This window comes from Myroides sp. DW712 (assembly GCF_046557355.1).
GTDB lineage: Bacteria > Bacteroidota > Bacteroidia > Flavobacteriales > Flavobacteriaceae > Flavobacterium.
In genome coordinates this window covers 57,672-115,342 of sequence record NZ_JBKFDO010000007.1, presented here as the reverse complement: position 1 = coordinate 115,342, position 57,671 = coordinate 57,672, and the positions used below count along the sequence as shown (strand labels likewise).

The 57,671-nt window shown below is 35.8% G+C and carries 51 protein-coding genes, 1 other RNA gene and 1 CRISPR repeat array (2 of these 53 cut by a window edge); of the genes, 35 read left to right on the top strand and 17 right to left on the bottom strand.

The genetic code is table 11. The features are described 5' to 3' along the window. Window positions 1-204: the final stretch of a helix-turn-helix domain-containing protein gene (locus tag ACLJX0_RS07590; protein WP_410879583.1), read on the top strand. It extends 336 nt beyond the left edge of the window; only the last 204 of its 540 coding nucleotides appear in the window; its start codon lies off the left edge, out of view; its stop codon occupies window positions 202-204. Window positions 205-244: 40 nt separating this feature from the next. Here ACLJX0_RS07590 and ACLJX0_RS07585 read toward each other — a convergent pair whose 3' ends face one another. The 4 genes from ACLJX0_RS07585 to ACLJX0_RS07570 all read right to left on the bottom strand — a co-directional run bounded on the left by ACLJX0_RS07585 (window position 245) and on the right by ACLJX0_RS07570 (window position 3,859). Then, window positions 245-619, bottom strand: coding sequence for a DUF4258 domain-containing protein (locus ACLJX0_RS07585; protein WP_410879582.1), 375 nt, complete (start codon window positions 617-619; stop codon window positions 245-247). A gap of 62 nt (window positions 620-681) precedes the next feature. Further along, a complete protein-coding gene (locus tag ACLJX0_RS07580; protein WP_410879580.1) occupies window positions 682-1,878 on the bottom strand; it encodes an alanine dehydrogenase in 1,197 nt (398 codons plus the stop codon). 10 nt (window positions 1,879-1,888) lie between these two features. After that, entirely contained in the window at window positions 1,889-2,305 is a 417-nt protein-coding gene (gene tsaE / locus ACLJX0_RS07575) for a tRNA (adenosine(37)-N6)-threonylcarbamoyltransferase complex ATPase subunit type 1 TsaE (protein WP_410879578.1), read from the bottom strand. Continuing rightward, window positions 2,306-3,859 (bottom strand): PglZ domain-containing protein, encoded by a 1,554-nt coding sequence (locus ACLJX0_RS07570; protein ID WP_410879576.1) that lies wholly within the window; start codon window positions 3,857-3,859, stop codon window positions 2,306-2,308. 170 nt (window positions 3,860-4,029) lie between these two features. Between ACLJX0_RS07570 and ACLJX0_RS07565 the strand changes: the two genes are divergently transcribed. From ACLJX0_RS07565 to ACLJX0_RS07550, 4 genes are all read left to right on the top strand, one after another. Further along, a complete protein-coding gene (locus tag ACLJX0_RS07565) occupies window positions 4,030-5,025 on the top strand; it encodes a glycosyltransferase (RefSeq protein WP_410879574.1) in 996 nt (331 codons plus the stop codon). Window positions 5,026-5,036: 11 nt separating this feature from the next. Then, on the top strand, window positions 5,037-5,636 hold the full coding sequence (gene coaE, locus ACLJX0_RS07560; protein WP_410879572.1) for a dephospho-CoA kinase: 600 nt from the start codon (window positions 5,037-5,039) through the stop codon (window positions 5,634-5,636). A 61-nt stretch (window positions 5,637-5,697) separates the two neighbouring features. Then, window positions 5,698-7,284: a sensor histidine kinase gene (locus tag ACLJX0_RS07555; protein WP_410879570.1), complete on the top strand. Its 1,587-nt coding sequence runs from the start codon at window positions 5,698-5,700 to the stop codon at window positions 7,282-7,284. Window positions 7,285-7,293: 9 nt separating this feature from the next. Continuing rightward, window positions 7,294-8,013, top strand: a complete 720-nt coding sequence (locus tag ACLJX0_RS07550; protein WP_002986137.1) for a response regulator transcription factor — start codon at window positions 7,294-7,296, stop codon at window positions 8,011-8,013. 188 nt (window positions 8,014-8,201) lie between these two features. Here the strand turns inward: ACLJX0_RS07550 and ACLJX0_RS07545 are convergent, their stop codons facing one another. The 3 genes from ACLJX0_RS07545 to ACLJX0_RS07535 are packed head-to-tail and all read right to left on the bottom strand — an operon-like array spanning window position 8,202 to window position 10,307. Further along, window positions 8,202-9,140, bottom strand: coding sequence for a LysR family transcriptional regulator (locus ACLJX0_RS07545; protein WP_410879568.1), 939 nt, complete (start codon window positions 9,138-9,140; stop codon window positions 8,202-8,204). Between the two features lie 43 nt (window positions 9,141-9,183). Then, window positions 9,184-9,795: a hypothetical protein gene (locus tag ACLJX0_RS07540; RefSeq protein WP_410879566.1), complete on the bottom strand. Its 612-nt coding sequence runs from the start codon at window positions 9,793-9,795 to the stop codon at window positions 9,184-9,186. A gap of 14 nt (window positions 9,796-9,809) precedes the next feature. After that, window positions 9,810-10,307 carry an RNA polymerase sigma factor gene (locus ACLJX0_RS07535; protein WP_410879564.1) on the bottom strand — a complete coding sequence of 166 codons (498 nt, stop codon included), beginning with the start codon at window positions 10,305-10,307 and terminating at the stop codon, window positions 9,810-9,812. A gap of 391 nt (window positions 10,308-10,698) precedes the next feature. Between ACLJX0_RS07535 and ACLJX0_RS07530 the strand changes: the two genes are divergently transcribed. The 9 genes from ACLJX0_RS07530 to ACLJX0_RS07490 all read left to right on the top strand — a co-directional run bounded on the left by ACLJX0_RS07530 (window position 10,699) and on the right by ACLJX0_RS07490 (window position 20,952). Next, complete coding sequence (locus ACLJX0_RS07530) at window positions 10,699-11,349, top strand: succinate dehydrogenase cytochrome b subunit (RefSeq protein ID WP_410879562.1); 651 nt, start codon at window positions 10,699-10,701, stop codon at window positions 11,347-11,349. Window positions 11,350-11,360: 11 nt separating this feature from the next. Continuing rightward, a complete protein-coding gene (locus ACLJX0_RS07525; RefSeq protein ID WP_410879560.1) occupies window positions 11,361-13,280 on the top strand; it encodes a fumarate reductase/succinate dehydrogenase flavoprotein subunit in 1,920 nt (639 codons plus the stop codon). Window positions 13,281-13,288: 8 nt separating this feature from the next. After that, the gene (locus tag ACLJX0_RS07520) at window positions 13,289-14,044 is read left to right on the top strand and encodes a succinate dehydrogenase/fumarate reductase iron-sulfur subunit (RefSeq protein ID WP_410879558.1); all 756 of its coding nucleotides are present in this window, start codon (window positions 13,289-13,291) and stop codon (window positions 14,042-14,044) included. Continuing rightward, window positions 14,001-15,233: a porin gene (locus ACLJX0_RS07515; RefSeq protein ID WP_410879556.1), complete on the top strand. Its 1,233-nt coding sequence runs from the start codon at window positions 14,001-14,003 to the stop codon at window positions 15,231-15,233. Before ACLJX0_RS07520 ends, ACLJX0_RS07515 begins: the two co-directional genes overlap by 44 nt. 22 nt (window positions 15,234-15,255) lie before the next feature. Continuing rightward, the gene (locus ACLJX0_RS07510; RefSeq protein ID WP_410879554.1) at window positions 15,256-16,686 is read left to right on the top strand and encodes an anion permease; all 1,431 of its coding nucleotides are present in this window, start codon (window positions 15,256-15,258) and stop codon (window positions 16,684-16,686) included. A 68-nt stretch (window positions 16,687-16,754) separates the two neighbouring features. Then, window positions 16,755-18,059 (top strand): cryptochrome/photolyase family protein, encoded by a 1,305-nt coding sequence (locus ACLJX0_RS07505; RefSeq protein ID WP_410879552.1) that lies wholly within the window; start codon window positions 16,755-16,757, stop codon window positions 18,057-18,059. A 29-nt stretch (window positions 18,060-18,088) separates the two neighbouring features. Next, entirely contained in the window at window positions 18,089-19,144 is a 1,056-nt protein-coding gene (locus tag ACLJX0_RS07500) for a linear amide C-N hydrolase (RefSeq protein WP_410879550.1), read from the top strand. A gap of 124 nt (window positions 19,145-19,268) precedes the next feature. Then, the gene (locus ACLJX0_RS07495) at window positions 19,269-20,249 is read left to right on the top strand and encodes a tyrosine-protein phosphatase (protein ID WP_410879548.1); all 981 of its coding nucleotides are present in this window, start codon (window positions 19,269-19,271) and stop codon (window positions 20,247-20,249) included. Between the two features lie 28 nt (window positions 20,250-20,277). After that, window positions 20,278-20,952, top strand: coding sequence for a DUF2461 domain-containing protein (locus ACLJX0_RS07490; protein ID WP_410879546.1), 675 nt, complete (start codon window positions 20,278-20,280; stop codon window positions 20,950-20,952). Window positions 20,953-21,146: 194 nt separating this feature from the next. Here the strand turns inward: ACLJX0_RS07490 and ACLJX0_RS07485 are convergent, their stop codons facing one another. Further along, entirely contained in the window at window positions 21,147-22,223 is a 1,077-nt protein-coding gene (locus ACLJX0_RS07485; protein WP_410879544.1) for a glutaminyl-peptide cyclotransferase, read from the bottom strand. 88 nt (window positions 22,224-22,311) lie between these two features. On the opposite strand from ACLJX0_RS07485, the gene ffs reads away from it, so the two are divergent. Beyond that, window positions 22,312-22,410, top strand: an RNA gene (gene ffs, locus ACLJX0_RS07480) — signal recognition particle sRNA small type. A gap of 103 nt (window positions 22,411-22,513) precedes the next feature. On the opposite strand, the gene ACLJX0_RS07475 is transcribed toward ffs, so the two are convergent. Together ACLJX0_RS07475 and dinB are read right to left on the bottom strand one after the other, a co-directional pair. Continuing rightward, entirely contained in the window at window positions 22,514-25,450 is a 2,937-nt protein-coding gene (locus ACLJX0_RS07475) for a DNA polymerase III subunit alpha (protein WP_410879542.1), read from the bottom strand. Between the two features lie 2 nt (window positions 25,451-25,452). After that, a complete protein-coding gene (dinB, locus tag ACLJX0_RS07470) occupies window positions 25,453-26,610 on the bottom strand; it encodes a DNA polymerase IV (RefSeq protein ID WP_410879541.1) in 1,158 nt (385 codons plus the stop codon). An 83-nt stretch (window positions 26,611-26,693) separates the two neighbouring features. On the opposite strand from dinB, the gene ACLJX0_RS07465 reads away from it, so the two are divergent. After that, the gene (locus ACLJX0_RS07465; protein WP_410879539.1) at window positions 26,694-27,461 is read left to right on the top strand and encodes an XRE family transcriptional regulator; all 768 of its coding nucleotides are present in this window, start codon (window positions 26,694-26,696) and stop codon (window positions 27,459-27,461) included. A 270-nt stretch (window positions 27,462-27,731) separates the two neighbouring features. On the opposite strand, the gene prfB is transcribed toward ACLJX0_RS07465, so the two are convergent. Then, window positions 27,732-28,827, bottom strand: a protein-coding gene (gene prfB, locus ACLJX0_RS07460) for a peptide chain release factor 2 (protein WP_410879537.1) whose coding sequence is annotated in 2 segments (ribosomal slippage) — window positions 27,732-28,763 and window positions 28,765-28,827 — 1,095 coding nt in all. Because the reading frame shifts where the segments join, the coding sequence is not laid out codon by codon here. 46 nt (window positions 28,828-28,873) lie between these two features. On the opposite strand from prfB, the gene ACLJX0_RS07455 reads away from it, so the two are divergent. Beyond that, window positions 28,874-29,899: a threonine aldolase family protein gene (locus ACLJX0_RS07455; RefSeq protein WP_410879536.1), complete on the top strand. Its 1,026-nt coding sequence runs from the start codon at window positions 28,874-28,876 to the stop codon at window positions 29,897-29,899. Window positions 29,900-30,000: 101 nt separating this feature from the next. Next, window positions 30,001-30,318: a DUF6787 family protein gene (locus tag ACLJX0_RS07450; RefSeq protein ID WP_410879534.1), complete on the top strand. Its 318-nt coding sequence runs from the start codon at window positions 30,001-30,003 to the stop codon at window positions 30,316-30,318. Window positions 30,319-30,449: 131 nt separating this feature from the next. On the opposite strand, the gene ACLJX0_RS07445 is transcribed toward ACLJX0_RS07450, so the two are convergent. From ACLJX0_RS07445 to dnaA, 5 genes are all read right to left on the bottom strand, one after another. Further along, window positions 30,450-31,121, bottom strand: coding sequence for a thioredoxin family protein (locus ACLJX0_RS07445; protein WP_410879532.1), 672 nt, complete (start codon window positions 31,119-31,121; stop codon window positions 30,450-30,452). A gap of 12 nt (window positions 31,122-31,133) precedes the next feature. Continuing rightward, a complete protein-coding gene (locus ACLJX0_RS07440) occupies window positions 31,134-31,658 on the bottom strand; it encodes a TlpA family protein disulfide reductase (RefSeq protein ID WP_410879530.1) in 525 nt (174 codons plus the stop codon). Window positions 31,659-31,826: 168 nt separating this feature from the next. Then, window positions 31,827-32,549 carry an SAM-dependent methyltransferase gene (locus tag ACLJX0_RS07435; protein WP_410879528.1) on the bottom strand — a complete coding sequence of 241 codons (723 nt, stop codon included), beginning with the start codon at window positions 32,547-32,549 and terminating at the stop codon, window positions 31,827-31,829. Window positions 32,550-32,651: 102 nt separating this feature from the next. Beyond that, window positions 32,652-33,110 (bottom strand): low molecular weight protein-tyrosine-phosphatase, encoded by a 459-nt coding sequence (locus tag ACLJX0_RS07430; protein WP_410879527.1) that lies wholly within the window; start codon window positions 33,108-33,110, stop codon window positions 32,652-32,654. Continuing rightward, window positions 33,110-34,549, bottom strand: coding sequence for a chromosomal replication initiator protein DnaA (gene dnaA / locus ACLJX0_RS07425; protein WP_410879525.1), 1,440 nt, complete (start codon window positions 34,547-34,549; stop codon window positions 33,110-33,112). The genes ACLJX0_RS07430 and dnaA overlap by 1 nt, the downstream gene beginning before the upstream one ends. A gap of 187 nt (window positions 34,550-34,736) precedes the next feature. Between dnaA and ACLJX0_RS07420 the strand changes: the two genes are divergently transcribed. The 16 genes from ACLJX0_RS07420 (at window position 34,737) to ACLJX0_RS07345 (ending at window position 55,854) form a co-directional block, all read left to right on the top strand. Next, window positions 34,737-35,147 carry an acyl-CoA thioesterase gene (locus ACLJX0_RS07420; protein ID WP_410879523.1) on the top strand — a complete coding sequence of 137 codons (411 nt, stop codon included), beginning with the start codon at window positions 34,737-34,739 and terminating at the stop codon, window positions 35,145-35,147. Between the two features lie 53 nt (window positions 35,148-35,200). Continuing rightward, window positions 35,201-35,932, top strand: coding sequence for a hypothetical protein (locus ACLJX0_RS07415; RefSeq protein WP_410879521.1), 732 nt, complete (start codon window positions 35,201-35,203; stop codon window positions 35,930-35,932). 146 nt (window positions 35,933-36,078) lie between these two features. Continuing rightward, window positions 36,079-36,897, top strand: a complete 819-nt coding sequence (locus ACLJX0_RS07410) for a hypothetical protein (RefSeq protein WP_410879519.1) — start codon at window positions 36,079-36,081, stop codon at window positions 36,895-36,897. A 59-nt stretch (window positions 36,898-36,956) separates the two neighbouring features. Further along, window positions 36,957-37,826 (top strand): DUF3592 domain-containing protein, encoded by an 870-nt coding sequence (locus tag ACLJX0_RS07405; protein WP_410879518.1) that lies wholly within the window; start codon window positions 36,957-36,959, stop codon window positions 37,824-37,826. 16 nt (window positions 37,827-37,842) lie between these two features. Then, entirely contained in the window at window positions 37,843-38,247 is a 405-nt protein-coding gene (locus ACLJX0_RS07400; RefSeq protein WP_410879516.1) for an NTF2 fold immunity protein, read from the top strand. Window positions 38,248-38,400: 153 nt separating this feature from the next. Then, entirely contained in the window at window positions 38,401-39,198 is a 798-nt protein-coding gene (gene cas6, locus ACLJX0_RS07395) for a CRISPR-associated endoribonuclease Cas6 (RefSeq protein ID WP_410879514.1), read from the top strand. Window positions 39,199-39,415: 217 nt separating this feature from the next. Then, complete coding sequence (locus ACLJX0_RS07390) at window positions 39,416-39,607, top strand: hypothetical protein (protein ID WP_410879512.1); 192 nt, start codon at window positions 39,416-39,418, stop codon at window positions 39,605-39,607. Window positions 39,608-39,696: 89 nt separating this feature from the next. Continuing rightward, window positions 39,697-41,646, top strand: coding sequence for a hypothetical protein (locus tag ACLJX0_RS07385; protein ID WP_410879510.1), 1,950 nt, complete (start codon window positions 39,697-39,699; stop codon window positions 41,644-41,646). Window positions 41,647-41,657: 11 nt separating this feature from the next. After that, window positions 41,658-42,554 (top strand): type I CRISPR-associated protein Cas7, encoded by an 897-nt coding sequence (locus ACLJX0_RS07380; protein WP_410879508.1) that lies wholly within the window; start codon window positions 41,658-41,660, stop codon window positions 42,552-42,554. Between the two features lie 37 nt (window positions 42,555-42,591). After that, complete coding sequence (gene cas5b, locus ACLJX0_RS07375; protein WP_410879506.1) at window positions 42,592-43,368, top strand: type I-B CRISPR-associated protein Cas5b; 777 nt, start codon at window positions 42,592-42,594, stop codon at window positions 43,366-43,368. Continuing rightward, window positions 43,352-46,123 (top strand): CRISPR-associated helicase Cas3', encoded by a 2,772-nt coding sequence (cas3, locus tag ACLJX0_RS07370; protein WP_410879504.1) that lies wholly within the window; start codon window positions 43,352-43,354, stop codon window positions 46,121-46,123. Before cas5b ends, cas3 begins: the two co-directional genes overlap by 17 nt. A gap of 1 nt (window position 46,124) precedes the next feature. Next, window positions 46,125-46,637, top strand: coding sequence for a CRISPR-associated protein Cas4 (locus ACLJX0_RS07365; RefSeq protein ID WP_410879502.1), 513 nt, complete (start codon window positions 46,125-46,127; stop codon window positions 46,635-46,637). Between the two features lie 12 nt (window positions 46,638-46,649). After that, on the top strand, window positions 46,650-47,657 hold the full coding sequence (gene cas1b, locus ACLJX0_RS07360) for a type I-B CRISPR-associated endonuclease Cas1b (RefSeq protein ID WP_410879500.1): 1,008 nt from the start codon (window positions 46,650-46,652) through the stop codon (window positions 47,655-47,657). Next, window positions 47,657-47,920, top strand: coding sequence for a CRISPR-associated endonuclease Cas2 (gene cas2 / locus ACLJX0_RS07355; protein WP_410879498.1), 264 nt, complete (start codon window positions 47,657-47,659; stop codon window positions 47,918-47,920). The genes cas1b and cas2 overlap by 1 nt, the downstream gene beginning before the upstream one ends. Before the next feature lie 204 nt (window positions 47,921-48,124). Further along, window positions 48,125-53,679: direct repeats of the CRISPR family, unit length 30 nt; unit sequence CCTTTAATCGTACTATACAGGAATTGAAAT. A 310-nt stretch (window positions 53,680-53,989) separates the two neighbouring features. After that, window positions 53,990-55,261, top strand: a complete 1,272-nt coding sequence (locus tag ACLJX0_RS07350; RefSeq protein ID WP_410879497.1) for a tyrosine-type recombinase/integrase — start codon at window positions 53,990-53,992, stop codon at window positions 55,259-55,261. 59 nt (window positions 55,262-55,320) lie between these two features. Then, window positions 55,321-55,854: a hypothetical protein gene (locus ACLJX0_RS07345; RefSeq protein ID WP_410879495.1), complete on the top strand. Its 534-nt coding sequence runs from the start codon at window positions 55,321-55,323 to the stop codon at window positions 55,852-55,854. A 27-nt stretch (window positions 55,855-55,881) separates the two neighbouring features. Here the strand turns inward: ACLJX0_RS07345 and ACLJX0_RS07340 are convergent, their stop codons facing one another. Further along, window positions 55,882-56,352, bottom strand: coding sequence for a JAB domain-containing protein (locus ACLJX0_RS07340; protein ID WP_410879493.1), 471 nt, complete (start codon window positions 56,350-56,352; stop codon window positions 55,882-55,884). Window positions 56,353-56,775: 423 nt separating this feature from the next. Between ACLJX0_RS07340 and ACLJX0_RS07335 the strand changes: the two genes are divergently transcribed. After that, window positions 56,776-57,671, top strand: partial view of a tyrosine-type recombinase/integrase gene (locus ACLJX0_RS07335; protein ID WP_410879492.1) — the 5' portion only. The gene runs 394 nt beyond the window's last position; only the first 896 of its 1,290 coding nucleotides appear in the window; the start codon lies at window positions 56,776-56,778; its stop codon lies off the right edge, out of view.

Below are 57,671 nucleotides of genomic sequence, written 5' to 3'. Positions count from 1 at the left end.
CAAATCGAAGCAACAACCATTGAACAGTATTTTATTCAACTGAAGATTGAAAAAGTAAAAGCGTTGTTGTCAGAAAATAAAGTGACCGTGAAAGAAATAGCCTTTCGATTAAACTATAGCAGCGTAGCACATTTAAGTACACAGTTTAAGAAGATAACAGGAATGACACCTACGGCTTTTAAACAGCAAATCTTAAATAAATAACGAAATCACTTACCGATAAAAAAGACAAAAGCCCTAATATTTAGGGCTTTGTTATATCTAAAAGTTTTATTTTGTCAGTATAGTTGACAATCTTAATCGTAATAGGATCATTAGTAGCATTGCGACCATGAATGACATATAATTTTCCTTCTTCAAAATCAACATTACTTTGATCAAAGTCTACTTTGCCATATTGCAGTGATTTTCGAACATCTTCTTCCAAAACCCACCCTTCTTTCAACTTAAATTCGGCATCTGTGCTATATTGAACAGGCTTGCTTCGCAAATCTTTTAAAACTCTACAGTTGGGCAGATAACAAAACTCTGTTTTCTTTTCTCCAAAAAAGTAAAATAAAAACATGCAGCCGATTAATAGACCAAACAAATAATACGCAAGTCTTTGTATAAAACTCATTTCTTTAAAATTTGTACAAAAGTAGCAATATAGCGTTGTAAAACTAAATAATTGGCAAAAAATTAGAACGCAAAAAGGCGAATATCTTTGTAGTCCAATTGAAACCAATCGGCCACCACTTTATTTGTAATGAGTCCCTTATAGGTGTAAATGCCAGATTTTAAGACATTATCTGTAAAAACTGTACCTTCTAAGCTACCATTGTCTGCAAATTCTAAAAGAAAAGGAGTAATAACATTGCTAATGGCCATAGAAGCAGTCTTACAATAACGCGAGGTAATATTGGGAACTCCATAATGAATAACTTCGTATTTGCGCTTGATTGGATGCTCGTGTGTGGTTAATTCAGAAGTTTCAAAACATCCTCCATTGTCAATAGCCACATCAATAATCACGGCATCTTTCTTCATATGCTCCACCATGGTTTGGGTGACGACAATTGGGGTTCTATTTTTACCGCGAATTGCACCAATAGCTACATCACAGCGCATTAATGCTTTTAAGAGAATTTTATCTTGAATCGTAGAAGTAGAAACAGGAAATGGCAGGTTGTTCTGTAAACGTCTCAGTTTTTGGATGGAGTTGTCAAAAATACGAACATTCGCTCCCATACTGATGGCTGTTTTTGCCGCATATTCTGCTACTATACCTGCTCCTAAAATAACTACTTCTGTAGGGATAACTCCAGTGATATTTCCCATTAATAACCCCTTGCCGTTATTGGTTGTGGTCATTAATTCAGAGGCTATTTGAATGGAGGCAATTCCCGCAATCTCGCTTAGAATACTCGTCGCAGGAAAGGACCCGTGTTTATCTTGAATAAATTCAAAACCAATTGCTGAAATCTTTTTCTTTGCCAACGCCTTAAAGTAAGCAGGGTCTAAGGTCTTTAATTGAATGGTGGACCACAACACGCTGTGCGGTGTCATGAGCTTAATTTCTTCTAAAGTAGGAGGAACAACTTTAACGACAATAGGGCATCCAAATACTTTTTTAGAATCTGTTGTCAGTTCGGCTCCTGCCTTGCTATAATCTAAATCACTATAGCTTGATGCTTCACCCGCTCCTTTTTCAATCAATACGCGATGTCCATAGGCATGTAGCGTTTGTACAGCTTCAGGTGTGATGCAAATGCGCTTTTCAATCGTGCAATTTTCTTTGGGTACGCCAATGAATAGCTCTCCTTTACGCGGTTCTACAAGCAAACACTCCTCTTGGGGCATCAGCGTTTTTTTAGAAAAAGGATATATGTTGGACATAAGGTAAAGATTAAGTATTAGTGAGCGTTAATTTTCGCTCCAAGGTATCTAAGATATCAATTTCAATCATACTATGATGATCTGGAATTAAATTAGGCGTTTTTTCTGGCCATTCAATAAAACACCAATCACCACTGTAAATATATTCTTCAAATCCAAAATCGTAGGCCTCTTCTTCTTCTTCAATACGATATAAATCAAAGTGATACAAAGCCGCTTTTGTTTGAGGAATCTCATAGGCGTTAACAATAGAAAACGTAGGGCTACTCGTCATAGCAGTAACCCCCAGTTGTTTGGCTAAAGCTTTAATAAACGTGGTCTTTCCGGCTCCCATTGGAGCGTGAAATAGCACGATTTTATGCGTTAATAAGGGTAAAACTTGTGCTGCTAGTTGATCAATCTCTTCCAGTTGATAAGTGAATTCCATTTATTTAGGGTTTAATATGATAAAGGGAACAATCATTTCTTCTAGGGATATCCCACCATGTTGATAGGTATTTCTAAAATAAGAAACATAATAATTGTAATTATTCTGATACGCCAAGAAACAATCGTTCTTTGCAAAAATAAAGGAACTACTGAGATTTATCGCGGGTAACTGTATCTTTTTTGGATCTTTAACTACATAGACATCTTTCTTCTCAAAGGTTAAACTCTTTCCTGTTTTATAGCGAAGATTTAAACTCGTGTTTTTGTCGCCAATCACTTTTGATGGAGTATTGCAATTAATTGTACCATGATCGGTGGTAATAATAAGCTTGAACCCCGCCTGTTGTGCTTGTTGAATCACATCTAACAAGCTGGAGTTTTTAAACCAACTGGTCGTTAGAGAGCGATACGCTTTGTCATTCGAAGCCAATTCTTTAATGACTTCCATTTCTGTTTTAGCATGCGATAGCATATCAACAAAATTGTACACAATGGTAATGAGTTGATTGTGTTTAATCGCATTGAAATTGTCGAGGAGTTTTTTTCCGTCTTTTTGACCGACAACCTTAAAGTATTCATTGGGAATCGTTAGACGCAAACGCTGTAATTGCGCTTGTAAAAAATCATTTTCATGTAAGTTCTTTCCTCCGTCATCCGTGTCGTTTTTCCACCAATCAGGATGCATTTGCTCCATCTGTAAAGGCGTTAAGCCCGAGAAAATAGCATTTCTAGCGTATTGCGTTGTCGTGGGTAAAATAGAAAAAAAGGTATGCTCACTTTCTATTTTGTAATAATTAGAAACAATAGGCTCAAAAGAACGCCATTGATCGTATCTCATATTGTCAATGACAAGAAAGAGTACTTTACTATCTTCTTTTTTCAACTCAGGTACAACCCATTTTTTGAATATTTCATGGGAAAAAGTAGGTCTATCGGTAGGCGAATTAATCCAGGTTTCGTACTTCTTTTCAATAAATTTTCCGAACAAGCTATTGGCTTCGCTCTTTTGACCTTCTAAAATATTGATGAGGTTTTGATCCTCAATATCTTCGAGTTTACTTTCCCAAAACAAAAGTTTGCGATAGAGGGAAATCCAATCTTCATACGTATTAATGGCCATCAAATCCATCGCAATATTGCGAAATTCCTTCTGGTAACTCAAGGATGATTTTTCCGATACAATACGAGAATCATCCAGGTTCTTTTTTAGACATAAGAGAATCTGATTGGGATTGACGGGTTTAATCAAATAGTCCGCTATTTTGGCTCCAATCGCTTCTTCCATAATGTATTCTTCCTCGCTTTTGGTAATCATAACAACGGGAAGACTATTCTTGATACTTTTGATTTCATTTAAGGTCTCTAAGCCCGTCAATCCAGGCATGTTCTCATCGAGAAAGACGATGTCAAAATGCTGCTGCTGGACGAGGTCAATCGCATCGGCTCCATTGGTTGCCGTAGTAACAGCGTAATTTTTCTTTTCTAAAAATAAAATATGTGGTTTTAATAGATCAATTTCATCATCAACCCAGAGTATAGTAATTGCATTCATAAGATAAAAGTTCAACTATTTTTAATTTTTTACAGGACACTGTACTGCTTTTTTTTTGGTGTAGAAATACAGTGTATAACGCAAAAAAGATAAATATATATATAAATATAGGGAGTAAATTTTGTATTCCAATTTAGGAAGCGATATTTTTGTAGTTATTTAAGAAGGGAATGTATTATTCATTTATTATACCTGTTTACAATCGACCCGATGAAACAGATGAGTTATTGGCTAGTTTAGCTCAACAAAATTTTCCAGATAGCTTTGAGGTGGTCCTTGTAGAAGATGGATCCACCATTGATTCGCGATCAATTGTAGAAAAATACCAAGAACAGCTCGACATTTCGTACTATTACAAAAGTAATTCTGGTCCTGGTGATTCTAGAAACTACGGCATGCGAAAAGCAAAAGGAGACTATTTTATTATCTTGGATTCGGATTGTATCATTCCTGCTAATTACTTGTGTATTGTAGACCAATATCTACAAGAAAAATACGTCGATTGTTTTGGAGGGCCTGATCGAGCATTGGCTAGTTTTACTGACGTACAAAAGGCTATTAATTTTGCGATGACTTCTTTTTTGACTACAGGAGGTATTCGAGGAGGATCAGAACGATGGAGTAAATTCCAACCGCGTAGTTTTAATATGGGCATTTCCAAACAAGCTTTTCTAGCATCTGGGGGATTTGGAAAAATTCACCCAGGCGAAGATCCTGATTTAACCATTCGCTTGTGGAATTTAGGCTTTCATTCGGAGCTTTTTCCTAAGGCCTATGTATATCATAAACGGAGAATTGATTGGAAAAAGTTCTTTGTACAGGTCAATAAATTTGGAAAAGCAAGACCTATTCTCAACCAACGCTACCCAGCATATGCCAAAATGACGTATTGGTTTCCCAGCCTTTTTATTGGGGGACTTATACTAAGTCTTTTGTTCCTATTGGTTGGATTTTATCCTCTTATTTGTCTTTATTTACTGTATTTTTTCTTTGTTTTTGTGATATCTTTGAAGAAAGAAAAGAGTTTTAAAGTGTCTGTTTTGTCAATTTGTGCTGTTTTTGTACAATTTTATGGTTATGGTACGGGTTTTGTTAAATCAAATTATATCCTGCATATCACTAAACGAAAACCACAAGACGGAATGCCGGAAATGTTTTTTAAGTAGCAAAAAAGAAGATGAGTATAATTGTAGGATTAACAGGTGGAATAGGTAGTGGAAAAACAACAGTTGCGAAACTGTTTGAAAAACAAGGGATTCCCATTTATATTGCGGATGAACGAGCCAAAATGATTATGGAACGCCCCGATGTTATTCAGGCTGTACAACAAATTTTCCCAACATCCGTTATGAATGAACGTGGATTACTCGATCGATCGAAAATAAAACAATTGGTTTTTGATAATCAAAAGCTACTGGATCAGCTCAATCAGGTGGTGCATCCTCAAGTTAAAAAAGACTTTGATGATTGGTTGATACAGCATAGAGATTATCCAATTGTATTGAAAGAAAGTGCCATTTTATTTGAAAGTGGATTGGAAAAAACCTGTGATGTTGTTATCGTAGTCGTAGCTCCTGAAGAAGTTCGGATTGAACGAGTTATGGCAAGAGATGGGGTTTCAAAAGAACAAGTACTCAAAATTATAGATAATCAAATGAAAGACGCAGAAAAGGTAAAAAGAAGTCAGTATATAATTGAAAATAATAACAAAAAAATAGTAGAAAGTGATATTATTGCGATAATACGTGATATTAATTTGAAAAATCATTTAATTTAATCGGTTAATTTTATGTTAACTACTAGGGAATATATATTATTAATCATAATTTTGAATTGCGATGAATAAATTACGATTTAGAGTACTTGTCGGTATCATGAGTTTTTCATTGATTGGAATCATCATCGTACAATTATATTGGATTGTTAGTTCGTATAACAATAATGAAGAACAATTCAAATACCACGTTCAACAAGTTATTGGGAATGTAGCAAATTCTATTGAGCAAAATGAAGCCATGGAGTTCTATAAAATGTATAATAACTTGAAGGATAGTATTGGCGAGCCGCCTAAACAAAGTGAATTAAAAGAAATCGTTTTTTATGAACGCGACCCAAGAACAAATGAGTCCATATTTTATTCTAACACATTGGTTCTTGAAGATTTTAATTTGCGAAGTTCGTTCTTTGATAAAAGAGCCGATAGTACAAACATTAAGAGTTTTGTAGCAAGGCGAAAAACAGAAATACACAAAGGGAGTTCCTTTGATCGTGGCGGAGATAATTTACACCAAAATTACCCCGATGAGGTCATTGAGAAATCAGGAAATCTCGATGTGTTAGATAAAGCGCAATTTGAAATTTACTTCAAGGATATTGTAGCGTTAAAACGAGTAGATGAGCGAATTTCAAAAGAGAAGCTCAATGAACTCCTCGAAAATGAATTGCGACAATATGGCGTAAATGCCAAGTATGAGTTTGGAGTGTACAACAAAGGATTAGCAACCAAAATCAAATCGGAGGATTTCGAATATAGTGAAGGATCAACGTATGGAGTTCCTGTTTTGAAGAGCAATGATGGAAAGAGCAAGTATCATTTGTATGTTACTTTTCCAGAAAAGAGTAAATATCTATTCTCTTCTTTAATTGGGATTACTTTTTTGTCAATCTTGTTTACCGTTGTGATTATTGCAGCCTATTTGAATGCGATTAACCAGTTGATTAAACAGAAGCAAATTTCAGAAATGAAAACTGATTTCATCAACAATATGACGCACGAATTTAAGACGCCTATTGCAACGATTAATTTAGCATTGGATGCCATTAAAAATCCAAAAGTCATTGGAAATGCCGAAATGGTTGAGCGGTACCTCAATATGATTCGAGAAGAAAATAAACGCATGCATGCCCAAGTGGAAAATGTGCTTCGAATTTCCAAACTCGAAAAGAAAGAGTTTGAATCCGATAAAGAGGCCGTGGATATTCACGAAGTGATTGAATCAGCGGTTGATCACGTGAGTTTAATTATCCAAGATAGAGGAGGAGAAATTAACTTACATTTGGATGCAAGGAGATCGGATATTTTAGGAAACGATTTTCACTTAACTAGTGTAATGGTAAATATGCTAGATAACGCAATAAAATACTCAAAAGAACGACCTATTATTGATGTTTACACAGAGAATATCAAAGATTTCATCTTGATTAAAGTCGTTGATCAAGGTGTAGGAATGAGTAAAAACGCACAAAAGAGAATTTTTGATAAATTCTACCGTGAACATACTGGAGACTTACACGATGTAAAAGGACATGGATTGGGGCTGGCTTATGTACAGCAAATTGTAGAGGATCACAATGCACAGGTATATGTCGAGAGTGAGAAAGGAAAAGGAAGTACGTTCATTATTAAAATGCCATTAATAAATTAATCAATATATATGGAAACAACAAACAACAAAAAGATTTTATTAGTAGAGGACGATCCAAACTTTGGAGCGATCTTGAAAGATTATTTAGCGATTAACGACTTTGAAGTTACGTTAGCTAAAAACGGAATGGAAGGTTTCGAAAAGTTTAAACGCGATACTTTTGATCTTTGTATTCTAGACGTCATGATGCCTTATAAAGACGGATTTACATTAGCCAAAGAGATTCGCGATAAAAATAAGGAAGTGCCTATTATTTTCTTAACTGCAAAATCAATGAAAGAGGATGTATTAAGAGGGTACAAAGTAGGAGCAGATGATTACTTAAACAAACCTTTCGATTCTGAGGTGTTATTGATGAAAATCAAAGCGATTATTCACCGAAAAACATCCGAAGTTAAAACGGATAACACAAAATTTGAGTTCCAAATTGGTAAATTCCATTTAAACTCAAAATTGCGATTCTTGACGTTCCAAGATCAAGAGCCAATTAAGTTATCCCCAAAAGAAAACGAGCTATTGAAATTATTGGCTATTTATGAAAATGACTTAATGCCAAGAGAAGTTGCGCTAACGAAAATCTGGAGAGATGATAACTATTTCACTTCTCGTAGTATGGACGTTTATATCGCTAAATTGAGAAAGTATTTGAAATTAGACGAAGCAGTTGAAATTTTGAATATTCACGGAGAAGGATTCCGTTTAGTAGTAAAAGGAGAAGGAGAAGAGTAATCTTTTTCGAAATAACATAAAAGGGAGTAAGATTTGTCTTATTCCCTTTTTTATTTTCTTTGTTGGTTGTTCTTTTGTTGGTTGTTCTTTGCTCTTCGTTGGTTGTTCTTTGTTCTCTCACCAAACCTCACCAAACCTCACCAAACCCTCACCAAACCCATCACCAAACCCATCACGCATCACGCATCCTACTTCTTCTTCGGACTTATAATCTTCACATCTTGAAAGGCAATTGCACCGCGAATAATTCCCAATATCGTTTCGTGTAAAGCTTGAATAATCTGTAGTTTTAAGTCGTTGTTGGTGTGGATGAGGCTTATTTCTCTTGCAGGCTGGGGCGAGGCAAATTGCATCAAATTACGTTGGTCATCAGCCTGGAGATGCAAGGTATGTAAATAGGGCAGAAGGGTATACCCTAGTCCCTCTTTAGACAGTTGGATGAGTGTTTCAAAACTTCCACTTTCCAATGAAAAAGGACGATTAGCCTCTGCACTTTTGTTCTGACAAATATTGATAATACCATCGCGAAAACAATGCCCATCTTGAAGAAGTAAAAGTTTCTTTAAATCCAGTTGATCTGTGGTGAGTTTGCCCTCAAATTCACTTTGGAAGCTTGGTGGGATATAGCCTACAAAAGGTTCGTAATACAATACTTTTTCTCGAATATCATCCAACTCTAAGGGAGTGGCTACAATTGCTGCATCTAAATACCCTCCTCGTAGTCGGGTGATAATTTCTTCCGTTGTATATTCCTCAATAATTAAGTGTACTTTGGGATACTTACTGACAAATGTTTTGATAAACATAGGCAGTAAGGTAGGGGTAACCGTAGGGATAATTCCCAGCTTAAACTCACCCCCAATGAACCCTTTTTCTTGATCGACAATATCTTTGATTCGATTTGATTCGTTGACGATTTTGTGCGCTTGTTCAATAATAACTGCTCCAATAGCAGTCAGTTGAATTGGTTTAGTGGTACGATCAAAAATTTGAACCCCTAACTCCTCTTCTAGTTTTTGAATTTGCATACTCAAGGTAGGCTGGGTTACAAAGGATTTCTCTGCTGCAAGCGTAAAATTTTTGTGCTCTGCAACAGCTAAGGCGTATAGTAATTGTGTGATGGTCATAACTTGAATAATGAAAAGTAAAATCAGTATCCAAGATACGACATTAATCCTCTATCTTCTCTAATTCTTGGTAATTTTTCATTAATCGTTTAATCAAAATTCCATAGACCAAGCGGTAATACAACCAGATGATTCCAAAAAAGATCAGGAATAAAAACAGGAAGATACCGATGATAAACAGGTAGTATTGCCAACCATGGCTTGGGTCTGTGTCCATGCTTAAAACGCTGATAGCTACATAGAGCGATAGGATGGAAATAATAGAGATGTTAATTCCGATATAGTAGTTGACCATTTTCTTCGTTTGAAGAATTTGTCTCATTAAGTTCTTGGTGTTATCCGCTACGCAAATCTTGCGGTATTTTACGTAAAATACCACGATGAATGTCAAAGAGATTAATCCACTTAGATAATCAATATTATTGACGATAAATTCAAATATAGGACTGTTAATGTCTTTTAATTCACTGTCTTCCTTAAATAGAAAAAAACTAGCCAGGTTTAGGCCCAAGAATTCAATTATGCTAATAATAAAAATCCACAGGACGATAGAGGATGATTTTTTGTGCATCATCCCACTGATTTCGTCTTTGGACACTTTTGGAAAGTTTTGGTTGGCGTTCCAATGTTTCTTTAATAAATCAAGTTCATCCATACTATTGGGAATCCTTACGGATTTAATATTTTTTTTAATTTGCTTTTAATTCGATTCATCTTTACTCGAGCATTGACTTCGCTAATCCCCAGAGTTTCTGCAATTTCCTCGTAGGTTTTGCTTTCGAGGTACATAAAAACGAGAGCTTTGTCAATGTCGTTTAGTTGATGAAGTGCTTGATACATCAATTTGAGCTGTTGTTCCTCCTCTTCATTATATTCCAGGTATTCAAAATGGTGAATAACTGGATTATAACTTGTGGTTGTAATTTGTCTGCTTCTTTTCCGGAATAGGGAAATGGCTGTATTTAAACCAATGCGGTAGGCCCAAGTGGTGAATTTTGACTCTCCCCTAAAACCAGGGTAAGCTTTCCATAGCTGAATCGAAATTTCCTGAAATAAATCTTTATGCGCAGACTCCTCATCTGTGTACAAACGACAGATTTTATGGATGAGGTTTTGATGCTCCTCCAACAAGGCGATAAACTCTTGCTTAAGATTATTTTGTTTCATATGATAATTAGAGGACTAAAAATGATATTTGTTACATTTTAAGGAGAAATATTTTTTTAATTTCATTTTTTCAAGATAGCATTTCTTTAGTAATAAGCTTCTTAAATTTTAAATAAATACGCGTGTAATTTATAATCATTCTGTATTGTTTTTATGAGAGCTAAAAGAAAGCTGTTTTTTGAAAAATATTTGAAATAATTGCTAATTTTAGTAAAAAATAAAATTATTTTGAATATATAAACTGTAAAATACTGACTATTTGATGGTTTGTTTGTATTTGGGGATTTCATGGGTTTACTTTTTTTGGTATTATTTGTGTGGTTGTCCTTGGCAAACAAATACGAATGGTTATTGTAGGAATTAAGAATTAATTAATAAAAACAAAAATAGGATGAATACACTCTCAAGAAAGATTGTAATGGCGGGAACTGGATTGTTTCTGTGTTTCTTTTTACTTATTCACTTTTTAGGTAATACACAGTTGTTTCTGGAACCTGAACATGCACAGCAAAGTTTTAATGCTTATTCCCATTTTTTAACAGGGAATCCATTGGTTAAAGCCGTGTCTTACGTGCTTTATTTGTCCATTTTAGGGCATGCCATTTACGCGCTAATCATTACCTCAAAAAACCAAAAGGCCGGTGGTACCTATAAACGCGACAACAGAGGGAGAGCTAGTAAGTGGTACAGCCGAAATATGGGTGTATTAGGGGTTATTATCTTGATTTTCCTCGTACTTCATTTTCAAAACTTTTGGTACGTCTACAAGTTTGGTACCATTGGACTTGATGCAAACGGCAATAAAGATTTATATACCGTTGTGGTTACTGCCTTTCAAGAGCTGTGGTTAGTTGTGATTTACGTGATAGCCATGATTGCTTTAGCTTATCACTTGATTCACGGTATTACCAGTGGAGTGAGAACGCTCGGGTTATTCCATCCGAAGTACGTTCGATGGATTAATGTATTCGGAATTGCCTATGCAATTATCGTATGTGTTGGTTTCGCCTTAATGCCTATTTATATTTATATCACCCATTAATACAAGTTGTTATGAAATTAGATGCAAAAATTCCTGCAGGACCATTAGAAGAAAAATGGTTTAACTATAAAAAGAATGCTCGTTTGGTCAATCCAGCTAATAGGAAAAAGCTGGATGTTATTGTCATTGGAACTGGATTAGCAGGTAGTTCTGTAGCAGCTTCTTTGGGAGAAATGGGATATAATGTAAAATCATTTTGCTTTCAAGACACCCCTCGTCGTGCGCATTCTGTTGCGGCACAAGGAGGAGTAAATGCAGCAAAGAACTATAAAAATGACGGAGATAGTATTTACCGTATGTTCGTCGATACGTTAAAAGGAGGAGACTTCAGAGCGAGAGAAGCCAATGTATATCGCTTGGCAGAATGTTCAGTCAACTTAATCGATCAGGCTGTTGCTCAAGGGGTTCCATTTGGACGAGAGTATGGTGGATATTTGAATAACCGTTCGTTTGGTGGAGTGCAGGTCAGCAGAACCTTCTATGCACGTGGACAAACAGGACAACAATTGTTGTTGGGAACCTACCAAGCGCTAATGCGCCAGGTAAACAAGAAAACGGTGGAACTTTTTTCTTCGCATGAGATGTTGGATTTAGTCATCATCGACGGAAAAGCTCGTGGAGTAATTGTGCGAAATCTAGAAACTGGTGAAATTGAAAGACATGCTGCCCATGCCGTTGTACTAGCTACAGGTGGATTCGGTAAGATATATTATCTATCTACGTTAGCGATGGGGTGTAATGGATCTGCTATTTGGAGAGCCCATAAAAAAGGTGCGTATTTTGCTTCGCCAAGTTGGACGCAAATTCACCCTACTTCTTTGCCGCAATCTGGGGATTACCAGTCTAAATTGACACTAATGTCTGAATCACTGCGTAATGATGGACGTATTTGGGTGCCTAAAAATTTGAATGAAACTCGAGTGGCTAATGATATTCCAGAGGAAGAACGCGACTACTACTTAGAGAGACGCTATCCTGCTTTTGGAAACTTAGCGCCTCGTGATATCTCTTCTCGTGCGGCTAAAGAGCGTATCGATGCGGGCTATGGTGTAGGGCCATTAAAAAATGCGGTGTATTTGGATTTCTCCAAAGCCATTAAGGAACAAGGTCAAGCAAAAATTGCAGAGAAATACGGCAACTTGTTTACCATGTATGAGAAAATTACAGGAACGAATGCCTATAAAGAACCGATGATGATTTCTCCTGCGGCTCACTTTTCTATGGGTGGACTTTGGGTTGATTATGAGTTAATGACTACGATTCCAGGATTGTTCGCCTTAGGAGAAGCGAATTTCGCGGATCACGGGGCCAATCGATTAGGAGCAAACTCTCTATTACAAGCTTCAGTTGATGGGTATTTCATTGCACCTTATACGATTGCTAATTATTTAGCGGATCAGATTCGAGTAGGTAAAATTGAGACGAATCATCCAGAATTTGAAAAAGCAGAGCAAGAGGTGAAAGATAAATTGGAAAGCCTTTTGAAAATCAAAGGAGATAAAACCGTGGATTACTACCATAAAAAGCTGGGTAAATTGCTGTATGATTACTGTGGTTTAGCGCGTACTAAAGAAGGTTTAGAATTTGCGATTGAAGAAATTAAGAAGTTGAGAGCCGAGTTTTATCAAAATGTCAACGTACCAGGAACCAATGCAACCATTAATTCTGAATTAGAAAAAGCAGGGCGCGTGGCGGATTACTTGGAAATTGGAACACTAATGTGCTATGATGCATTAACACGCGATGAATCTTGTGGGGCTCATTTTCGGGAAGAATACCAAACAGAAGAAGGGGAGGCAGCTCGTAACGATGAGAAATTCCAGTTTATTTCTGCTTGGGAATGGCCAGGATCACTGGATCAAGAACCTATTTTGAATAAAGAAGAATTAACATTTGAATACGTAAAACCAACTATCCGTAGTTATAAATAATAGAGGCTATGAAACTGAATCTTAAAATTTGGAGACAAAAAGATCGCAAATCTGAAGGTAAACTTGTGGAGTATGCGCTAGATAATGTGAATACACATATGTCTTTTTTAGAAATGTTGGACACCCTAAATGAACAATTAATTTCAAAGAAAGAAGATCCGATTGAATTTGATCACGATTGTAGAGAGGGAATTTGCGGACAATGTGGGGTGGTGATTAACGGAAATGCTCATGGACCGCTAGAAAATACAACGACTTGTCAGTTGCACATGAGAGAATTTAAAGATGGAGAAACAATTTTAATTGAACCTTTCAAAGCGGCAGGATTTCCAGTTAAAAAAGATTTGAAAGTAGATCGCAGTGCATTTGACCGTATTATTTCAGCTGGTGGATATGTATCGGTAAATACTGGGCAAGCGCCAGAAGCTAATACTATCCCCGTATCGCATGAAACCGCAGAAGCGGCTTTTGACTCTGCTGCTTGTATTGGATGTGGGGCCTGTGTAGCTACGTGTAAGAACGGTAGTGCCGCCTTATTTACTTCAGCTAAAATCACACAATTGGCACTGTTGCCTCAATCGCAACAAGAGCGTAAAGAACGCGCTTTGCATATGATTATGCAGATGGATGAGGAAGGATTTGGGCACTGTTCAAATACAGAAGCTTGTGAGGTCGAATGTCCACAAGGAATTTCGGTTTTGAATATTGCTCGTATGAACTATGAGTACAATCGCGCTAGTTTCTTCAAGTTTAAAAAGAAATAACATGAATAAGAGGATGATAAAAAGCCTATTTCTTTGTGGAATAGGCTTGTTAACTACAACAAACAGTTTTGCGCAAGAACTGGACGTTGTGCAGGATACCATTCAGGTATTTGGAGATCAAATTATCTTGAATGATGCCACGCAAACCTATCCTCAATTCAAAGTAGGTGGGGTATTTCAAGCCCGTTACTTGGACAATTTTAAACGAGGGGTGGACATTAACGGATTACACTATGGCGATGCCGGAGAAGGAACGAATAACTCTTTCGAGATTAAGCGTATGCGGGTATCAATGAATGCAAAAGTAACGGAAAACTTAGAAGTGGTAGCCTTGGTGAATCTGGCTGATTTTAAATCAGACCCCAAAACCAAAGTATTGGAAAATGCCTATGCAAAATATACTCTCAATCGCTATTTACAATTTACAGTAGGACAGTTTAGACCTTTGTTTGGTATGGAGGAAACTTATCCTGTAGACGTGGTTAAGTCTATCGATTACTCGAATTCTTACTATATGTTTGGTGATAATGGCTGGACGAGCTTCCAAATCGGAGCTGCTGTTACAGGTAGTGTTGATTTAGGATCTATTCCCATGAGTTATGGAGTTTCTGTGACCAATGGAAATGGGAAAAATAAAACAGATAATGACGATGGCAAGCACTATTCCAGCCGCTTGTTGTTTAATGTAGACCCTAAGCATAAAATTAATGTAGGTGTCAGTGGAGGAATCGGAGAAGTACAACGACAAACGGTATATGCCGTTGGGGCAGAGGCAACCGCTTTTTTCTCCATGGGAGATCGGTGGTCTATTGATTTTCAGCTGGAGGCTAAACAAGGGGTCAATCATCACTTGTACTACAGTCAACCAGTCGATCAGCGCCTAGGGAATATCGATGATTATTTGATGAAGAGTTTTTATATTTTACCTAACGTTCGCTATGCTTTGGGTAAAAAACGCCTTCAAACGATTGAATTTGCCTGTCGTTATGAATATTTAGACGGCAGTGCCCACCTCAATTCCAACGGGAGACAAACGTGGGTGCCCATGGTAAGTTTAGAATTCTTAAAGAATTATGGAGCGCGTTTACAGGTAGGGATGCAAATCGATAATTACAAAACAAGTATAGAACAAACCAAGTCTTACAATTCGAATCTAGCGTTTATTCAATTTCAATGTAGACTACAATAATTAATAAAATAAAACTCCTTCTATGAAAGAAGTAAAATTAAAGAATTTCGGTATAACTGTAGCGATAGGAATATTGCTGTGGTTTTGTCCTATTCCAGAGGGCGTCACACCAGAAGCTTGGCATTTGTTCGCTATTTTTGTGAGTACCATTTTAGGAATTATCCTCAAGGCTGCTCCCATGGGAACCATGTGTATGATTGCTGTAGGATTGACTGCTTTTTTCCAATTATTAGCGCCTGGAAATGCGGGACAATCTATTGCCTTGAGTTTGAAAGGGTTTGGAGATAAAGTCATTTGGTTGATTGGAATCTCCTTTTTTATTGCTCGAGGATTTATTAAAACGGGATTAGGTAACCGTATTGCGTATCTGTTTATCCGTGCTTTCGGTAAAAGTACCTTGGGGTTAGCCTACGGATTAGGGTTGGCCGATTTAGTTTTGGCTCCTGCTATCCCTAGTAATACGGCCCGTGGCGGAGGAATTATCTATCCCATTATGAAATCCATGGCGATGAATTTTGGTTCGGATCCAACGAAAGAAGAAACAAAAAAGAAAGTAGGTTCGTTCTTAACGTTAAACTGCTACTATTTAAACTTAATTACCTCTGCGATGTTCTTAACGGGAACAGCAAGTAACCCGATGTGTCAGAAATTTGCAGCGGATATTGGGATAAATATCAGCTGGATGAATTGGGCAATCGGAGGTTTTGTACCGGGAGTGGTTGCTTTTATTATCACGCCTTTAGTGTTGTATAAAATCTATCCACCGGAATTGAAAAAAACAGGGGATGCTCCGAAGATAGCAGCAGAAAAATTAAGAGAAATGGGGAAATTAACATTACCAGAAAAGTTGATGTTATTGACCTTTTTTATCTTGCTTTTCTTGTGGATTACAGGTGATTTATTCACTATTGATGCAACAACAACAGCCTTTATTGGACTTTCAATCCTATTGTTAACTTCGGTTTTAACCTGGGATGATGTTAAGTCGGAAAAAGGTGCTTGGGATACAATTGTGTGGTTTGCGGTACTGGTAATGATGGCTAGTTCCTTGAATACTTTAGGCTTTATCGGTTGGTTTAGCGACTTGGTTAAAGCACAGATGGGCGGTATTGATTGGCATTATGCATATCCGCTAATTGTTATTGTTTATTTCTTTAGTCACTATATTTTTGCTAGTGCAACGGCTCACGTAGCAGCGATGTATGCTGCGCTTTTAGGAGTTGGTGTGTCACTAGGTGTGCCTCCGATGCTCTTGGCTTTGACTTTGGGATATATGGGGTCTATCTACGGAACTTTAACCCATTATGGGCATGGTCCAGCACCCGTGTTTTTTGGAAGTGGCTATGTAGAATTGAAGTCTTGGTGGATGTATGGTTTGATTATTGGTCTATTGCTTTTGACCATTTATTTAGTACTAGGAACAACTTGGCTCAGTATTATAGGTTATTTTTAAATAAAAAAAGTTATCTTTAAAGACCCTTTACTCCTAGAATAAAGGGTCTTTTTAGTAGCATGTAAACGATGGAAGAAATAGTACTTTTTTGGTTTCGAAGGGATATTCGCTTGCAAGATAATGTAGGTTTATATCATGCGATACAGTCGGGTAAAAAAGTGTTGCCTGTATTTATTTTTGATATCAATATTTTACTTCAATTCTCCAATAAAACAGATCGACGCATCTCGTATTTTTATCGAGCTTTACAACAGCTTAATCAAGAATTAGCAAGGCTTAACAGTCAAGTGATAGGCATACATGATACGGTTTTAAATGCTTTTAAACAGTTGACAAAAAACTACCGTATTCAAGCAGTCTATACCAATGCAGATTATGAACCAGCTACACGTAAGCGTGATCAAGAGGTAGAAGCATTTTTAGCAAGTCAATCGATTGCTTTTTACTCCTATAAGGATCAGGTTGTTTTTGATGCCAATGAGGTGTTGAAAAGCGATGATACCCCTTATAAAGTCTACACTCCTTATGCAAAATTGTGGCGAAGTAAATTGACAAAAGAACAGTTGCTTCCTTGGACGATTGAGCTAAAACCTACTCATTTTGTTGCTAAAAAAGAAGAACAATCTTGGCCGAGTTTAGCAGAATTAGGGTATGAAGTAGTCGGAGAAAATAAAATCGAACAGCCTGTATTTGATGCTACAATAATCCAAAATTATACCAATCATCGCGATTATCCTGCCTTAGATGCAACCACGCGATTGGGAATTGCTCTGCGATTTGGAACAGTATCGATTCGCGCTTGTGTACAACAAGCACTTCAGTATAATGAGACCTGGTTGAGTCAGCTGATTTGGCGAGAATTTTTTATGGCTATACTCTATCATTATCCACATTCAGCACGTTCGTGTTTCAAACCAGAATATGAAACTATTCAGTGGCGCAATAATGAAGAGGAGTTTGAGGCCTGGTGTAAGGGGAAAACAGGCTATCCTTTAGTGGATGCTGGGATGCGTGAATTGAATCAAACGGGCTATATGCACAATCGAGTACGCATGGTTGTAGCGAGTTTTTTGGTCAAGCATTTGTTAATCGATTGGCGTTGGGGAGAAGCTTATTTCGCACAACAATTAAACGATTATGATTTAGCGCTGAATGTCGGAAACTGGCAATGGGCCGCGGGATGTGGTTGTGATGCAGCGCCTTATTTTCGAGTTTTTAATCCGACTGAACAACAAAAGAAGTTTGATAGAGATTTCAACTATATAAAAAAATGGATTCCAGCGTATGAAGCGTCGAGCTATTTTCCACCTATGGTGGACCATAAAATGGCGAGAGAACGAGCTTTGCTCGCATTTAAACAAGCATTAAAATAGAAACAAACATATAATAAATCCTCAAAACTATGAAAAAATGGAGAATTTGGGTGGCTAATTTAGCTTTAGCAGCTTTTTTACTACCTGTAGCATCAGATGCCTATGCGTGTACTCGAGTAGTGTACAAAGGGCCAAATAAAACGATTATCACGGCGCGTTCGATGGATTGGAAAGATGAAATCGATCCAAATATCTGGGTATTCCCAAGAGGAATGGAACGTACGGGTGAAGTAGGAAAAGCATCAGCGAAGTGGAAGTCAAAATACGGAAGTGTGATTGTATCTGCTTTTGATATTGCAACTACCGACGGAATGAATGAAAAAGGATTGGTCGCTAATATCTTGTGGTTGGTAGAATCCCAATATCCAGATTACGATCCCAACGGAAAAGCGAAAGGAATGAGTTTAGCGATATGGGCACAATACGTATTGGATAACTATGCAACGGTTGCAGAAGCAGTGGCAGATTTACAGAAAAATCCCATTGCGGTTGTTACGGCTAATACACCTGGAAGAACAACGTTGGCAACGGTACATTTAACTATGTCTGATGCCCAAGGAGATAATGCTGTTCTAGAATATATCGACGGGAAATTAAAGGTCTATCACGATCCTTCTTATACCGTGGTGACCAACTCACCAACCTATGATAAACAATTGGCTATTCGCGATTATTGGGCTTTCTTACCTGGAAATCAAGTACTACCTGGAACTGGACGCTCTGAAGATCGTTTTGCTCGTGCTTCTTACTATGCTACTGCAGTGGATCAAAGTGATGATCCGATGGTGTCTGTAGGGGCGGCATTTAGTGTTATTCGCAACTGTTCGGTTCCGTATGGCGTACATATTGAAGGATATCCGAACTTATCTTCAACAAAATGGAGAGCAGTTTCTGATCAAAAGAATTTAGTGTACTATTACGAGGATCCGTTGACCTTATCACCGTTGTGGTTGGATTTAAAAACGTTGGATTTCGGTGAGAAAAACAAGGTGAAAAAACTAGATGTGTCGAAGAGACAACAGTATTTTGGTTTAGCAAATAGTAAATTAGTAGAGAGTAAACCCTTCCAATTTATGGGAATTTAGTTTCATTCTATTTGAAATAAAAGAAAGCAATGCAGCAATGCGTTGCTTTTTTTATGGAAACGCGTTTCAGGGGGAAATAGTTTAGAAATGCTTAACTTTGAGGATAGTTAATAAAAATGAAGGAATGAAAAAATATACGATTCTTGTTTTAATAAGCGGAACAATGGTATTAGGTAGTTGTTCCTATAAACACGCCTATCAGCCAATTGCGTTTTCTCAATTGGATACGACAGCAAATTATGAGACGCTAACCCAGCGATATGGTAGGGAGGAAGAAAGAGCATCTGCTCCTGAAGAAAAACAAAGAATCTTGTATTTAGATGTCAATGAAGGAGTGGGAATTCCAAATGTAGCCAATGTTCGTGAATTAGGGGGAATTATCACCCAAGAGCAGCGGGTGATTCAATCGGGACATTTTTATCGCAGTGGACATTTAGGCAAATTGAAAAAGAAGAATTTTAAAAAGTTGGACCAATACGGCATTACTCAAGTGATTGATTTGCGAACCGATCGAGAGATTAAAAAACATCCTGATCAGTTACCTACCACCGTGCAATATTACAACGAACAAGCTTTTGAAGATTCAGAAGACATGTTCAGTAAAGCAAAAAAAGAAGTAATCAAAGGGCGTGTAACGGTGGAGGAATCCAACAAAGCGGTAGAGGATTTTTACGGGGTTTATGTGTTAGATAATCCGCAAAAAATTAGAGCAATTGTGCTGCGTATGTTGGATCAGGATCAAGCAACTTTGTTTCATTGTTCTGCAGGAAAAGACCGTACAGGTATGATTGGAGCAATTCTATTGAGTATCCTCAAGGTGGATCGAGAGACAATTATGGAAGAGTATTTATTGTCCAATAACGAACGATTACAAGAGGTATCGAGTAGAATGAAATTGGCTAAGTTTGGCAAGGTTCTTTTTCCAAAAATAAATTATGAGGTAATTGAAAACTTCACTTGGATTAAACCCAACTATTTAGAGGCTATGTTTACCGCTATTGAAACAAAGTATGGTTCAATGGACGTTTATATTCGTGAAGGGTTGTCGATTACAGACCAGCAACGTCAACAGTATATTGAAAAATATACCACTATTTTAGAGTAAATTTGTCTATCAACCGTTGAAAAAAGATATGGATCAAGTAAAACAAGAGCATTTGACCCTTTTAGAGGCGATTGCTAAAAATAATAATAGACCGTGGTTTACGGCACACAAACCTAAAATTGATGCCGTTTTTACGGAGGTAAAAGGTTTTTTTAAAACCGTGTTTGACCAAATGATAGGGGTGGATGAGGTAGAGCTTTTCCATGTGCATCGGCTGTATCGCGATGTGCGTTTCTCCAAAGATAAGACACCTTATAAAACCTACTTTGGTCTGCATATTGGACGAAAAAAACCTTTGCTTCGCGGAGGCTATTACCTCAATATAGAACCGGGAAAGAGTTTTGTGGGAGGAGGATTCTGGGAGCCCAATAAGGATGACTTACTGCGTATCCGAAAAGAAATTGCCTTAGATGATTCAGAATTACGCCAAATTATCAGCAATCCTACTTTTGTCCAATTGTTCGGAGGCTTAGTAGGGGAAGAGTTAAAAACAGCACCTAAGGGCTTCGATAAAGAACACCCTGCTATTGATTTACTGCGCAAGAAACAGTTTTTAGTGATGCGCTCTTTTACAGATGAAGAAATACTACAGCCCAATTTTATAAACGACGTGATTCAAACCTTTGAAGGAATGAAACCTTTTTTTGATTATATGTCGGAAGTATTGACGACTGATGTCAATGGAGTGAGTTTGTATGAGTAGATGGTTATTGGAGAAGGGAATTTAGAGAAAGGTGAGGGTGATGCAAACTGCGGAAAGAAAGAACTGTAAATTGTTAACTGTCAACTAAAATACAACAGCGATGGCTTTCAATAGGAAGCCATCGCTGTTTAGTTTTTCATTGAAAGAAAATTATTTTTATCTCAAGGTAATCATTACGCATCACCCATTTCCACCTATTTACTCAGCTTAATTTCAAACATTTTATTCCAGTTTTTTCCAGTCACAAAAAACGTATCTGTTTTTGCGTTATAAGCGATTCCGTTGAGTACATCTAAATCAGGGTGGTGTTCTACCATGTCATACAGTTGAGAAAGATCAATAACGCCCTCTACAGATCCAGTTGTCGGATCAATGACCGCAACCCCACTTTTACCGTAGAAGTTGGCGTATATTTTGCCATTAACCCATTCCAATTCATTGATGTTTACAAGTATTTCGCGTTGAGCGGCTACCGTTACATCGTCTATCTTTTCAAAGGTATCAGGGTTGAGTTTGTAAATCTTTTCTGAACCATCGGTCATGTAGAGGTGGGTACCATCATTACACAAGCCCCAACCTTCTGTTTTTTTGAAGTAAGGAATTGTTGCTATTTGTTCGAAGGTGTCTGGATTGTACACATAGGCCTCATTGTTTTTATACGTCAATTGATACAGCTTGTTGTTCAAAATCGTACAGCCTTCTCCAAAGATACTAGCAGGAAGTTCTTTGATTTTGATTACTTCCCCCGTTTTAGGATTGATCTGACGTACACTAGAGGTTCCTTTAGTTCCTGTTCCCAATCCTTCTCCATTTCCTGTACTTTCGTATAAAATTCCGTTGTGGAATTCTAATCCTTGCGTATAGGCTTTGATATCGTGAGGGAGGGTATTGACAATGGTATAATTGATCATTTGAGGAGCCACAGAAGAAAGAATGGCAATGTGAGAAGAAACATCCTTGCTTGCGTTATTCAAATAAGCTGTTCCTTTGATGGTATATTGTCCAAATTTTTGTCCTTTTAATGGTGCGTTGAGTACTTCATTTCCCTTTACAGCACCTAATCGGATCTCATTTAAATGGTAAACAACAGAGTCTAGCTCGGTGTTTGGCGCGAGCGTTAAGCTTAATTTTATAGCCTCTTTATCGTTGTAAACCTGCTTTAATTCGGATGTATTTAAAGAAATTACATTTTTTTCTAAATTATTTTTTTCCGCACAGCTAAAAATAGCAAACGATAAGGCTAAGGGTATAAGCATGTTATGTCTTTTCATCGGTCGATTTAATTTTATTACAATATACAAAAGTTATTATAATAGTTGTAAACACTTGGAAAAATATAAAATGGTTGTATATTTGCAACGGCAAGTCCTACACGACCAGCTCCTGCAGAATCCTCCAGGGTGGGAACGCAGCAAAGGTATGTGGTTGTAGCGGTGCGATGTAGGTAGCTTGCCATTTTTTTCTTATTTGATCTCCTATTTAGGGGATTTTTTTTTGCCTAATACTGTACGGTTAGGAGTATCCTCAAACAACCAATTTTTAAAAAGCAAAAAAGCCATACTTACACATATCTCGGATCCGCCCTATAGGGAAGTTTAGCCATTTTTAGCATGTGTAAGGTAGGTACCTCATAGTCAATTTGAATGGTTCCCAAGAGCAAATAGCAACCACTGCCTTGAAAAGGGTAGTGCGCTAAGCTGTGTGGAAAGTGTACGCTGTCGAAATAATCTCCATTGCTGTCAATCCACGTACCAAAATACATGACGCCACTTTTGATTTTGATGGGTTTTAAGGCAATTAAATAGCCCACTAAGCGCGTATTCTCCTGGTTGTGGTAGAGGAAGTCTTTGGTGGTGATTTCGCCTCTAAATGACGTCTGTAATAAGTCGAAGGGACTTGACGTAACGGGAAAACCCAAATACTCAAGTTCGTCAAAGGCATCTTCTGCTGCGGTTCGCTTCAATTTAGGGAAAGCAAAAGACTTCATTGGTTCTTGTAGCAACTGCAAGGAAGCCTTGGGTTTCTTCTTGTGGTACAACAATTTAGCTTGGATGAGCAATTCATTCTTTTGGAGTCCAGTGAATTGAAAGGCGCCAATAAAAATAAGGGTTTCCAAGGCTTCGAGGTTGATTTCGACGCGTTGAATAAAGTTGGCCAAAGAAGTAAAGTTCCCGTTTGTTTGACGTTCAGTTAAGAAGGTGTCAATGAGAGCTGTATTTAAGTTCTTTACCAATTGAAAACCCAAGAAAATATCGCGTTTTCTCAATGTAGCTCCCTGATTACTGCGGTTGATACAAGGAGGGAAAACGCGAGCGCCTGACATTTTAGCCTCGTGTACATAGACTTCTGTGCGATAGAATCCGCCTTGGTTGTTGATGACAGCTACGATAAATTCCAGCGGATAATAGGCCTTTAAGTACAAACTTTGATAGCTTTCAATAGCGTAGGAAGCCGAATGCGCCTTGCAAAAGGAATAACCCGCAAAAGACTCAATCTGACAGTAAATCTCTTCACTAAGCGCCTGGGGATGCCCTTTTTCTTCACACAGAGCAAGAAAGCGTTGGCGAACGGCTTGTAATCCTTCTTTGGATCGGCTTTTTCCACTCATTGCACGACGGAGAATATCACCATCTTCGGCAGGTAGCCCTCCGTAGTGCAAGGCAATTTTAATTACATCCTCTTGGTATACCATGATTCCGTAAGTTTCTCCCAATTGATCTTTAAATACATCGTGGAAATATTCAAACTGATTGGGGTTGTTATGTCTAAAAATATATTCTTGCATCATACCGCTTTGGGCAACTCCAGGCCTAATAATGGAAGAAGCTGCTACTAATGTTTTATAATTGTTACACTTTAATTTTCTCAATAAACTTCGCATGGCTGGGCTTTCAATATAAAAACAGCCGATGGTGTTACCTGCTTGCAAATACGTATTGGATTTAGCCTCATTTTTGGATAGGGGAATGGATCGAATATCCAGGGTGATTTGCTGATTTTGTTCGATTAATTCTACCGTTTCATTGATGTGTCCAATACCGCGTTGACTGAGGATGTCAAATTTTTCAAATCCAATATCTTCTGCTATATGCATATCAAATTGAGCCACAGCATAGCCTTTAGGTGGATAATCTAAAGCAGTAAACTGTGTGATTGGTTCCTCTGAAATAATAATTCCACAGGCATGCATCGTACGTTGATTGGGAAAATCCTCTAACTTTTGACCATAGTGATGAACCAATTGTACAATGGAATTCTCGTCCCAATGGTTGGGGATATGCCGATTGTTGAGCTGATCGAGTTCTGCTTTTGCCAATCCGTATACTTTGCCGATTTCTCTAGTGATTGAACGGGTTTTAAAGGTAGACATCGCTCCGCAAAAGGCAACGTGATCTTTTCCATAGGTAGCGAAGATGTAATCGATAATGGCATCGCGATCTGTCCAAGACCAATCAATATCAAAATCGGGTGGTGATTTGCGGTTGATATTTAAAAAGCGCTCAAAGTACAAATCGAGTTCTAGTGGACAAACATTGGTGATACCGATGCAATAGCCAACTAAACTATTAGCGCCGCTACCACGCCCAATATGCATAAAACCGCGCTGGGAGCTATAGGTAATAATATCCCAAATAATTAGAAAATAGCTAGCAAATGACAGTTTTTCAATTATTTCTAGTTCTTTTTTTAAGCGTTGTTGCGCTTGTTCGTGATTGTCGCCATAAAGACGTACGAGCCCTTCTTGTGCCAAGGTAGTGAGCAATTGCATATCCTTGACTTTACTATCCGTAAAGTGAAGTTTATTCCTGCTCTTTTTGAAAGCAAAGGTGAAGTTGGCTTCCTCAACCAATTTGTGAGTATTGGCAAGTAAAAGCGGAAAAGATTCAAAATGACGAACTAATTCCGCTTCAGATAGCAGTACTTCGTCAGGAGAAGCACAAGTTCTGGGGTCTAATTTACTCAATAGCGTATTTTGATCAATGGCTTGCAGGATGCGGTGTAATTCATAGTCATCGGGTTGTAGTAAGGTTACCGGATGGAGGATGACCATTTTGTGCATCCATTGGTTCCATTGCTCCTGATAGAGTAAATTGCGTTGGTTGATTTTCAGACCAATGTACTCGTGATCGGCTAGGGTAGGCGGGCAGTTTTCTAGCGGATAAATAACAAAAGTATCCGTAAAATCAGGGGCTTTTGTCGGAAACGGTTGTTTATTTTCGTTGTATTGGGTCAGGTATTGATTCATTTCAGCAAAGCCTTGCTTATTTTTAGCAATACCAATGTATAGTAGTTGCTGATTTGAGCGAAATTCAGCCCCAACAAGCGGTTTGATATTCGCTTGTTGACAGAGGCGAATAAAGTCGTACACCCCATAGAAGGTGTGGATATCGGTGAGGGCTAAAGCCGAAATACGCAGTTGCTGTGCAGTAGCAACCAATTGCGCTAGGGGAATCGTGCCAAAGCGCAAACTGTAGTAAGAGTGACAATTTAACAACATAGTTATTTCTTTTTTGATTTGAGTAAAGCACTAGAACAACGGTGAACGGCTTGTAGACCATATTGTTTTTTAATGTAATCCATGGCTTCATAAAGAGCCATGATTTCTTGTGAATCTTCAAATAAATTAATCTGATAATTGCCGCGGACCAAACCACTGAAATTAATGCCAATTAAGCGCAAACGCATACGGCGTTGGTAGTGTTTGTCAAATAAATCCAACACATAGGCATTGAGGACGTGATCTGCAGCGGTATAGTTTATTTTACATTGCTTGGTTTCCGTATCGAAATTCGTATAGCGAATCTTGATGGATACCACAGAGGTCAACCACCCTTCTGTACGCAGCTGAAAAGCCAATCGCTCCACCATGCCCAACAAAGTAGTTCGCAAGAGGATTAAGTCAATCGTATCTTGGGAAAATGTATGCTCTACCGAGATGGATTTGCGTTCTCGATAGGGTTCAACGGGAGTAAAATCAATTCCATTGGCTTTTCGCCAGAGGTCTAAACCATTTTTTCCCAACAGCTGAAACAAAATCTCTGAAGGCATAGTAGAAAGAGTTTCAATCGTTCGAATACCCAACCGCGCAAGAGAATCATAGGTCGCTTGTCCCAACATGGGAATTTTGCGGATAGACAATGGATTGAGAAAAGGCTGCACGTCTTGCGCTGGAATAACTAAGACTCCTGCAGGTTTGGCCTCATTCGTTCCCATTTTAGAAACGGTTTTATTGACCGATAAGGCATAACTCAACGGAAGATGCGTTTCTTTTTGAATGGCCGTAACCAATTCGGATGTCCATTGGTTGACGCTGTAAAATCGATCCATTCCCGTTAAATCGAGATAGAACTCGTCAATACTCGCTTTTTCCATGACAGGGGCTTTTTCAGCGATAATCTCGGTTACTTCCGCAGACATTTTACTGTATAATTCCATATCCCCTTTGATAATTTTGGCTTGAGGACACAACCGCATGGCCATGCGGATGGGCATAGCTGAACGCACCCCAAAGGCACGTGCTTCGTAGGAGCAACTCGACACCACCCCGCGATCTCCACCACCTATAATCAAAGGAATACCAGTGAGTTGCCGATTGGTTAATCGCTCACACGAAACAAAAAAGCTGTCTAAATCTAAATGTACAATAGCGCGTTGCATCTTTCTAAGCCTAAATTATTTTAAACAAACTTACTACGGATGTTAGCAATTTTTGTTATATTTGATGCTATAAATAATAGCAAATGTCATACTTATCAGATAACATCAGGTATTTACGCGCACAGAAAGAATTGTCTCAGCAAAAGGTAGCCGATTCGTTACTTATTACACGTGCTCGTTATTCGAAATATGAAGAAGGTGCATCAGAACCTCCTTTGGAAGTATTGTTGAAAATCTCCCGTTATTTTCACGTGAGTGTGGATTTACTCATTTCGGTTGATTTGAGGAAAGTACCCATGCAAGATTTATTAAAACTAGAGGATAACCGTATTTTATTGCCTATTATGGTGGATCCTACAGGCAATAATTTTATTGAAATTATTCCCCATAAAGCAAGAGCAGGGTATTTATCTGGGTATGCTGATCCTGAATTTATTCAGAATCTCGATCAGATTTCCTTGCCTTTTCTGAGAGAAGGAAAATATCGGGCGTTTCCAATTGAAGGAGATTCGATGCCTCCCCATCAAGAAGGTTCGTTTATTATTGGAAGTTATATTGAACAATTGGATTATATCCGCAATGGACGTACCTATATTATTATGACGGCAAATGAAGGGATGGTGTATAAGCGTGTGTATCGCATTGACGAGGAGACGTATGAACTGCATTCGGACAATACCTTTTATGAGCCCTATCGCATTAAAGCCCATGATATTTTAGAGATTTGGGAGTATGCGTGTAGTATTGCTACGGAAGAGTTTAAACCGGAAGATTTAGGAGAAGCAGATACGAAAGCAATGTTTCAAGAAATTCGCCATATGTTGAAAGATGTCATGAAGAAGGTGAATTAGTTCTTTGCTCTTTGCGCGGTTTGTTTGTTGTTCTTTGATTGTGTTATAAGAAAATTATTCTTTGTAAATGGCACTTCATCAAACAACGTAGGTCAAACAACGTAGGTCAAACAACGTAGGTCAAACAACGTAGGTCAAACAACGTAGGTCAAACACCAAACAACGAAAACCAAACAACGAAAGTCAATAAAAAAAAACAAGCTTGAGTTTTTACCCAAGCTTGTTTTTTTATTCACTTTATCAACTGTCAACCGTTAACTGTCAACCCTATTACTCCTCTTGTTGGCCCATCATCATCAAATAGGCTTTTAAGAAAGCGTCAATCTCTCCGTCCATAACAGAATCAACATCGGTTGTTTCGTGACTGGTACGAACATCTTTGACTAATTTATACGGGTGCATGACGTAATTTCGAATTTGGGATCCCCATTCAATTTTCTTTTTATTGGCTTCAATCTCATCGCGCATGGCTTGTTTTTTCTTCAGCTCAATTTCGTAAAGCTGTGATTTTAAGAGCTGCATGGCTTTGATTTTGTTGTCTAATTGGGAGCGCGTTTCCGAGTTCTCAATAATAATTCCTGTTGGATGGTGTCGCAAGCGAACTGCCGTTTCTACTTTGTTTACGTTTTGTCCACCAGCTCCACTGGAACGCATCGTTTCCCAAGAAATATCAGACGGGCTGATTTCAATTTCAATGGTATCATCGGCTAAAGGATAGACATAGACTGAAGCAAAAGAGGTATGGCGTTTGGCGTTACTGTCAAAAGGAGAGATGCGAACCAAACGGTGTACGCCGTTTTCACCTTTTAAATAACCAAAAGCAAATTCACCCTCAATTTCCAAGGTCACAGTTTTTACACCTGCAACTTCTCCAGCTTGATAGTTGAGCTCTTTAACTTTATAGCCGCTGTTCTCTGACCACATGATGTACATACGCATCAACATGGAGGCCCAATCACAACTTTCGGTTCCACCTGCGCCTGCAGTAATTTGCAAGACCGCACTCATGTTGTCTCCTTCATCGGACAGCATGTTTTTAAACTCCAAATGCTCGATGAGCGCTAGGGTGTTTTTGTACTGCTCGATTACTTCTTCTTCTGTTGCCTCTTTGGCATTGTAAAATTCAACTAAGACCTGGAACTCTTCCAAAGCATTTTTGGTCTGTTCGTAGTCTTCAATCCACTTCTTTTTGGATTTTAAGTTTTTGACAATAATCTCCGCTTCTTTTGAATTATTCCAAAAGTCTGGAGCAAAGGTTTTTTCTTCCTCGTTGGTGATTTCAATTAACTTCTTATCGACGTCAAAGATACCTCCTTAACGCACCAAGGCGATCAATAATGTCCTTCTGTTGTTCTGTGGTTACCATAATTTTTAATACTTTTACAAGCAAAAATACTTATTCCTGCGAATTTATGGAAATTAATTTAATTAGCGATACAATTACAAAGCCTACTTCTGAAATGGTAAACTATATGTTGAAAGCGAGAGTGGGAGACGATGTTTATAAACAAGATGGGAGTACCAATGAATTAGAAGCGGCTGTTGCTGAATTGTTTGGGATGGAAGCGGCTTTGTTTTTTCCTTCGGGAACGATGGCTAATCAAGTTGCAATTAAACTACATACACAACCCGGAGATCAGTTGATTTGTGATCGAAGTTCGCACATTTATCAGTTTGAAGGAGGGGGAGCTGCGGTGAATCACGGAGTAAGTAGCGCTTTAGTCGATGGTGATCGCGGGCGAATTACGGCCGAAGATGTGCTGTATCATTATACCGATCCTATGAACATACACTTGCCTATAACCAAATTAGTATGTTTAGAAAACACAACCAATATGGGGGGCGGTGCTTGTTATGAATTAAGTGAAATTGAACGAATCAAAGAAGTATGTCAGGCACGCAATATCAAGTTGCATTTAGACGGGGCGCGCTTGTGGAATGCGTTAGTAGCAAAATCTCAACATCCCACCCAGTTTGGAGCATTGTTTGATACTATTTCTGTTTGTTTTTCTAAGAGTTTAGGTGCGCCAGTAGGTTCGGTACTTTTAGGTTCTAAAGAGTCAATTCAACGCGCCATTCGCTTGCGTAAAGTGATGGGAGGAGGGATGAGACAAACAGGATACCTAACTGCAGCTGCTTTATTTGCATTAAAAAATAATGTAAGTCGCCTACAACGCGATCATTATCGCGCCAAGCAAATCGAAATGCTACTCAATAAAAAAACATGGGTAAAAGAAATCTTACCTGTACAAACGAATATTTTGGTTTTTCGTTTGGAAGATGAGGCGAATATCAAACCTTTTTTGGATAAACTCAAACAAAAAAATATACTAATTAGCGAAATCGGAAAGGGATGGCTACGCATAGTCACCCATTTGGATTATCGAGAAGTGATGCATGAATATGTATTGGAAACCTTGAATCAAATTGAACTATAAGACAAGAAAAGCCATTCAACGGAATGGCTTTTATATTTACGTTAAATAAGTTTTTTACTCCTTAAAAAAGCACTACTTTTGTTTAGATTTAAAATAAATAAATGGAAAAGTTAAAGCAACGTTGGGGACTTACTTCTAATTTTCAAGTGGTCATTATCCTAGTTGTATTTGCAATTACAGGTTCAACAGCAGCGTTTATTTCGAAACCTATTTTAACGTATTTGGGGATTGAAAGAGGATTAACTCATCCTGTACTCTATTGGGTATTGTATGTTTTAATTATTTTCCCCATGTATAAAGTAATTCTGATTTGTATCGGTACTTTATTTGGTCAACGCGAGTTCTTCTGGAACTTTGTGAAAAAAATGTTGACTCGAATGGGATTAGGATTTATTTATCCCAAAGAAAAAAAGGAATAAGAATAATAAAACGAAGCTATTGGCTTCGTTTTTTGTTTAGGTTGATTGGTGGTGATGCGTAATGCATGAACGTGACAGCGTAAGCTCCAACCTTTTGTTATTTAGGGACGTTCACGCATTACCCATTTTCCCTATTTCACTTTAATTGAGCATCCAATCGCCACGGTTGTTGTTTGTTCGATGGCTTTTCCAGCTAACAACGCATCAACGGCATTTTCTACATACTTAACAGAAACCTGACTTGCATCCTCGTAGTTATCGTCAATCGCGCCAATATATTTTACGATATTCTTTCCTTCTGCTTTTTGTAAAAGAAATACATGTGGTGTTTTGGTAGCACCGTATTGAGGGTAAATCTTTTGTCCTTCATCTAATAAATACGGAAAAGTAAATCCTTTTTCCTTGGCTCTCTCTTTCATTAATTCCAATCCATCTTCAGGTTGTACTACAGGATCATTGGGATTAATTGCAACAACAGGATACCCCAGCGTTTTATATTTTTGATCTAACGCCACAATGCGTTCTTCATACGCTTTTGCATAAGGACAATGGTTGCATGTAAAAATTACAATATACCCTTTAGCTTCTGGAAAATCAGCTAGACTGTGTTTTTTATCATCTATCCCTATCAAACTAAAATCGGTAGCTTGATCCCCTATTTTATAACCAGAGACTTCTTTGAAGTCGTTTACAGGCTCTATCACCTCTTCAATAGGATCAATAGCCTCTATCTTTTTTGCGTCTTTCTTACAAGCGACAAAAGCAATACTACACAAGATTGCTAAACCTACATTTTTCAACATAATTCTATTTTTTTATTTCGTTATTTTTTTCAGTTCTTCATAGGTCAATATTCCCTCATGAAAGTAAATCTGTTTGCCATTCTTGTAAATAGCTGTCGCTGGAATAGCACCACTCCAAGACTTATGGATTGCTGGAATCCACTCATTCATACGCTTGACATCTGCCAACAACACAACCGGTGGAGTCAATTGGTGGTCTGTTATAAATGGCTTTACTTTTGTTTCAAAATCAGCAGATCGATCTAAACTAACCAATACCATTTCAAAATCTGGTCGCGTTTTATTTTCGTTGTACAGTTGAACAAAATCAGGTAATTCTTTCACACAGGGTACACACCAAGTGGCCCAAAAATTAACTACATATACTTTATCATCCTGGTGATTTACGGATTCTACCAAGACATGATAATCTTCTACAACTCCTTCTAAAGAAAAAGGCTCCGGTTGTACGTTCACTTTTTTACAACCTACTACTACTAAAGCAAGTGAAATGATTGCGATATATTTTGTCATTGGCATGGTATGAGTTTCTAACAAATATAATTTTTTTTGTTTGGTTAGAAAAGATTTTTTTGAATGGTGAGGTTGGGTGAGGTTTGGTGAGCCAAACAACAAAAGCCAAAAGAACAAAGAACATAAAAAAAGGTTCGATCTTCTTCAAAAGATCGAACCTTTTTTTATAGCATAAATTCACCCATCACCCAATTAATTCTTATGTAGAATAAAAATACACGGTCTTTTGTGTAAATCTACTTTGGTTCTTTTCCAAGCTGAAATTGGTTTGGTTTGAATAAACTCACTCTCTAATGTAATATCGCAAGCGATGCACAAGAGGGTGTTGGGGTGTAAGGTTTGGATTAGATCCTCGAGTAATTGATTATTTCGATACGGAGTTTCAATAAAAATTTGCGATTGACTCTTTTCGAAAGACAAGCGTTCAAAGGTTTTTAAAGCTCCTTTTTTCTCATTTTTATCGATAGGTAGGTAACCGTTAAAGGCAAAACTTTGACCATTCATTCCAGAAGCCATTAAGGCGAGTAGAATAGACGAGGGGCCAACTAACGGCAATACACGTATGTTTTGTTTGTGTGCAAGTTCAACAATAGCTGCACCTGGATCCGCAATTCCTGGGCAACCAGCTTCGCTAATAACGCCGACATCTTTTCCTTCTAAAAGCGGTTGGATGTATTGCTTATGTGTAGCAGGATCGGTGTGTTTATTTAAAGGAAATAAAATTAATTCCGATTGTTTTTTTTCAGGAGCAATTCGCTTGATAAATTTGCGGATTGTTTTCTCATTTTCGACAATGAAAATATCCAATCGATCAATGGTCTCTTTGACCGCTTGGGGAAGTACTTGCATAGGATCATTGTCTCCCAAGGTCGTGGGAATCATGTACAAGATTCCCGTTTGAGTGGTTTTATCCATAATATGTTGGAACTGTATTTAAACAACAAAGGTAAGCAAAGCTGTTTAAAAAAATAAAAGGAAGAAATACAAATTTCCTCCTTGAATCTATTATATAAATGACTAAGATTTTAATGCTTTAGCGATAAGTGTACACGCCTCATCGACCAGTTGAAAAACATGCTCAAACCCATCTGGACCTCCATAATATGGATCAGGAACTTCTGCTTTTTTATCGGGGTGAATGACATCCAACAACAAGCGTACCTTTTGAATTTCTTCTGGATTTGCTGCTAATTGAATGACATTGTTATAATTCGATTGATCCATGACAAAAATATAATCAAAAGTAGAAAAGTCACTTTTTTTAAATTGTCTGGCTCTCTGTGTGGTTAAATCAATACCGTATTTTCTAGCTACTGCAATAGAACGTTGGTCGGGTGACTCTCCCACATGCCAATCACCTGTGCCAGCAGAATCTACTAAAAAGTCTTCTTGGGGAAGTTTAGCTTGTAAAATACCTTCAGCCAAGGGTGACCGACAAATATTTCCTAAACAGACCATGAGTACTTTTGTTTGCATTACATATTGAACTTTTGGTTAATATCATCGTGGAATTTCTTGAATTCCTTATCTGTTTCTAATAGGTTATCAACGGTCTTGCACGCGTGTAAAACAGTGGCATGATCGCGTTTTCCTATTTGAGACCCAATATTTGCTAAAGACGATTTGGTGTACTTTTTAGCAAAGAACATGGCTAATTGTCTGGCTTGTACAATATTGCGCTTACGCGTTTTTGATTTCAATGTTTCGATGTCCATGTCGAAGTAGTCGGAAACCACTTTTTGAATGTAATCAATAGAGATTTCTTTTTGCGTATGCTTGATGAATTTCTCAATGACTTGACGGGCTAAATCAATCGTGACTTCTTGTTTGTTAAATGAAGATTGAGCAATTAAGGAAATAATAGCTCCCTCTAATTCACGCACGTTTGTCGATACATTTTTAGCCATATACTCGATGATATTTTCAGGCATAGTTACCCCATCACGGTATAAAATATGTTTCACAATCTTAACTCTAGTTTCAAAATCTGGTGTTTGAATCTCAGCAGATAATCCCCATTTGAAACGAGATAATAAGCGTTGCTCAATATCTTGCATGTCTACAGGAGCTTTGTCTGAAGTTAAGATAACTTGTTTTCCATTTTGGTGTAAGTGGTTGAAGATATGGAAAAACACATCTTGAGTTCCTGACTTACCCGATAAGAACTGAATATCATCGACAATCAATACATCAATTAATTGATAGAAGTAGATGAAGTCATTTCTTGTTTGTTTGCGAACAGAGTCCACATATTGTTGTGTAAATACCTCCGCAGAAATATACAGAACTGTTTTATCTGGAAAATATTCTTTGATTTCTACACCAATGGCATGTGCTAAGTGTGTTTTACCTAATCCAACGCCACCAAAAATCAATAAAGGGTTGAATGAAGTTCCTCCTGGTTTTTTAGATACAGCCATACCTGCAGAACGCGCTAAGCGGTTTGCATCTCCTTCCAAAAAGTTATCAAAGGAATAGTTTGAATTTAATTGCGACTCAATCTTAACATTTCGAATCCCTGGAATGATAAATGGATTTTTTAGTTCAGGGTTTTTATTCTGAACGGGAACATCCAATTCTTGTGGTTTTACAGGTCCACGTTGTGAACTAGGTAACTGTTCTGTAAATGGCTGCTTGTTGCCAGATACAGTTTCCATCTGAATTTTATATAGTAACTTTGCATTTCCACCTAACACTTTTGTCAACGCTACTTTCAATATACTTACGTAATGCTCTTCTAGCCATTCATAGAAGAATTTACTAGGCACTTGTATATAGAGCTTGTCTTCTGTTAATTCAATGGCTTTAATAGGCATGAACCAAGTCTTAAACGCTTGTTCGCCTATGTTATCCTTTATGAATTCAAGACAAGCATTCCAAGCAGATTGCGCTGTCATGTCTTTGTATTCGTGCATTTTTGGTTAGATTTTTAAAAAAACAGTTACTATTTTTGAATGTTTTTTGGATTGATGTCGGTGTCGAATCAGATGGCAAATATGTGAACAATTTTTGGGATAAAAAAACGAATTAGTCATTGTAATTTTCAAAAAAAAATGGTAAGTACATTTATAATTCAATTAGTCAAATAAAATTAAAAGGAATATGAAAAAATTCGATCACACAGTACGTGTGCGTTATGCAGAAACAGATCAAATGGGAGTAGTCTATCATGGAAATTATGCTCAATACTTTGAAATAGGGCGAGTTGAGTGGTTGCGCAATTTAGGAATCTCGTATAAACGAATGGAAGAGTTGGGGATTATGTTACCCGTTGTCTCGTTAACTATGAACTATAAAAAACCTGCAAAATACGACGAAGACCTCTGTATTCGCACCATATTTAAACAGTGCAGTGGAGTGAAAATAGAATTCGATTATGAACTGTATAATCAAAATAATGAGTTGTTAACAACAGGTTATTCGATGTTGGTGTTTGTCGATATGAAGTCAGGACGACCAACAGTACCCCCTGCTTATGTATTGGAAAAAATAAATGAGATGCCAGAGGAATAATTTTTTTTATTCTTTGAAGTAATTATATCTTTATCCAAACAAACTAGTAAATTATGAAAAACCTATTGGCGTTATTGAGTATGGTATGTATTGGCTTGAGTGCATATGCTCAAAGACCAACTTTAATAGATGGACGCGTTCGATTGTATAATGGACAAATTATTCCAGTTTCTATTGAAAATAAAAATACAAAGGAAAAAACTCAATCGGATCAAACAGGTTATTTTTTAATACAGACCTATTTAGGTGATACGCTGCGTTTCTCCAGTGACTATAGTGCTACGATGCTGTATGTTATTGATGAAGGAGATTTGCAAACAAAACGCATTACACCAGTGTTAGTGAAACCAGGGCAGAAATTAGAGGAAATCGTAATCGTAAAAAAGGAGTTTGGTGAAGGAGAAATGGAGTTTGGTAGTAAAAAACTAACTCCCGCTGAAAAGCGATACAATAGAAATAATCGCGTATTCATGGCAACTAGCGATTTAAAAATGGGAATCACCATTGATGGGATTATCAATCGACTCAATGGAACGCGAAAACGCGATTTACAAATGATTGAATATGAGCGAATCGAAATGAATATGATGTCGTTTTACAAACAATATCCAAGAGAGGAGTTGATGAAAGATCTCGGAATTCCAGAATATCACGTAGATGCTTTTGTGATTTATTTCGTTTCTCAACCCGATACGGATAAAATAAAAGTAGATCAAAGTGAAGGATATCAGATTCTTCTAGCGCAGTATTATGATGAGTTTTTAACGTTTATCAAAGAAGAGTAAATGATATAGACGAGCTAGTATACGAAAGGGATGGATTTTATAATTCATCCCTTTTTTATATCCTTGTTTTTTTAAAAGTAACACCTTGCTGATACTATCTTAATTAACTTTTGTATCTTGAGTAAGTAAAAAGAAACATGCTTAAAATGAATACAAGTAGAGGAAAGAAAATCAATTTTATCCCGATTATCCTAGTGCTTATTCTGCTTTCAGCAGGAAGTTCGTGGCTATCTTCTATCGCAATTATTCCTACACAGATGGGGCGTGCTTTAGTGGCTAGTGAACTTTATACGGGGCCTTTAGAGCGAATAACGGATGAGCAGGGAAATGTGCAGCTTGGAATCGTGACAACTGGAGCGACAGGAGAGGCTATGTTAATTCCTGCAGAACGCTTAGATGATATTACGTTGGAGTACTTTAGGGAGGTGAATCAAGCAGTTTTGGTAGATGAAGCATCAGGAGGAACGTTTTGGTTGACCTATGAAGATTTACTCCTCTCGTATGGAATTCTCGTTGTGGTATTTTTTGTTGCTAGAATTGCAGTATTTCTTGTTTTATACCTTTTGCATACATTTGCACTGATAGGGAACCAAACAGCGACAGCAATCAAAAAGAGCCTGCATTTGTTAATTAAACCCATGCGCATGCTAGCTTTAGGGTATGTGCTCTGGACGTTTTATCAGTTTCGTATTTTTGGATCCGAAGAAGAAGCAGAATTGTTTTCGGTGTTTATGCTGATTTACGCCTTGTATTTCCTCTTTGTTATTGGCAAACGACTTTGGGCTATTCGTCACTTGGGAGCTTTCCGTTCACCCATAGAAGAATCCGCGTATCAAACGAAGAAAGTCGTACACTCAGCATACGAGACAACTCGCCCCGAAACAGACCAACAAGTGTTACACGATAACGATTTAATTAAACGCAAGAAAATAACCTTTAAACATCAAACCTCTCGCTATACCTAGAACGGCGTATAGAGGAAGAACTGTTTTCCTTGTTGTACTTCAATACGAAATAAAAACTAATGATTGTATCTTCTATTATTTTTATGGGTTTAACTTCTTATGGATGGAGTGGAATCCTTGCGGTTCTTTTTGGTCTTTGGTTAACCTATCAAATTGGGCAACGCCGCCTGCGCGCTGGAAAAGGAGGTTTAGGTTGCCTCGGATTTGGGTATGTTTTTTTGGTGGTAACGATCCTGATGGTTTTTGCTATCAGTATGACCATTGGTATAGGAAGCTCGCTCTATAAATCAACGAAACTCTTAATGAATGGCCAGCGTTATGAAGCAAAGGTCATTTCATATTCCTCTTATGAAAGCCATGATTCCGATGCAGGAACAACAACTATGATGTTTACACCCACGGTAGAATTTACTACGTCGTCTGGAAATTCCATTCAACATACGTTGTCCTATTCGTCTAGTAGTAAACCTATCATCGGTGATGACGTAACAGTTTATTATGATGAGGTGTCTCAAAAGGGAATGAGCTTTGGATTTGGAGCGATTGCTTTGTTTCTCGGTGCGTTGCTTATGATGGTCATTTTGGTAGTTGTCTTTTTGGGCGTATTGCTTTATGCCATGAATTATGCTATGACTTCCTATAGAAAAGTGGTTCAATACCTCGGTTTGACCTTTCTGATTCCTCTAATCATGATTCTCTTTGATGGTTTATTGGTATATGCTTTGTTTTATGGCAACAAAGTTCCCTGGTTTGTCAGTGGATTAATCGCCTTTTTTATTCTTATGCTAACCTTAGGTATTTGGGGGTATATTAAAATGATCCGTACAAGTGATATGGTATGGGAAAAAACAGGTCCTGGAAGTTGGGGAGCAAATCCTGTTCCGAAAAAAGCAAAACACGTAAAAGATAGCTGGATTAAAAGAAGGTGAATACAAAGAGAGGCGTATGAAATGTAAAATCTATATTGGCTTGTTAGGGGTTGTTGTACTGAGTTGTGATGTTGCTGTGAAGCGGGAACCACATTCAGATGCTATATCTATCGTAAATAGTGAACCAGCTCCTTTTGTTATTGTGGGGGCTTCATTTGAATTAGATACGATTCAGACAATAAATCAAGAGGATAATCTTTTACCTACTGCAGCAATAGCTGTTCAAGCAGCGGAAGAAGTTCTTTTTCAGCGTTACACAAAAGAAAATATTATTGAACAAAGACCTTATCGCGTTCATCTTAGAAATAAAGTGATATGGTGTGTTGAAGGAGATTTAGACCCCATGATGGAAGGAGGTGTCTTTTACATTGAATTGGATAAGCATAGTGGAGCGGTTTTGAGTGTTTCTCATGGTAAGTAAAGCTTAATATTGAATGAAAAAATAACGCTATTTTTATTAATCAGTACATTTTATACCCTATTTCGCCCTACTATAATTAGTGGCGTTTTTTTATTTAAATTAAGTAAAAGTTTTTGTTTTATTTAGTATGTTTATGAAGTAACGAATAAGAATATGCGATTTAAGGTAAAATTAGAAGCTATTGGAGGTAAGCGGGTATTGCCTATTAATTATCAATATCCGTTATCTGCTGCTATTTATAGGATTATAAGCAAAGGAAGCAAAGAGTATGCTTCTTTTTTGCATGAAAAAGGGTATGGAAAAGGATTTAAATTTTTCTGTTTTAGCGATATTAAGACTCCTTTTCAACTTGAAGGTGATCGATTGCTACTTCAGCAAGACGAAGTAGAGGTACAGGTCGCTTTTCATTTGCCAGAGGCTATGCAGCATTTTGTACAAGGATTGTTTGCTTCAGAAAAGATTACAATCGCAGATAAGAAATCCCAACAAGATTTTAAGGTTAAAACTATAGAAAGTGTTGCCACGGGATTGTCAAGTTATAAGGAAAATGAAATTATAAGCGTTGTTCTTAGACCCCAATCTCCTCTAGTACTTGGATTGAAAAATGAAGCCTGGAAATACGATTATTTGGATCCAGAACACCCAAGATACATCGAAATGTTTTTGTACAGTTGGAGAGAAAAGATTAAAGCTTCTTATGGGGATGAATTGGCATCGAGTGCGTTGCTATTGGCAGAAGTTGTTTTTTACAATCACCCCAGTCGCTCTCGATTGATTACGGTGAAAAGTGATACAAAAGAAGAAACAAAAATAAGAGGATATGTCAAGTTTAAACTAGAGGTCAAGGCAGAAAGGCGTTTTGTAGAACTTTTGCTTAATGCGGGTGGAGGTTTGTACAATGCTTTAGGCATGGGGTTTTTGGAAATTGTTGAAGAAAAACTGGAGGTATAAAATACCTCCAGTTCGTTACAGAATGTAACTGAATGTATTATTTACAAATTTCAATTCCTCTATGGTACGACTAAAATTAATTCAGATTAAAATTAGAACAAAGTTATCTTTTATATAATAAAATACAATAATAACTGTGATTTTATTGTATTATATACAATGAGTTTTTTTAAAGTAAATATCATATATTTACTTTAAAAGATAAACTGTATGCATAATGGAAAACGGATACTATATTACAACTGATTCAAATTTAATGGATTTATGCGATTTTAATCAATATGTCTTGCAATTAATAAGAGAAAATCAAAACTTTAGGTTTGACGATTTTTTTTGTAAAGAAGACTTTACTGATGCAGGTATTTATAAAACTATGTTGGAGAGGTATGATTCAGAGTGTCCATTATAACTCTACTAGGATATATTTTGAGCAATGGTGAGTTATTAAAATAAAAGTAATCCAAAAATTAATTTCTATACAAGTATAAAAATAAAACAATGATAAAAGAAATAGTGAATTTTATGGAAGTACTTCCTGATGAATTTAAAACCATGGGATCCCTACCTAAAGAGGGATTGCATATTTTAGTACATCAGCGTGTCAATGCAGATCAAATCGTAAGTATTGATTTGGATGATTTTCAGTACGAATTGTACAGTAAAAAAGATACAGAGGTAAGTGCCTACTTAGAAGGCTGCAAGTTGCGCCATCAAAATGCTTGGTGTATTAATACGAACAAATGTTTTGATTTACCCATCAAAGCGATTCATAGCTGTTCTCCTTTTGTTGTTGCTTTTAAGCGGGAGCATTTAAAGGGTGGGGGAAAGTATCAAGCGAACGAAAAGGATAAGAATAAGAAAAAACAAATCTATGAGCGTTTTGATTTATATTTTGAAAAAGCGTTTCAATTGTTTGAACAAGAGGAGAATACGTTTAAGCATGAAGTGTTTAAATATTTTTTTGCCAAGAATCAGTTTTCTTTTGTATTAGATAAAATTGAAAAAGAATTTGCAGCTCAAAAAGAAGAACTACTGCTCAAGCAACTTCGCATAAAAGAAGCTGCTCAAGAGACTAAAGAAAGTAAAGATCAAGTGAAAATTGTATTAAAAGAGTTGGATCAACAACTTTTAAAAGTTCGAGAGTTGACCGATGGAGATTATATTATTTTCTATCTCGATTTACCCATTGAAGACTATAAAAAGGCACACAAAAAGTATTTAGATGATAAACTGTTTAATACTGATAAGTACAATACAGCACCAGATGATGAGGGACTGATTTACGGTACGAGTAATTTCATGAATGGTTTTAATAGCAATATGCCTTTTTTATTGCATCAAACTGCTAGTTTTGATATTAGTGGACGAATATCCAATATTGAAGCCAAGCAATTGTACGATTTTGCTGGACTTTTACCCAATAAAGTGCTACCTAATCCTTTACCCTTATTCGTTTATGAGAATGAATTGAATGAAGAGATGATTGGCTTGATGCGAGAGAGTGGATTCAAATATGGTTACCAAGAAATTGTACAAAAAATAGTTGATCATCATCAAAGAGATATTGGAAACTACTATCTCTTGTTTTGGCAAAATACCAAAGATGGATTGGTTTTTAGGGATTTTGATTTTGTGTCCCGATTCGAATATAAATTGGGGAATAGGGAGGATAATGGATTGAAAATCGATAACTTTTTTGATGTTTCTGATGAAAAAGTAAAAAGAAGTTATATTCTTATCAAGGATATCTTTCATTTGGAAAGTGTGGTATTAAAGCCATTGTTGGAAAATAAATACAAAAACAGAATTGACTATTTTTCTGATTTGGATGAGAAGGGATATGAAGAATTGCCCTATACGTTTCAATCCTATTCCAAGTTTCGAAAAACAGTGTACGACTATGTGTATAAGTCACAACGTCACTTGATTGATGCTTCTGTTTTTTATGAAATGGTATTTAACGCAATTAAAGACAACATCAAGAATGGTTATGGAAAGGGAGTAAAAGAAAAATTGAATATTTGGTATAGTGCCCAACACTATTTTAATCAAAAAAATAAAACATATATGGGAAATAAATTAAAAGAGTATCAAGATTTTGTTGAAGAATTAATTTCAGATACTGGATTAGAGCGAGAAGCAACGGACTCACATTTTGCTTTTACAGCAGGAATGGTTATAATTTACATTTTGAATCAGAGTAAACGAGAGGATAAAAACTATAGCTATTCCTTATTGGAACCTTATTTACAACAATCTCGTTGTCTTGAGTTTAAAAAAGCAATCACTAATGATTTTGCTCGTTATAAGCACGAACGATTCTCAAAAAAGTTTGAACGAGCAGCCGCTTTTGTTTTAAGCTATGAAACAAATACAGATCTAAAGAAATTATTACCAGAAATATTATCTGGTGTTTTTGCAAATAATCAATTATACAGTTCAAAATAAAAAGAAGAGTTATGAGTACATCCTTTAAAAATCGCGTATATGGCGCAGTAGTGATTAAGTCAATCAATTCAAATTACAATGCGGATTTTTCTGGACAACCGCGCAAATTGCCTAATGGCGTAGTTTATGCAACGGATAAAGCATTAAAGTATTCGATTCGAAATTATTGGAAGAATGCATTGGGGGAGTCTGTGTTTTACTTCAAATCGTTCAACGATAATTTAGCACCGAAAGACTTGAAAGAAACTTATGAAGCAAAGTATAAGGATATTAAAAATGACAAGGTAGAAGTGTTGGGTAATTTACTTGAGAATATCGATGTTCGCTTGTTTGGAGGAACTTTTGCTGTAAAGAGTATGAACCTGTCATTACATGGAACCTGTCAGATTACGCATGGAGTAAATAAATTTTCGGAAAATGTAATTTACTCGGAACAAATTTTATCACCTTTTCGAAATTCAAATAAAGATGACGCAGATAATAGTACATTAGGATCTCAATCCCGTTTAGAAGAGGGGCATTATGTTCATCATTTTTCTATTAATCCAAAGAATATTGAAGAAGATGCAGCTCGTGTGAAATCAGCCGGAGTGTTAGTAGAAGATATTACTAAATTAAAAGATGGATTGTGTAAAGGAGCTACCTATTACGATTCTGCAGCAAAATCAGGAACAGAAAATGAGTTAATGATCTGGGTGGAATTGAAAGAAGGAGCGAAAATAGTCTTGCCTTCTTTTGTCAATCTGATTGATATCAATGATAAGAGAGAAATTGATTTGAGTAAACTACAAGCTTTGTTGAAAGAGGAACACCTAGCTAAAGAAATAGCTAAGATTGAGTTGTACTACAATAAAATCTTCACCAAAGTAATTAACGAACCAGCAAATGCGGTGGTATTACCCATTTAATTTTCCGTTTATTTAGAAAAACCTTGAACTGTACAATATGAAAATAGTATCCATAGATTTATATTCTGACTTTGGCTTTTTTAGAAAACCCGATACGAATAATACGATTAACCTCTCTTATAATATGATTCATAAACCCGTGGTGTTAGGGTTATTGGGAGCTATTTTAGGATTAGAAGGTTACAGAAAAAAAGGTGTACTACCTGCGTACTATTTAAAGCTTAAAGATTTGAAAATAGCAATAGAACCTTTGAATCACGATAAAGGTAATTTTGCTAAAACACCAATCAAATACACCAATACAGTAGGGTATGCCAATAAGGGAAGTAATTTTTTAACAGAAGAACTAACCTTGGTACGACCTACTTATCGAATTTATCTTTTATTAGATGATTCCAATGAATTGCATCTCAGACTTCTACAAAATTTAAGCGAAGTTAAAACAGAGTTCATTCCTTATTTCGGGAAAAATGAATTTACAGCTTGGTGGACTAAAGCTAGTTACAAAACCTATGCTGTAAACGAGAGAAAAGAAGAGAAAAATGAAGGTGTGAAAATTAAAAGTTTGTTTATCAAATCTATGCAAGTGAAGGATAATAAAGAGGAACCTTATGTTGATCACTTGGCTTCTGGAAATGATGAGGTAGAATCGTCTTATATTTATTTTGAGCGCTTGCCAAAGGAATTTGATGAGGAGTTAATGCAATATAAACTAGAAGATTTTGCTTACACGAATTATTTAATCAAAAACGCTCAAGCATTAGAGGATTTATACTATTTGAAAGAAGAAGATGCTTATGTCCAATTCATATAAATCAATCAAACAATTAGTTGAAGAAATACCTTCGTTGCGCACTTATTTGCAAGACGAAGGTATTTATTATGCGCATATAGCTCGGGATAAAGCACCTGAAACTCTGGCTGAGCATTTAGATTTGGTCAATACATATTTTGTCCACTTAGTTGAGGAACACAGTTTGGATACTGTCATTGATAGACTTTTGTCTGATTATTTGGATGATATGGAAATTGAGGATCAACTTTTAGGTGAGGCAATTAAACGACAATTTGTCAATGCAATTGGTTTTCACGATCATGGCAAAGTGAACGAGAACTTTCAAGCCAATAGTCTGAAGATGAATAACCCTCATTTTTACGACAAGGGAAGCAAGGATAGTGTGCTTTCGACAAATCACTCTTTACTGAGTGCTTTTATCTATTTGAGTAAGGAAATTGATGCAGTAGCTCGTATGCCTATAGGTAAAGAAAGGAATGTGTTAATCGCTACTGCTTTTTTTCTTTCTTATAGTATTTATAAACATCACAGCTCAAGTTTGAATGACACAATAGAGGAAACCCTCGAGATGAGGTATCTCTTTATAAATAGAGATAGAGCAGCAGTTTTAGATTTTCTAGCTAGCTATTTGGCTAAGTATGGGTTCAATGTTTCGGAAAAAATTGTTTCATGTATTGGAAATACACAGGTTATCAATAGTGTTTTTAAAACGAATGCTGATTCTGAGGCATTGTATTCACTAGTAAAATTGAATTTCTCCTTACTGACAGCATCTGATTACTTAGCTACCAATGAATACAATGCTAAAATGAAATTGGGAGATGTTTTCAAGCAGAGTGTGTTTACTCCAGCTCGAATTAATCAGCTGTACACCTATGTGACTCAAAGTGAAAAATTAGGACAAACTAAGGTTAATTTTAATGCAATTACCTATCGAGCACTTGAAGATTACACGATAAAAAATCCTCGAGAACAATCAGGGCAGAATCTCAATATTTTGAGAAAAGAGATGGGAATAGAGGTGATTCAAAATATAAGAAAGTATGCAGATCGCAACTTGTTCTACATTGAAGCACCAACTGGTGGAGGAAAAACAAATCTATCAGTGTTAGCTATGTTAGAATTGCTCAAGGCGTCTGAAGGGAAGCTAAATAAAGTGTTTTATGTATTTCCCTTCACCACGTTGATTACACAGACTAAAAAAAGTTTGATAGAAACACTGGGACTTGAGGAAAATGAAATTGTCGAATTACATAGTAAAGCGGCATTTACTGAAAAAGGAAATGGAGATGTAGACGGAAGATATGGCAATAACAAGTTAAATTTTATTGCCAATCTCTTTGTACATTATCCGATGTGTCTCTTATCTCATATTGGTTTTTTTGATCTTTTAAAATCAAATAAAAAAGAGAAGAATTACTCGTTTCATCGTTTAGCTAACGCTGTTGTTGTTATTGATGAATTACAAAGTTATAGTCCACAACATTGGGAGAAAGTTATTTATTTCATTACCCATTACGCCAAAGCCTTTAATATCAAATTTATCTTGATGTCGGCTACTTTGCCCAAATTGGACAAACTGAATTTCTTAAAAGAAGGGGTAGGAGATTTTGTTTATTTATTACCAGAGGCTAAAGACAGGTATTTTAGAAATCCCAATTTTTGCCAACGAATAACTTTTGATTTCGAGTATTTTGAAAAGAAGGTGGAGTTGTCTGTTTTGGCTGAACGATTATTGGAAGAATCTAAACAGTATGCAACATTAGATTATGGTGAAGCTAAGCCTAAGGCATCCGTATACACCATCATTGAGTTTATTTATAAAAAAACGGCAACTGTTTTTTATGAATTGATCAAAGATAATGATTTTTTTGATCAAGTATTTGTATTGTCTGGTACCATTTTGGAACATAGAAGGCAATATATTATTGATTTTTTAAAACAAGCAGAAAATAGATCCAAGAAAATTCTATTGATCACTACACAGGTTGTAGAGGCTGGTGTAGATATCGATATGGATTTAGGATTCAAAAACAGGTCTATTTTAGATTCTGACGAGCAGTTAGCAGGACGGATTAACCGAAATGTTAATAAGGGGAATTGCAAGTTATTTTTGTTTAATTACGATCAACCTTGCGTGATATACGGAAAAGACTTGCGTTTTAAATTAACTAAAGAGAAACTTCAACAGGAGCAATACAAACAAATTTTAGAGACAAAAGATTTTGATTTGTTATATGATTTAGTTATTAATAATCGAAATAAATGGTCAGAAACTCCTATGGTATCAAATATTAAAGAGTATGTATCATATGTCAAAAAAATGAGATTTGAATCTATTAATAAAGAGTTTCAACTGATTGAGAGTAAGAATATATCCTGTTTTGTTCCTTTAATAATCCCTGTGACATTGGGGAAAAATATTTTTTTCACCTACGCAGAGTTAGCTTTTTTAAAGGAGTATGGTATTGTTGAGAACAATGGAGGGATAAGTGGAGTAGAGGTGTTTGATTTATACCTTGCTATTATTCAATATAAAATTGATTTTCTATCACAGCGGACACGAGAAAAACAGTTACAAAGTATATTGTCTAAATATGTTTTTTCTGTTTTTGCAACCAAAATTATTGAAGAGCAATTGGTGCGATTTAGCGATGTAGATAAATCTGCTTATGGTTATCAATACTTAGCGCATTGGAATGATTTTTATACTATAGAAGGAGGAATGGACACGTCTAAATTACACGGAATAGAAGAAAACCAATTTTTATGATATGATACTGATAAATGCCACACATATTAATTTGTATCACGTGTGTAAACGAGAATTATGGTTACACTATCACGGTGTGCGAATGGAGTATAATTCTGATTTAGTTGCAGAAGGAAAATTGCTGGGTGAGCTTTCTTATCCAGAACGGTCAGAAAAATATACGGAGTTACAGGTTGGAAACATAAAGATTGACTATTATGACGCACGTAATAAAGTGGTACATGAAATAAAAAAATCAGATAAAGTTGACTATGCTCATCAAGCACAAGTAAAGTATTATTTGTATCGCTTGTTACTGGCTGGTATTGAAGGAGCTACAGGTATTTTAGAATACCCTTCTTTGAGACAAAAAGAACAAGTTCTTTTAGAGAAGGAAGACGTAGAAAAAATACAAGATTGGGAAAAAGAAATTCAAGCGATTTGTATGAGTGATCAATGTCCTCCAGTGATACATGCAAAGATTTGTCGATCGTGTAGTTACTGTGATTTTTGTTATATCGATGAAGAAGATTAAAATAGAATTAGGATGAAAAAAACTTATTATTTGTTTAATCCAGGACGTTTGAGTCGAAAAGACAATACGTTAAAATTTGTACCAACCGATGCTGATGGTAAGGAAGGAACTCCCAAGTATATTCCAATAGAAGGAGTTGCCGATTTGTTTTGTTTTGGCAGTTTAGATGCCAATAGTGCTTTGTATTTTTTTTTAGGCAAGGTAGGAATTGCAGTTCATTTTTTTGACTATTATGAGCATTATTCTGGTTCTTTTATGCCCAAAGAATATTTGCTCGCAGGAAAGATGCAAATTGAACAAACGAAAAACTATATCGATACAAGTAGACGATTAATACTAGCGAAAAAGTTTGTTTCTGGAGCGTCTTTTAACATTGTTAAAAATCTCCGCTATTACATTAATCGAGAGAAAGATTTACAGGAGATACAAGATACGATTGAGCAGTACACTTTGTCAATTGACACAAGTGTGGCAATTGATGAACTAATGGGGATAGAGGGAAATATCAGGCAAATGTATTATACAGCATTTGACACGATTATTACGTCTGACTTTACAATGGAAAATAGGAGTAAAAGGCCTCCGAAAAATGAAATAAATGCTTTAATTTCGTTTGGGAATATGCTGTGCTATAACTTGTGTTTGAGTCAACTCTATCATACTCAACTCAATCCTACGATTAGCTTTTTACATGAGCCAGGATTTCGACGGTATTCTTTAGCGTTGGACTTGGCTGAAATATTTAAACCTTTACTAGTGGATCGTTTGATATTCAGGTTGTTGAATAAGAAAGAATTGCAAGCTAAAGATTTTGACCATCAACTGAATAGTTGTACTTTAAAGGAATCGGGGCGAAAAGTCTTTGTAAAAGCATGGGAAGAAAAAATTAACGAAACGTTTAAGCATCCTATTTTAAAGCGCAATGTAAGTTATAAACATTTGATTAAGTTAGAGTGTTATAAGTTGAGTAAACATATTTTGGGGATAGAAGAATATAAACCATTTAAAGCACGTTGGTAATGTATGTAGTTTTAGTATATGATATAGGTGAAAAACGTGTGGGGAAGATGCTCAAGTTGTGTAGACGCTATTTGAATTGGATTCAAAACTCTGTTTTTGAAGGAGAAATAACAGAAGTTAAGTTAAAAACACTATTAGCAGAAGCAAAAAAAATTATGGATAAAGGAGAAGATAGTGTTATTGTGTTTAAAAGCAGGGAAGAAAAATGGTTGGAAAAACAAGTCATCGGAAAGGAAAAAAATGAGTTAGATAATTTCTTATAGTTGTCGATGATTTCGTTATTTTCATTTTTGCTCTTTGAAATAATGAAATTAATCACTAATGTGTTGATAATTAGTAATTTGATATTTAGTCGCTGATAAGGGAAAATTCGATTATTATCGATCGACTATTTTTTGCAGTCAAAAATGAAATAATTACCTTTGTAAAGCCTTTAGAAAGGCTTTTTTATACCGTGAATTTCACGGCCTTTAATCGTACTATACAGGAATTGAAATATAATTAATGAAAGTCCAATAAGCCATTTTGAAGCTACCTTTAATCGTACTATACAGGAATTGAAATTTGTAAAGAAAGACTACACAAGGGTTGATGGAACCACCTTTAATCGTACTATACAGGAATTGAAATTTGGTTGAAATTTATTGGTTAAGTATTAAAACTCTCCCTTTAATCGTACTATACAGGAATTGAAATAGTTGTACGATGAACTAGGTGTTTATGTTAGGTCCCTTTAATCGTACTATACAGGAATTGAAATAGCTGAAACAGTAAAAGTGAATAGAGTTGCTATATCCCTTTAATCGTACTATACAGGAATTGAAATATATAAGATGAAGTCATTTTACCTTGTAACTCCTCCCTTTAATCGTACTATACAGGAATTGAAATTTTGGAGTTAAACAACTTCCGTTAACGCGCAATAACCCTTTAATCGTACTATACAGGAATTGAAATTTGAAAATTGGGTAGGGATGAGTTTGGAGTTGTATGTCCTTTAATCGTACTATACAGGAATTGAAATTTGTTACCCATTTTAAATATCTTTTTAATTAACCAACCTTTAATCGTACTATACAGGAATTGAAATTAGAAAAGCAAGTCCATTAACAATGGTTTTAGTTGGCCTTTAATCGTACTATACAGGAATTGAAATATGTAAAGAAACACTATGTTTAAATATCTGTTGTGTCCTTTAATCGTACTATACAGGAATTGAAATATAGGAATACCACTCTTTTTATCGTTCCACTCATCCTTTAATCGTACTATACAGGAATTGAAATTATTGAAGAGCGTGAAAAGCAATTGCACAATGCTACCTTTAATCGTACTATACAGGAATTGAAATTTGATTATAAGGATGTCAAAGAGCAGGTTGAATCAGCCTTTAATCGTACTATACAGGAATTGAAATAGAATACCTTTATCCTTACCCCACTCAATTATTTTTCCTTTAATCGTACTATACAGGAATTGAAATCAAGAAGAAGCTTTTAATACTGATGATGTGATGTTTACCTTTAATCGTACTATACAGGAATTGAAATTAATAATATACAACCCTTTCTCCAAACACAACGCAACCTTTAATCGTACTATACAGGAATTGAAATTAATTAAAACATTTTTAATTGACCTACGTGGTCTGTCCTTTAATCGTACTATACAGGAATTGAAATTTGTCCCAGCATTTTGTTTTTTTCTCTCTTATTTTATCCTTTAATCGTACTATACAGGAATTGAAATAAGACAACGCTAACAAACTTAACTACGAGCTAGACTCCTTTAATCGTACTATACAGGAATTGAAATACTTAAAAAAACTTTATAATATGAACACCCTAACAACCTTTAATCGTACTATACAGGAATTGAAATAAGAATCATACGAAGAAATTAAACAACTAATTAAAACCTTTAATCGTACTATACAGGAATTGAAATAAATTAAACAATAGGTCTGCGTATAACGAATTGCTACCTTTAATCGTACTATACAGGAATTGAAATTCTACCATAATTAGTGAAGTAGCTAATCGATACATCCTTTAATCGTACTATACAGGAATTGAAATTAATTTGAACAAATATTAATACCTCTTTCATTTATCCTTTAATCGTACTATACAGGAATTGAAATAGTAGATTATTTGGTTGACAAGTTTTACGGAATATTACCTTTAATCGTACTATACAGGAATTGAAATATGACCAAGGCACGCAAAACAAACACGCTAACTTCCTTTAATCGTACTATACAGGAATTGAAATATGTCTAACATCCTAATAGAAATGCTATCAAGTTTCCTTTAATCGTACTATACAGGAATTGAAATATGTAAGGTCTTTTTAGTTGCTTTTTTATCCTCAACCTTTAATCGTACTATACAGGAATTGAAATACCTGTACTCCATTTAAAATACCTGTCAACCTGTCCCCTTTAATCGTACTATACAGGAATTGAAATTCGTATTTGTCTATTGGGTACTTGATTACTATACCCCTTTAATCGTACTATACAGGAATTGAAATATGCGTAATTACCAAGACAATGTAGGTAATTACGCACCTTTAATCGTACTATACAGGAATTGAAATATTTAATAACCAAGGATACTAAACAGTATAATGACTCCTTTAATCGTACTATACAGGAATTGAAATGCTATGTCTAAAGCTTTTTCTAGTTTAGGAAATGTACCTTTAATCGTACTATACAGGAATTGAAATTCGAAGTATTGATTCACATTCCAAATTGGCTTTAAACCTTTAATCGTACTATACAGGAATTGAAATAAGTGAAAGAATTGTTCTTCCCGTTTAGTGGTAACCTTTAATCGTACTATACAGGAATTGAAATAAATTCAAAACAAACATACTAAGCAGATTCAAGAAACCTTTAATCGTACTATACAGGAATTGAAATATCTGAAGTGTTCTTGTGCTTTCTTGAATTGTTCTTCCTTTAATCGTACTATACAGGAATTGAAATTCAGTAAATAACGTTTTATCAATAGCACACTTACAACCTTTAATCGTACTATACAGGAATTGAAATATAAGAACCTTGACGAAGCTATTTCTTTGCTTAATCCCTTTAATCGTACTATACAGGAATTGAAATTTGCATTGTAGGACAAATCCCCGCAAAAATTGATTGCCTTTAATCGTACTATACAGGAATTGAAATTTATATTTTCATGCTTAATTTTATAATGTTTTATCCTTTAATCGTACTATACAGGAATTGAAATATAACTATAAGACCTAAAAATCAACCGCCAGTCGCCCTTTAATCGTACTATACAGGAATTGAAATTACATACAGATAGCTGGCATTTTTTCAAATGCGTCCTTTAATCGTACTATACAGGAATTGAAATATAGTTGTTTTGTAAAAACCAATTGAAGGTAATAGGCCTTTAATCGTACTATACAGGAATTGAAATCGTCCTAAAGCTTTTCCCATTAGTGCCACTACTAACCTTTAATCGTACTATACAGGAATTGAAATATAGTTGTTTTGTAAAAACCAATTGAAGGTAATAGGCCTTTAATCGTACTATACAGGAATTGAAATCGTCCTAAAGCTTTTCCCATTAGTGCCACTACTAACCTTTAATCGTACTATACAGGAATTGAAATTTCAGAGACACATTAACTGCTGAACTAAAGGACGCACCTTTAATCGTACTATACAGGAATTGAAATAAATAATACTGACTTTGAAACATTATTTGATATGCAGCCTTTAATCGTACTATACAGGAATTGAAATATGAAAACAATGTTTGGATCGCAAAGCAAAAGTTTACCTTTAATCGTACTATACAGGAATTGAAATTCCATTGGACATTGCCATATTTTCCAATCAGACGTACCTTTAATCGTACTATACAGGAATTGAAATTTGAGTACAGCGACGCTCAAAATAAGATTGAGCGCGACCTTTAATCGTACTATACAGGAATTGAAATGGAATCTGAATATGTTCTGTTTTACCAACTTCTAGTCCTTTAATCGTACTATACAGGAATTGAAATAGAATTGAGTCTAAATCTATTAATTTAAAAAATACTACCTTTAATCGTACTATACAGGAATTGAAATAAGAAGAAGAAATTAAAAAAGCAGCGGAATTACCAGACCTTTAATCGTACTATACAGGAATTGAAATTTGATTTTCTTTAACTCATTAGCATACTCTAAACCTCCTTTAATCGTACTATACAGGAATTGAAATTTGGCATATAATTCTAGCAATAAATTTCGCTGTACAGCCTTTAATCGTACTATACAGGAATTGAAATATTAGAAATAATACTTGATTATTTACTAAAAGAATACCTTTAATCGTACTATACAGGAATTGAAATTTGCATTTGGCTAAGCCTCCAGAGCAGGTTGCTGAACCTTTAATCGTACTATACAGGAATTGAAATGTTATCCACTGCATTAACTTGGAGGCTTAATGAGCCTTTAATCGTACTATACAGGAATTGAAATCTCAGATAGGCTTATTGATTATTTTGAATATTTCCAACCTTTAATCGTACTATACAGGAATTGAAATATAGAGTTAATGAGCTCGCGTGTAGCATCGCCATCCCTTTAATCGTACTATACAGGAATTGAAATGTAAGTACAAGTGTCTTGTTGCCTTTTTTAGCGGCCCTTTAATCGTACTATACAGGAATTGAAATCTCATTTTGTCAAGCAATGCTTTTGTTTTTTTATCACCTTTAATCGTACTATACAGGAATTGAAATATATCAAGTATTCCACAATGTTGCGTTTTTTTAACTCCCTTTAATCGTACTATACAGGAATTGAAATTTGGCAAATGAAGCAGAAGAACTCTTTTTAAACTCTTCCTTTAATCGTACTATACAGGAATTGAAATTTGTATGACATCATTCTACCCCTATAATTAGGAAAACCTTTAATCGTACTATACAGGAATTGAAATTCCATTGGACATTGCCATATTTTCCAATCAGACGTACCTTTAATCGTACTATACAGGAATTGAAATCAGAATATGGACCCACTACTGTACCGTATGTACCTACCTTTAATCGTACTATACAGGAATTGAAATGAAGTAATTAAGCAAGAAGTTGAAATTGACTTTGACCTTTAATCGTACTATACAGGAATTGAAATTTAAAATGTACACTAATTTTTGTGTTATCATATTTTGCCTTTAATCGTACTATACAGGAATTGAAATATGGATGCTGATGGATTCTCAAATTCATCCATTAACCTTTAATCGTACTATACAGGAATTGAAATAGAGTAAACTGTTGCTCTCGAGAACCCACAGCAACCTTTAATCGTACTATACAGGAATTGAAATTTCGTTAGTGCTTTTTGCCCCTTGGTATAATTCGATCCTTTAATCGTACTATACAGGAATTGAAATTTGATTGACAAAGTACCTTGAAAGCCTCCATTAGAGCCTTTAATCGTACTATACAGGAATTGAAATATCACTTTGCTATGTACATGACCATTCCTGTTCCAACCTTTAATCGTACTATACAGGAATTGAAATGTTGTACTATCCATCATCTGCTTTAAACCTGAAAGCCTTTAATCGTACTATGCAGGAATTGAAATATATCTCATGATAAACTTATTTAACACCAATATAGAACCTTTAATCGTACTATGCAGGAATTGAAATTTACTTGTGTCGAAAGCTGTTTTTTCGTTGTTTAACCCTTTAATCGTACTATACAGGAATTGAAATATGAGATCTTTAATCTTCTTTTCAACTTTAGTCAACCCTTTAATCGTACTATACAGGAATTGAAATTCCTTAAAATCAAAACCGAGTGAAGTACCTATAATGCTTTTAATCGTACTATACAGGAATTGAAATACAGTTGTTTGCGCTTCTTTATAGATCTTTTGAGTTTTAATCGTACTATGCAGGAATTGAAATGAGATTGCATCTACTCCATGATGGACTGCTATATAATTTTTAATCGTACTATACAGGAATTGAAATATAAAAATTGGTGCGTTAACCATATAAAACTCACACCTTTTTAATTGTACTATACCAGAATGGAAAATTAACAAAAAAAAGACCTAATCTTTCGATTAAGTCTTTGTAGCGAAGACGGGAGTTGAACCCGTGACCTCAGGGTTATGAATTCTTATCTTTTGGTTTTATATGGATTGATATGATTCAAAAACCCTTTATTTACTGGTTTTTATGATTTTTAAGATTCGTATAACACCATATAAAAACGTTATTTGTTGTACCTATGTTGTACCAATATTTTGTATCTTTGGTACAACAAAAATCTTCTACTATGGCAACGGTTAAAATAGTTCTTCGTAAGAAAATCAATAAAGACGGTACTTATCCTCTTGCATTGCGTATTACCAAAGATAGGAAATCATCTTTTATACATCTAGGATATAGTGTAAAAATTGAAGACTGGATCGCTGATGAGCAACGTGTAAAATCATCACATCCCAATTCAAAACGATTGAATAACTTTCTTCTGAAAAAGAAAGCGGAAGCAAATGATACATCTTTAGAGATTGAAACTCAAAAAAAAGAAGTATCAACCAAAGCCATAAAGCAAAAAATAAAACCTAAGGGCGGTGCTACTTTCTTTGTACAAGCTGAAATCTTCCTGTCTAATCTTGAAAAAACAGGAAACTATAATTGTTTTATTGCAGAAAGATCACGGGTTAAAATATTCCAGTTGTTTGTTAGTGGCAGAGATATAACCAAAACTAAGCCTACAGGAAAAAAGGGAGTAAAAGAAACAGGATTAAGTGATATAGCTTTTTCTGATATAACGGAAGGGCTTTTAAATCGATTCAAAGTAGAACTTATTGCTAAACGTAAAAGCAGTGAGCGAACAGTTGCTAATTATTTTGTAATGATACGTTCAATTTTCAATCAAGCGATAAAAGAAGGTATTACTGAAGAAAAATATTATCCATTTGGCAAGGGTAAAACGTCAATCGAAATTCCTGAAAGTACTAAAGTAGGAATTAGTATGGATGAAGTAACACGATTAGAACAAGTGGAGCTTTCTGTTTTAAGTCACGACCACGCAAGAAATCTTTGGCTTATATCTTATTATTTTGCAGGTATGCGAATTTCTGATGTTTTACGTTTGCGTTGGTCTGATTTTAAAGATATGCGTTTACATTACACTATGGGAAAAAACAATAAAGCAGGTTCTTTGAAAGCACCTGAAAAAGCTCTTGCTATTCTAGACAAATACGCCAATGAAAAACACAAGGATAATGATTTGATTTTTCCTGACCTAAAAGTTTTACCGAATTTACATGACGAATTTGAAGTAAAACGTAAAATTGCAAATGCCGTAAACCGATATAACAAAATCCTGAAAAAATTTGTGCTTCCTTCTGCTAAAATTGAAAGTAAAGTTACAATGCATATTTCACGCCATACTTTTGCAACACAAGCAGGAGATAAAATTCCCGTGCAAATGCTACAAAAGCTTTACAGGCACAGCGATATTAAAACGACAATCGGTTATCAATCAGCGTTTATTTATAAAGATGCTGATGAAGCTTTAGAAGCGGTGATAGGTACGTGAAATATAATCAATCTTTGATGATTTAACTTATTTTTTTAACTTTAACAAAAAGAACCAATATGCCAGCAAAAACAAAAATGTTATTCATTCTCATTGGAGATGATTGTACAGGAAAGACTACATTACAAAAGCTTATTATTGAGCGTCTGTGCGGACTAAAGTATGAAACTTTAAAAGTTAACCTTGGCTTTAATATAATGCATCCTGAAATTAAACGTAAATATGAAAAAGCATCATTCGGAAATAGAAGTTATCAGGAAAAAAAAGAGACTTATAATTCTGTAGAAGAATATTTTGACAAGCATTTTAATCCAACTGATATCGCTTTCATTTCATCGCATTTATATCCGAATGATGTTGAAGAAATGATACAAAAGGGAAAAGAACAATTTTATAATGTTTACGGTGTGTTCTTTTCAAATTCCATTGAAAATAACAGAACTGTAAATGCTCAAATATCAGCACTGAATTGGGATGAAAGAATAGTATTAGATAACCCAATAACAGATGACCATACCTTAATAACAAGTCAATTAGTGACAAATGCAGATAGTCTGATTTTCTTTCTTGTTAACAGAACCAACATATCATAAAAAACAGCGGTCTTGTACCGCTGTTGTCTAAAATGGCACACCTAAACGTCCTGAATCAGCAAAAGAATAGTAATTTTCTTTTGTGATAATTAGATGATCTAGTATATCAATATCGATGTATTTTCCAGCTTTATAAAGCTTATTTGTAAGCCGTAAATCTGCTTCACTAGGTTTAAGATTTCCTGATGGATGATTGTGAGCAAGTATAATACCGCTTGCATTGGTTTTTAATGCAGCAATGAAAACCTGTTTTGAATCGACAACTGTTCCAGAAGTACCACCTGATGATACCTGATATATTCCTAGAACCTGATTAGCTCTATTGAGCAAGATAATTTTTGACTGCTCAATGAATTCAATTTTGTTTTCATCCCAATTATGACGAAACAACTCGTAAGCATCTTTTGATGTAGTTATTTTGTGCCGATCATTAAAGGCACTTTGAGTTCGATAGATCAATTCTATTTCTGTTAGTTTATAGAGTTCTGAAACTGACACTTATTTTTCTCCCATGAGGATTCGGTATCAATTTTAATATATGTAAATTATCTATATGGGTGAAATAGCCATATCTATTAATTTCAAATAATCAAAAATAAGTATTCTTAAAATTTATTTTGAACTTAATTTAAGCGGTAGAACCAAGGTAGAACCGGACTTTTTGATTTTCTATAATTGTATGGTAAGTGTTTGATTTTATTGGTTGCGGGGGCAGGATTTGAACCTGCGGCCTTCAGGTTATGAGTTGTATTTTTGCCATATTATGTATAGTTTAATTGTGCTTATTATTGGTTATTTGTGTATATATTTTAGTTAGTTAATTGACTATTGGTGGTGTAATTGATATTGTTCAAATTATACCAAAATTACTCAAAAAGGTAGAACCAGGGTAGAACCAGTTTTTGAATAAAAGAGGAAGAAATGGCTATATCTCGATTAAACTTCACGAAACAAATCTTACAAAATGTAGCTATACCAGAAAAGAAACGGAAAGCTTATTATGATGAAAAAGTAAAAGGCTTAATTCTTGAAGTTCGCCCAAGTGGTACAAAATCTTTTTATCTCTATAAGAAAATAAAGGGATACCCCGAACGTATATTTCTTGGTGTATTTCCAGATTTAACAATCGAAAATGCACGAAAAATGGCTACGGTAAAATTGGGAGATATTGCTAAAGGTATAAACCCTCAAGATGAAGTACGGGCTATACGCAATGAATTTACTTTTGAAAAATTATTTCAGGAATACATGGAACGTTATAGCCGAAAGCATAAACGATCTTGGAGGTATGATGAACGAGAAGTGAATAAATTTCTCTCTCATTGGTTTAAACGAAAAATTGGAGATATTCAAAAAGTAGAGGTGCAAAGATTGGTTGAAACAATCCATGATAAACATGGATTATATCAAGCAAACAGAATTTTAGAACGTGTGAGAGCTATATATAATAAAGCTATTGAATGGGGATGGGATGGCATCAATCCAGCTATCGGTATTAAAAAATACAAAGAAAAAGCAAGAGATCGCTTTATATTACCTAACGAAATGCCTTGTTTGATTAAAGCTCTTAATGAGGAAAAAAATATAACGGCACGTGATTATCTATGGATGTTACTACTAACTGGTGCAAGAAGAACTAATACGCTTATGATGCGTTGGGTAGATATAAACTGGGAAATGAATATCTGGCGTGTTCCTCTAACAAAAAACGGAGAACCAGTTACCATTCCATTAGTTGAGCGTGCGATGGATATTTTACAAACGAGAAAGCAGACTTCTAATAGCGATTGGGTTTTTCCAAGCCTAGAAGATGAAAC

What these genes read in the sequence shown, in the direction of transcription:
- ACLJX0_RS07585 (WP_410879582.1), bottom strand. Translation starts at nt 619, where the DNA reads ATGAGTTTTATACAAAGACTTGCGTATTATTTGTTTGGTCTATTAATC.
- ACLJX0_RS07580 (WP_410879580.1), bottom strand. Translation starts at nt 1,878, where the DNA reads ATGTCCAACATATATCCTTTTTCTAAAAAAACGCTGATGCCCCAAGAG.
- tsaE (WP_410879578.1), bottom strand. Translation starts at nt 2,305, where the DNA reads ATGGAATTCACTTATCAACTGGAAGAGATTGATCAACTAGCAGCACAA.
- ACLJX0_RS07570 (WP_410879576.1), bottom strand. Translation starts at nt 3,859, where the DNA reads ATGAATGCAATTACTATACTCTGGGTTGATGATGAAATTGATCTATTA.
- ACLJX0_RS07565 (WP_410879574.1), top strand. Translation starts at nt 4,030, where the DNA reads ATGTATTATTCATTTATTATACCTGTTTACAATCGACCCGATGAAACA.
- coaE (WP_410879572.1), top strand. Translation starts at nt 5,037, where the DNA reads ATGAGTATAATTGTAGGATTAACAGGTGGAATAGGTAGTGGAAAAACA.
- ACLJX0_RS07555 (WP_410879570.1), top strand. Translation starts at nt 5,698, where the DNA reads ATGAATAAATTACGATTTAGAGTACTTGTCGGTATCATGAGTTTTTCA.
- ACLJX0_RS07550 (WP_002986137.1), top strand. Translation starts at nt 7,294, where the DNA reads ATGGAAACAACAAACAACAAAAAGATTTTATTAGTAGAGGACGATCCA.
- ACLJX0_RS07545 (WP_410879568.1), bottom strand. Translation starts at nt 9,140, where the DNA reads ATGACCATCACACAATTACTATACGCCTTAGCTGTTGCAGAGCACAAA.
- ACLJX0_RS07540 (WP_410879566.1), bottom strand. Translation starts at nt 9,795, where the DNA reads ATGGATGAACTTGATTTATTAAAGAAACATTGGAACGCCAACCAAAAC.
- ACLJX0_RS07535 (WP_410879564.1), bottom strand. Translation starts at nt 10,307, where the DNA reads ATGAAACAAAATAATCTTAAGCAAGAGTTTATCGCCTTGTTGGAGGAG.
- ACLJX0_RS07530 (WP_410879562.1), top strand. Translation starts at nt 10,699, where the DNA reads ATGAATACACTCTCAAGAAAGATTGTAATGGCGGGAACTGGATTGTTT.
- ACLJX0_RS07525 (WP_410879560.1), top strand. Translation starts at nt 11,361, where the DNA reads ATGAAATTAGATGCAAAAATTCCTGCAGGACCATTAGAAGAAAAATGG.
- ACLJX0_RS07520 (WP_410879558.1), top strand. Translation starts at nt 13,289, where the DNA reads ATGAAACTGAATCTTAAAATTTGGAGACAAAAAGATCGCAAATCTGAA.
- ACLJX0_RS07515 (WP_410879556.1), top strand. Translation starts at nt 14,001, where the DNA reads ATGAGTACAATCGCGCTAGTTTCTTCAAGTTTAAAAAGAAATAACATG.
- ACLJX0_RS07510 (WP_410879554.1), top strand. Translation starts at nt 15,256, where the DNA reads ATGAAAGAAGTAAAATTAAAGAATTTCGGTATAACTGTAGCGATAGGA.
- ACLJX0_RS07505 (WP_410879552.1), top strand. Translation starts at nt 16,755, where the DNA reads ATGGAAGAAATAGTACTTTTTTGGTTTCGAAGGGATATTCGCTTGCAA.
- ACLJX0_RS07500 (WP_410879550.1), top strand. Translation starts at nt 18,089, where the DNA reads ATGAAAAAATGGAGAATTTGGGTGGCTAATTTAGCTTTAGCAGCTTTT.
- ACLJX0_RS07495 (WP_410879548.1), top strand. Translation starts at nt 19,269, where the DNA reads ATGAAAAAATATACGATTCTTGTTTTAATAAGCGGAACAATGGTATTA.
- ACLJX0_RS07490 (WP_410879546.1), top strand. Translation starts at nt 20,278, where the DNA reads ATGGATCAAGTAAAACAAGAGCATTTGACCCTTTTAGAGGCGATTGCT.
- ACLJX0_RS07485 (WP_410879544.1), bottom strand. Translation starts at nt 22,223, where the DNA reads ATGAAAAGACATAACATGCTTATACCCTTAGCCTTATCGTTTGCTATT.
- ACLJX0_RS07475 (WP_410879542.1), bottom strand. Translation starts at nt 25,450, where the DNA reads ATGTTGTTAAATTGTCACTCTTACTACAGTTTGCGCTTTGGCACGATT.
- dinB (WP_410879541.1), bottom strand. Translation starts at nt 26,610, where the DNA reads ATGCAACGCGCTATTGTACATTTAGATTTAGACAGCTTTTTTGTTTCG.
- ACLJX0_RS07465 (WP_410879539.1), top strand. Translation starts at nt 26,694, where the DNA reads ATGTCATACTTATCAGATAACATCAGGTATTTACGCGCACAGAAAGAA.
- ACLJX0_RS07455 (WP_410879536.1), top strand. Translation starts at nt 28,874, where the DNA reads ATGGAAATTAATTTAATTAGCGATACAATTACAAAGCCTACTTCTGAA.
- ACLJX0_RS07450 (WP_410879534.1), top strand. Translation starts at nt 30,001, where the DNA reads ATGGAAAAGTTAAAGCAACGTTGGGGACTTACTTCTAATTTTCAAGTG.
- ACLJX0_RS07445 (WP_410879532.1), bottom strand. Translation starts at nt 31,121, where the DNA reads ATGTTGAAAAATGTAGGTTTAGCAATCTTGTGTAGTATTGCTTTTGTC.
- ACLJX0_RS07435 (WP_410879528.1), bottom strand. Translation starts at nt 32,549, where the DNA reads ATGGATAAAACCACTCAAACGGGAATCTTGTACATGATTCCCACGACC.
- ACLJX0_RS07430 (WP_410879527.1), bottom strand. Translation starts at nt 33,110, where the DNA reads ATGCAAACAAAAGTACTCATGGTCTGTTTAGGAAATATTTGTCGGTCA.
- dnaA (WP_410879525.1), bottom strand. Translation starts at nt 34,549, where the DNA reads ATGCACGAATACAAAGACATGACAGCGCAATCTGCTTGGAATGCTTGT.
- ACLJX0_RS07420 (WP_410879523.1), top strand. Translation starts at nt 34,737, where the DNA reads ATGAAAAAATTCGATCACACAGTACGTGTGCGTTATGCAGAAACAGAT.
- ACLJX0_RS07415 (WP_410879521.1), top strand. Translation starts at nt 35,201, where the DNA reads ATGAAAAACCTATTGGCGTTATTGAGTATGGTATGTATTGGCTTGAGT.
- ACLJX0_RS07410 (WP_410879519.1), top strand. Translation starts at nt 36,079, where the DNA reads ATGAATACAAGTAGAGGAAAGAAAATCAATTTTATCCCGATTATCCTA.
- ACLJX0_RS07405 (WP_410879518.1), top strand. Translation starts at nt 36,957, where the DNA reads ATGATTGTATCTTCTATTATTTTTATGGGTTTAACTTCTTATGGATGG.
- ACLJX0_RS07400 (WP_410879516.1), top strand. Translation starts at nt 37,843, where the DNA reads ATGAAATGTAAAATCTATATTGGCTTGTTAGGGGTTGTTGTACTGAGT.
- cas6 (WP_410879514.1), top strand. Translation starts at nt 38,401, where the DNA reads ATGCGATTTAAGGTAAAATTAGAAGCTATTGGAGGTAAGCGGGTATTG.
- ACLJX0_RS07390 (WP_410879512.1), top strand. Translation starts at nt 39,416, where the DNA reads ATGGAAAACGGATACTATATTACAACTGATTCAAATTTAATGGATTTA.
- ACLJX0_RS07385 (WP_410879510.1), top strand. Translation starts at nt 39,697, where the DNA reads ATGATAAAAGAAATAGTGAATTTTATGGAAGTACTTCCTGATGAATTT.
- ACLJX0_RS07380 (WP_410879508.1), top strand. Translation starts at nt 41,658, where the DNA reads ATGAGTACATCCTTTAAAAATCGCGTATATGGCGCAGTAGTGATTAAG.
- cas5b (WP_410879506.1), top strand. Translation starts at nt 42,592, where the DNA reads ATGAAAATAGTATCCATAGATTTATATTCTGACTTTGGCTTTTTTAGA.
- cas3 (WP_410879504.1), top strand. Translation starts at nt 43,352, where the DNA reads ATGTCCAATTCATATAAATCAATCAAACAATTAGTTGAAGAAATACCT.
- ACLJX0_RS07365 (WP_410879502.1), top strand. Translation starts at nt 46,125, where the DNA reads ATGATACTGATAAATGCCACACATATTAATTTGTATCACGTGTGTAAA.
- cas1b (WP_410879500.1), top strand. Translation starts at nt 46,650, where the DNA reads ATGAAAAAAACTTATTATTTGTTTAATCCAGGACGTTTGAGTCGAAAA.
- cas2 (WP_410879498.1), top strand. Translation starts at nt 47,657, where the DNA reads ATGTATGTAGTTTTAGTATATGATATAGGTGAAAAACGTGTGGGGAAG.
- ACLJX0_RS07350 (WP_410879497.1), top strand. Translation starts at nt 53,990, where the DNA reads ATGGCAACGGTTAAAATAGTTCTTCGTAAGAAAATCAATAAAGACGGT.
- ACLJX0_RS07345 (WP_410879495.1), top strand. Translation starts at nt 55,321, where the DNA reads ATGCCAGCAAAAACAAAAATGTTATTCATTCTCATTGGAGATGATTGT.